Raw genomic sequence first — 57,671 nt, 5'->3', positions numbered from 1 at the left:
CCACCAGACTTTTGTACTGAAAGATATCAATTTGGAGATTGAAAAAGGAGAATTTGTGACCATCATGGGGCCTAGCGGATCGGGGAAATCCACGCTGATGAACATCATCGGCATGCTCGACGAACCCTCCGAAGGCGAGTACTACTTTGCAGGCGAACCGGTGCATACGTTCAGCGAACGGAAACGGTCGGATCTCCACAAGAACAACATCGGGTTCATCTTCCAGGCCTATCACCTCATCGACGAGCTGACGGTTTACGAAAACATCGAGACGCCGCTGCTTTATAAGAAAGTAAAATCGGACGACCGCAAGCGCATTGTGTCTGACCTGCTCGACCGCTTCAACATCGTCGCCAAACGCGACCTGTTTCCGCACCAGCTTTCGGGCGGACAGCAGCAGCTGGTGGGCGTGGCCCGGGCACTGGCTGTGCAACCGAAGCTTCTGCTGGCCGACGAACCTACGGGAAATTTGCACTCGGAACAGGGCCGAAAAATCATGGAGCTGTTCCAGAAGCTGAATCAGGAAGAAGGCATTACGATCCTGCAGGTAACGCACTCGGAAGAGAACGCACAGTACGGCGGGCGCATCGTGCAATTGTTGGACGGCATGGTCGTCAGCGATGAAAAAACTCAACCCATCAGCGCCAACTCGTCTTTGTCATGAAAAAACTCTTCTGTCTCCTGCTTGGAACGTGCGTCGCCTTTTCGGCCGCGGCACAGACCGACACCCTCACGTTCGAGCAGGCCGTGCGCATTGCCCGTCAGCAGAACCTGGACCTGCGGTTGCTCGAAAACCAGTTGGACCTGAACGAAGCACAACGCGCGCAGGCTTACGCCAACTTTCTGCCCAGTGCATCTCTCTACTCTAATGCGTTTCGCTCCAAAGGGTTGTACTTCGACCAGTCGACCGGGCGGCTGTTTACGACAACGCTCGAACAGATGAATGCTGGTTTTACGGCCAACCTGAACTTGTTCCAAGGGTTTGGGCGGATCAACCAACTGCGGGCGAGTCAGGCACAGGTCATCGCGCAACGCAAAGGCATCGAACAACAGCGCCAGCAACTCGTCTCGCTGGTTGCGCAGAATTACCTGCAAGTCCTCCTGGACCGTGAGTTGGTCGCCATCGCGCAGCAGAACCTGGACGACCAGCAGCAACTGGAAACGCTGCTCGAAAACTATGCGGAAATTGGCACACGCCCCATTACCGACTATTACAACCAGCGGGCTCAGGTCAAAAAACTGGCGTTACAGTTAATCCAGGCCAAGAACAAATATCGGGTCGATCAGGCCCAGTTCATCCAATTGCTACAGCTCCCGCCTACCCGCCCCTTTTACCTCAGCAGCCCGCAATCGGTCGAAAACAGCATTCAGCTCGAAAACAACAGCCTGGATCTGAACGAAATGTACGATCTGGCCCTACAAAACCGACCCGATGTGCAGCAGCAGGAAAAGCTGATCGAAGCCTGGCAGAGCAATTTGCAAGTGCAGCGGGCCAGCTACATGCCTACGCTTTCGGCGTTCTACGAATACGCGACCCGCTACTCCACCTCCGTACGGCAGCAAAACCCGGCGGGCGAGGAAAGTGTGGTTCCGTTCGACGAGCAATTCTGGGTTCGTAACCCTAACACCTATTATGGTCTGAGTCTGAGCATCCCGATTTTCAGTCGTTACCAGACCCGCACCACAGTAATTCGCGCCAAAACTCAACTGCGCGAAGCCCAGCTCAACGAAGAGAAGCTGAAACGGACCATCTTTACCGACATACAGACGGCGCTGCTGGAATACCAGGCCGCTGTCGAACAACTCGATGCCGCTAAAATCAGTGTTGAGGCGGCGCAACTCGCGTACGAGGCGCAGAACGAGCGGTTCAAGTTGGGCGCGGGCGATTTTGTAGAACTGTATACGGCCAACACCAACCTCGTGCAAGCCAAGTCCGAACTGGCGCAGGCCCGTTTTGCCAACGTATTTCGCAAGATTATGCTCGATTACCAGACGGGCCAGTTGCGCGAAGATTTTATTGAATAACCAAACCACCTGAACCTAAAAAAGCCCGCAACTTCTGGTCGCGGGCTTTTTTTGTGGGTTTAAAAGTCGTGTTGACTAGTCCAGGTTAGGCTGCGGCGTCGTACGCAGGTACGGCTTCACCTTCTGGTGACCTTTCGGAAACTTGGCCGGAATGTCTTCGTCCTTGATCGAAGGCGAAATCACCACGTCCTGCCCGTGCTGCCAGTTGGCGGGAGTCGCCACACTATAATTCGCCGTGAGCTGCAAGCTGTCGATCACCCGCAGAATCTCGTCGAAATTGCGCCCGGTTGAGGCCGGATACGTCAGAATCAGCTTTATTTTTTTATCGGCTCCGATGATGAACACCGAACGTACGGTCAGCGTGTCCGACGCATTGGGGTGGATCATGTCGTAGAGCTTCGCCACGTGCTGATCTTCGTCCGCAATCATCGGGTAGTTCACGTTGGTTTTCTGGGTTTCGTTGATGTCCTTTACCCATTCGTTGTGCGATCCGAGCGGATCTACACTCAGGGCGATCACCTTTACATTACGCTTTTCGAACTCAGGTTTATAGCGCGCCACAGTGCCTAGTTCCGTGGTGCAAACGGGCGTAAAATCGGCCGGGTGCGAAAAAAGTACGCCCCAGCTATCGCCCAGCCATTCGTGAAAATGAATGGTGCCTTCTGTCGTTTCAGCGGTAAAATCAGGAGCTACATCGCCTAATCGAAGTGCCATGATAGTAAGTATTTTGGGATGAATAATCTAAAAATCAAGGGCACGTAAGGTAGCAAAATTTCAAATGCGTTACAGTACCCAACTGGTGAATACGGTGCGCAGGCTCAGGAGGATAATCACCGTCCCGACGATCAGCATCAGCGTGCGCGGCTTCAGGCGCTGGCAGAGCCACGCGGCCAACGGCGCCGAGAAGAGCCCGCCCAACACCAGCCCCATCACGATGAGCCACGGCTGGCTGCCCAGCATCAGCAGAAAGAAGATCGAGCTGGTCAGCGCCACAAAAAACTCGGCCGTATTGACCGACCCAATTACGTAACGGGCGTGGTGTCCCCGCCCCAGCAACGTGGTGGTCACGACCGGCCCCCAGCCTCCGCCACCAATGGCATCGACCAGTCCGCCGAATGCGGCCAGTGCGCCCAGGTTCTTCGTGGATTGCTCGGCAGGCGATTGTTTGCGCAACGCCTTGCGGATGATGATGCCCCCCATGATCAGGAGGTAGAGCGAAATGAACGGTTTCATAAAATCACCGTCGAAGCTGCTCAGCAGATAGGCACCGGCCGCCGCACCGATCATCCCCGGCAAAATGAGCCGTCCCAGCAGTTTCCGGCTCACGTTTCGGAACGTGAGGTGAGCCAGCCCCGAAAAACCCGTGGTGAATACCTCGGCCAGGTGCACGCTGGCGCTGGCGGCGGCCGGAGGCAACCCCAGGCTCAGCAGAAACGAGGTGGAACTCACCCCGTAGGCCATGCCCAGCGCGCCATCGATCAGTTGCGCAACAAACCCGACGGCCATGTACTGCAGAAGTTCGACGCGGTGCTCGTACAGCACGCTCTTGAACGCGAGTAGCTGCCCCCACCCGATCCAGTCGACCAGCAACATCATGCTGTAAAGAAACACGAGCGACAGCAGGAGCATCAACAGTCGCCCGGGATGGTACGTTTTAGCACCGATGGTCAGGGCGGGAATGTGCAACACGCCCGCTACCTGGTTCATGATTCGTTTCATGGAATTGCTCCGCAAGGATTAGAAAAAGTGGTTAGTTCAGTAAGCCGTCGAACGTCAGGGCCAAGTAGTAAATCGCGCCGACCGTAGGTCCGCCGATGTACTGGACGTAACGGTGGTTGAGCAGATTAGAGCCTCCCAGCTTCGCGGTCGCCTTCCAGGAAGGCACGCGGTAAGTCACCTGCGCGTCGACCGTTTGGTAGGCCGGTACGGTGCCGTTGGCCAGCGACGCTTTCCACAGGAAGGCATCCTGCCAGTGCCAGGCCAGGTTATAGCCCAGGTTTTTGAGCACCTGCCGGTTGCCGAAACTCATGTTGACTATGTATTGGGGCGTGTTGAAGGCGGCTTCGAGCGGATCGCGTTTGGCGACGCGGTCCAGCACTGCATAGCTCAGGTTGCCGCTCAGCGTATAATTCTTGTACAGGTTGTAGGCCAGTCCCACCGAAGCGCCGTAGTTATACGTGATGCTGGTCGAATTGGTCCACATGCGGTACCGCTCCTGCGTACGGGTGTCGACCATCTGGAAAAGGGTGGAATCGACGCCCCCTTCCTGTACCTGCCCGATGGTTCCCCGGTTGGGCACCGCGACCTCCAGCTGATCGATGAAGTTGCTGTAGATGTTGAAATACAAATCCACATCGACGTACAGCTTGTTGTTGAAAAGCGAAGCGCGATAGCCCGCATCGAACGCGTGGATGTGCTCGGGTTGCAGATAAGTGTAGGTGTTGCGGAGCAGGAGATCTTTGTTCTTCAGTGCCGCTTCTTCGCGGGTCAGTCCCAGGGTATTGACATCGCTCACCACCGCTTTTTGGAACGCATCGACCGACGAGCGCACGTACGAGTTTTCGAAAATCTGATCCCGCTGCGACATCAGGGGCAAGCCTCCCAGGCGCCGGATGCCGCCGTTGTTCACGTACGAAAACCCTTCGAAAATGGTCGGAAAGCGATAGCCGTTCTGGTACGAAACCCGGAAGTTGTGCACTTCATTGGCCGTATACACCACCGAAACCCGTGGGTTGAGTTTGCTTTTGAAATAGTCGGCCTTGTCGAGGCGCAACGATCCCGTCACCTTCAGGCGTTTGTCCAGCATCGTCCGGCTTATCTGCACAAAACCGCCGGTCTTGCTGTAGTACAGATTTTCGCCTGGCTCGTCCGGATTGATGAAACTGTTGCCGTCCGGATAAATTACATAGGTTCGGTGGTCGGCTCCCACCAGCAGGTTGAACCGGTTGTTGACCAGCTCGCTCAGGTCGTACTGCCCTTCGGCCTGATAGAAGCGGTTTTTCATGAGCAACCAGGCGCCCTGGTCCCAGTTGTTGATGCCGATCAGCCGTTTGCGTTCCGCCTCAAACTCCGGCGTGCCGGGCTGGAATCGACCCGCATCGGCAGCCTGACGCGCCAGCCGGTGGGCTTCTGCCTGCGCTACGCCGGCGTCGAGCTGTGTCGTCAGCGCCGTTTTATAGTCGGCAAACCACACGTCGTCTGACTTGAAGGAGCGATCCAGGTTTTCGCCCAGCGGACGCATGTTGTAGCTATTGCCGGAATTTTCGTGCACTTCGTAAGCGCGCAGCAGGAAACGCGGGCCCTTCAGTTCCACCCGGTGCTGTTGCAGCAGAAAGTCGTCGAGGCCAATGCGGTTCCCGCGCGTGTAATTGGCGTCGGCACGACCCACTTTGTAGGTATAGATGGCCTCCAGGCGCTCGGTCAGACGGTAGTGCAGGGCCACATCGGCTTTGATGTTTTCGATGTTGTAGTTAGTGATCTCCCGATCGTAATAGCCTGTGCGCCGCACCTGATAAAGCTTTCCGTCGACCTCAAGGTTACGCCGGTTCGAGTTTTCGTTGCCATAGCTGTTGATCGGGTCCAGCCCCGGATTATCGGCACCGGTCAGGCCTACCGAAGCGTTGGCATCCGGGTTCAGGTCGCGCGTATCGTTGGCGACCCAGTCGGTGCCTCGTGTGTACCCCAGGTTGATTTTAACAGCAAAGCGGTCGTTAAAGGCCTTGGCGTAGCGCAGGGCCGTTTCGGTAAACGGCTTTGCCGGCAGATCGGGATCGTTGATGTGGTTGACTGCCACTTTCTGGTAGACGCTCAGGCCCTGGTAAAGGAATGGGCTTTTGGTCTGGATGTTGATCATTCCGTTCAGGGCATTCATGCCGTAGAGGGCCGACGAAGCCCCGGGCATAATTTCAATACTTTCAATATCGAGTTCCGTCGGGCCGAGTGTGTTTGCAATCGGTGCTCCGATGCCGGGCGACTGCACGTCGGTTCCGTCGACCAGTTGGGTAAAACGCGCGTTGGTCGTATTGTTGAAGCCACGCGCGTTCGGCACCTTGAAGCCCATGCTCGACGTTGTCATCTGAATGCCCTTCACGCTTTCCAGCGCATCGAAAAAGGTCGGGGCGGGTGTCTCCTTGATGGCCCGAATGTCGAGCTTATCGATGGCGACCGGCGACCGCGCAATGCGTTCTTCTACCCGCGAAGCCGTAACCACCACTTCGTCGGCCAGGACGGTCTGTGCATTGAGCGAAACGTTCAGGCCGGTGTTAGCGCTGTTGAGCGTGACCTCCCGAGGCTCGAATCCCACCATCGAAAAGACCAGCACCAGCGGCAGGCGCAACTGCGTACGCAGGCTGAAATTTCCGTCGGCATCGGTGATGGTACCGGTTACGGTGCCCTGGACCATGACGTTGACGCCAATCAGGGGTTCCTGCGTTTGGGTATCGTGGACCTGTCCGGTGATCAATACGGGGCTGTTTTGCGCGCGGACCCACGGGGCAATCGCCGTGACCAGCACCAGGAGGAAAAGAAGAAAGCGTACCTGTTTCATATCATAAATCAATAAAGTCTACAGAAATAATAGATTTATAAGGCAAAAAAATTGCTTCTTTCCAGAAGCACACCTGAGTCTAGCGCGTCACGCGCCCCGATCTCGTTCACAAAGATTCGAACAATAAATCTAAAAACCTACAGACTTAGTAGACTTTGATGTAAAAAAATTTCAGGGCGTGATCTTCAGCGTCTCTTCCCGGCGTATGATGTCCGCTAATGTGTTGTCTTTCAGGATCTTCACCGTTTGGTCACGCACTTGCGCAATCACGTCGCGGATGCCGCAGGTTTCTTCGTCGCGACACTCTTCACAACGCTCGTAATACTTATACGTTACGCAGGGCAACAGCGCCAGCGCCCCGTCGAACAGACGGATCACGTCCGCCAGATTGACCTCCGCCGGATCGCGCAGCAGGTAATAGCCTCCACCCCTCCCTTTTTTGCTACCCAGCACACCCGCATTTTTCAGGTCCAGCAGAATGGCTTCCAGAAATTTCTTGGGAATGTTTTCCCGCTCCGAGATTTCACTGATCAGAATGGGCCCACGCTCTTTCTCCTTGGCGAGACGAACCAGGGCATTGATCGCATATTTGGTTTTTTTAGAAAGCATGGATGTAGTAACAGAACCGCACGGCAGCCGACCGAACCCTGGCTACCTTGTTCGAAAGTACGAAAAAAACAGGGAACCGCACGGCGGTCAGTCCATGGGCAACAGAACGCGGAACGTGGTCCCGACGCCTTCCTCACTTTCCACCTCGACCTTGCCGCCGGCGTTGTCGACGATGCGCTTAACTAGGTAAAGCCCTACGCCCGACCCCTCGACGTGCGTATGCAGCCGCTTGAACATGCTGAACACCTTCGGAATGTTTTCTTCTTTCATGCCCAACCCGTTGTCTTCTACCTCCAGCACCTGATAACTTGCTTCCTGGTAACAAGTGATCGAAATCGTTAGGGGACGCTCTGGTGCCCGGTACTTTATGGCGTTGGAAATCAGGTTGTAACAAACACTCTTCAAGTTTTTATAGGAGAAGCGCAGGGGCTGGCAGGCTTCAAAATGCGTTTCGATGTGCGGTTCTGCTTCTTCTACCTGCGTCTGCAAGTCGAGCAGTACGTCCCGCACCACCGTCGCAAACTCGATCAGCACGGGCTCTTCGGATTCGCGCTGGAGCTTGGTGATGTTGGCCAGCTCTTCGATAGTAGTTTGGAATCGCTTGACCGAATTGTCGATCGAGCTCATGATCTTGGTGACCGTCTGGTTCTCCAGGCTCTCGATCGGCAGGTTGCGCACCAGAAGTTTCATCAGCCCTTCGATGTTGAGGATGGGCGCTTTCAGGTCGTGCGAGGCGGTATAAATGAAATTGTCCAGATCGGCATTGATCAGCCGCAGCTGCTTGTTGGCCAGCGAAAGCTCTTCCATACCCGCCCGAATCTCTTCGTTGGCGGCCAGCAATTCTTCATTGCTGCTGGCCAGCTCTTCGGTCAGTTGCTGCAACTGCTCTTCGACCCGCTTGCGCGAAGTGATGTCCATCACGACCCCGGCCATGCGGATCGGTTGCGCGTCCTGGTAGAACGTGCGGCCGCGTACGGCAATCCACCGCAAATGGTTATCGATGGTCTGGATGCGCGTTTCAAAGTTAAGTTCACCGCTCGCGTACGATTTCTGAAAAGCACGGGCGACTTCCTCTTTGTACTGCGGCAGCACGTGGCGCATAAAGCTCTCGTAATCCCAGTGATCGAGCAGGCGTTCGTAACCGAAAATGGCATCGTGCTGGATCGTCCGAACGGTAGTCTGCCGGACCAGATCCAGATCCCAGGTGCCCATACTGCCGGCCTCCAGGGCCAGCCGCAGGCTCTCTGCATTGTGCTCGATCTGTTTGCGGGCCAGCAATTGTTCCGTCACATCGAACGCAAAGACCAAAATGCCACTGACGTTCTCGTCCTTGTCGCGCATGGCCTGGTAGACGAAGTTGAAATAGGTAGTTACCAGCTGGCGCGTGTCGTCCCGCTTCAGTTCCACAGGGACTTCTTTGCCGACAAACGTCTCGCCGGTTTCATAGACCTGGTTGATGATGCCCTCGATGGGCTGGCCGGTCAATTCCGGCAAGGCCTCCAGCAACGGCACCCCAAGTAACTGCCGCCCCGGAAATAACTGTTGGTAAAGGGGATTCACCAACGTAAAGGTGTGGGTCGGCCCATTCAGAATGCAGATCAGCGCCGGAGCGTGCATGAACAAATCGTGGAGGATTTTCCCTTGCCGTTCGGCTTCCAAGCGGGCGGCCTGTTCGGCGGCCAGTTGCCGTTCGCGTTCGGCGGCCTGTCGCTGCTCCGTAATGTCCATGACGATGCCCGTCAGGTGCATCGGATTTCCCTTGAGGTTGAAGGATATTTTACCCTTGACCTGCACCCAGTGCAGACTTCCGTCTTCCCACCGAATGCGCGTTTCGAAATCAAGCGTGCCTTCTTGCAAGCCTCGTTGGTAGACCGCTTCGAGCTCGGGCCGATCTTCCGGCAGCACATGGCGCCAGAAGCGCGTCTGATCCCAGACGAAGTCGCCGTCGGCATAGCCAAAAATCTGGTCGTAGCTTTTGGAAGTGGTTAAGGATTGGTGCACAAAATCGACCAGGAAAGTACCCATGCGGGCGGCTTCCAGCGCGACTTTCAGGGTTTCCTCGTTGTACTCGGCCTTTTTACGCGCTTCCACCAATTCGGTCACTTCGATGGCGGTTTGCAAAACGCCGTACACTTCGTTCTGCTCGTTGCGCAGCGGATCATACAGGATGTTGAAGTATGCCAGTTCCAGCTTGCCGTTCCGTTGCAGGGTGGCCGGCAACTCGTCGCCCGTAAAAGGCACTCCCCGATGGTACACGTCGGCCAGAATCTCCTCAAATCCCTGTCCGCTGACTTCGGGCAATGCTTTGAAGAGTGGCGTATTGATCACCTGTTGGAAGCTGCGCCCCCAAATCTCGCACATGCGGGGGTTGGCAAACTGAATGACGTGCTGCTCACCGAGGTAAATTCCGATGGCAACCGGAGCCTGCATGTATAAGTCGTGTAGCCACGGGGTCTGGCCAAACTCAGAAGATGGCAAAGGATTCAAAATCGCGTAAAATAATGTATCTGGTCGGTTGTTCGGGAAGCGGAAGCATCCGGAAAAAGTATGGCTCCTTACGCCCACTTTCCGAGGAACAACGTCACTATAAAGTACAAATTGCTTCTAGTTTCTCAGTCTTTCGCCGCTCGCGACCTTCGGCCTGTTGGGTAGGAGAGCGCACTCCTGGGCCTAGAGTAGCATGAAGAAACCACACCCGCGTAGCCCAAAAAATACTGCCGAGGCCTGTCGCGCCATGTACGCTTCGATCGGACTGATCCCACTTCGCGTAGCGAACCTACGGATTTAGTTGCAGAATCAGAACCTTCTCCCGTGCATATTTGCCGGAACGCAGCGATAGGCACAACGAATCGGTGCGGCGTCGGACGCCTGTACTCTTCGGAAACACGTTTTGTCTTTTTTTGTTTGGCACGTCCCGTAATTTGCCCGCTGGTCTGTCTACTAGCTGATGCGCACCATCTTCAACAAGCTCCTGTTCGGGGCGCTCTTCTTCTTCGTCTCCTGGAAAGGTCTCGACGGCCTTAAAATTAACTACTACGCCCGCACGCCGTACGAGGCGGATATTGCGGCGCTGGAAACCGAGGGCGCGCACGATCCTCGTTACGTGACCATCCACAACGCCATTGCCGCCGGGCCGTACCTGACTTCGGCCGACGAGCGCTCGCTGACCACAGACATTACTTATCCGGTCATCAGCCAGGCACAGCAGGATCGCCTGCTCGCCGGGCAGCCCGTAACGGCTCATCTGCTGGTGCAACTTCCCAAACGCCCCCGCAATTGCGAAAACTACAACACTTGCCTCCTGCCCGACAGCACCCTACTGAGCGGTGTGACCAAAGCGGGCCTGGAGAAGCTAAGTGCTGACAACCTGCACCTGTTGGAATCGGACCTGCTGACCATTGCGCCGGAAGCGCTTCTGCTCGAACCTTATACCACCCCGGTGGCCCTCTATTGGAACCTGCTGATGTTTTTGGGCAGCGGGCTGTTTGCCTTTACGTTGCTCAAGTCGTTTTTCCGGCGAGCGACCAGTGTCTCCGAGTATTTCGAGAAAATTTCGGAGAAACACGCCCGTTAAAAAGGGACGAACCCCGCGCAAGAATTGCTCTCGCCGGGGCTCAGTCCTACTTACACCACCAAATCTTATCCTGTTGTTACGCGAACTTCGGTTGCAGGTTAGTAATGAGGATTTTGTATCAATTTAGGATTGGCCAGCAGTTCGGAGGCCGGCAGCGGGAATAATTCGCGGAACGCTTCGGTGGGCTTGCCTTCTTTCACGCCCCCTTTCCAGGGCCAGCGCCCGTGGGTGGTAAACTGCCCGAAACGAATCAGGTCAGTCCGGCGTTGGCCTTCCCAGTACAACTCCCGCGACCGCTCGTCCAGGAGAAACGCCAGCGTCAGATCCGCTTCGGTCAGCGTCCCTTCGGTTGTGCCGTACGCCCGTTCGCGAAGCTGGTTAACGTACGCAAGCGCCCGAACCCGGTCGCCCCCACCGCCCCGTACTACCGCCTCGGCATACATCAGGTAGACATCGGCCAATCGAAAAAACGGAAAATCGGTGTCGGGGAACGTAGCATGCGAGCCCGCCGCGCCTGCGGCCGTCCGGTTCGTGAACTTGGGCAGGGCATATCCCTGCGTAAAATCCGACAAAGCGTCGATCTCCAGCGTCTGCCCGTCGGTATAGAACGTGGCCCGTCCGTCGGCCGTTGCACTTCCCCCCGGGAAACGCTCCACCAGGGCGCGGGTCGTCCGCAGGCCCCACCACCCACCGTCGATGCCGTAGTCGGCCGCGTCCATGCGCCCCCCCACCGCCGCATGCGTCAGGAACGTCATGCCGCCGAACGTCTGGGTATGCAGTCCGTCAAACGTAATGGGAAAGATGATTTCCGGCGACGTGTGGTTGTCGGCCCGGAACAGGTGCAGGTACACCGGCGTCAGTGCATAGACACCCGCGCCCAGAATTTGCTCGCAGACGACCCGACAATCGCCATACCGCGGCTGGCCGGTGTAGACTTCCGCATTCAGGTACAACTTGGCCAGCAGCGTCCACGCCGCAGCCCGGTCAGCCCGACCGTACGGCCCTTGCCGGGGGGCGTACAGATCGGCTTCTATCGCCAGCAGTTCCCGCTCCACAAACGCAAAGACGTCCTGCCGCGATGCCTGATCGGGCGCTTCGCCGTGGGGATGCGTTTCGGTATAGAACGGCACGGGCCCAAACAGATCAAGGGCGTGCCAGTAGCTGAGCGCCCGCAAAAAGCGAGCTTCGGCCCGGAAGCGTCGGATCTGGGTACGCAGCGGCTCGCCAACGGCACGGCTGTCCAATTTCTCGTCCGTCGTTTCCTGCAAAAATTCGTTGCTGATGGAGATCTGATAGAAGACTCGGTTGTAGAGCGCCGTGATAAACTGGTTGGCGGCCGTCCAGTCGTGATCGTGGTAATCGGACAAGCCGGCATCACTCCACCCGATCACGGCCTCGTCGGTCGTGAGCTCCTGCGCTTTCCAGTACTGCCGTAGGTAATTGGAGAATCCTTCGTCGATACCTTTGATGTCCGGATCGCCCGAGGGGCCCTGTTGTCCACTCACTGAAAGGCCCGCGTACACCCGCGCCAGAAACGCCTGGTAAGCATCGGGCGAAGCGAAAGCGTTGTCGCTGGTCAGGCTGCTTTGCGGCTCCAGATCCAGGTCGGTACAGGCCGCCAGCGTCAGCATGCAAATTCCCGCGATGATGTGGCTCAGCTGCTTCATACTACCCGTTCAAAAGCTGAGGTGAATGCCCAATAGAAACGTACGTGCCCGCGGATACAGGGCATCGTCGATACCGTACCGCATTTCTTCGGTTTTGCCACTGATGTTGCCGATCTCCGGGTCCGGCCCGCTGTACGGCGTCAGAACAAAGAGATTTTGCGCGGTAGCGTACACGCGCAGTTGCACAAGTTCGGACCGCGACAGCGGGTTACAACCGACCGTCAGGTTATCCAAACGCACAAACGACGCCCGTTCGACAAAGCGATCGGAAAAGTACTGTGGCACCAGAAACTGCGTAGCGGCATACGAAGTCGGCAGGTTGGTCGGCGTGATTTCGGTCGTGATGCGGCTCAGGGCGGCATACGAGGCGCCATTGTTGTAAACGTAATTGCCGGTTTGCGCCCGCAGGGTTACACTCCAGTCGAAAGGGCCCACCGTTCCGCCGGACGTAAGGCCATACAGCATCTGCGGTGCCGGGGCGTGAAAAGGCGCGCGGTCCTGTTCGTTCACCAGGCCATCGCCGTTCAGGTCCTGGTACAGATCCGCCGGGTTGAGGACACCGTCGCCGTTATGATCCACGCCGTCGGGCAGCGGATTTCCGTTCGCATCCAGCTTGTGTCGGAACACAAAAAAGGCGTTAACGGGCTCTCCTTCGCGTAAAATCTGTACGGTATTGCCCGTTCCGCCGAAAATCAAGCCGGTGGGATACCCCTGAAAATCGGGATCGACGCTGCCGGCCAGGCGCAGCACTTGGTTATGATTATAGGCTGCTACCAGTCCTACCTCCCAGGTCGCGCGCTGGCGGGCGACCACTTTGCTGTTCAGGCTGAATTCAAGGCCACGGTTTTCGACCGTACCAATGTTGGTGAGAATCAGATTGGAAAGGTTAGCCCCGGCGGGCACCGCCACTTCGAACAATAGATCGTCCGTTTTTTTGTGGTAGAGTTCCACCGCACCGGAAAGGCGGTTCTGCCAGAAACCGTATTCCAGCCCCAGATTGACCGAACGCGTCGCTTCCCACTTCAGGTTAGGATCGTACCCGTTGGGCCGCAGCGTCGAGACAAACTCATCGCCGAACTGCACCTGCGTACGTCCGTCGCCCGGCATGTACGTCGGCAAAAACCGATAGTCAGGAATGTCCTGGTTGCCCGTAACGCCCCACCCTAACCGCAGCTTCAACGTCGACAGCCACGTTGCCTGCGCCAGAAAAGGCTCGTTGTTCACACGCCAGCCCACCGCCGCCGACGGAAAAGTGCCCCACCGGTGGCTCCGCCCGAAGCGCGAAGAGCCGTCGCGACGCACCGTGACCGTCATCAGGTAACGGTCTTTCCAGGTGTAGTTCATGCGTCCGAAAAAGGCAATCAGCCGATTCGCCAGCACCGTGGTGACGTGCTCGGTCTGTCGCACATAGCGCGGATTGTCAAAGCCCAGTTCGTTTTGCAGGGTCGACGAAAAATCGAAGCCCAGGTACTCGGGATAGACGTTACGAAAATCCTGGTACGAATAGCCACCGGTCATCTCGACCGTACTTTGGAACGCTTCGAACGCGCGGCGATACGTCAGATAGGTATCGAGCACCTTGTTGGTGCGCGTCACGTCGGCGACTCTGATTTCGCCGTGCGTGGTGTACTGCGACCGCAAAGTGGTGGGCAGGAGCCGCTTTCGGTCGCCGTTCTGGAGGTCGTAGCCTACGTTCAGTTTCGCACTCAGGCCGGTAAGCCAGGGCAGTTGGTAATCGAGCTGCAGGTTGCCGATGCTCCGGTATTGCTGCCCCTGGTCGCGCGTCAGGGCGAGTTCGGCCACCGGATTTTTCGGTGCCAGGTCGTTAGCTTCTTCGTAGAAACCGCTCCAGGGACTGTCCGCGTCGTAAACGGGTTGAGTGGGATTGAATCGCGCCGCATGGCCAATGGCGGTCAGCGGCGCGAACCAGTCGTAAGCGTAGGCACCTTTCAGGTGCAGATCCAGGCGCAGTTGGTCGTTGAGAAGATCTTCGCGCAGGCCGAGCGAAACGCTGGTGCGCTGGGTCCGCGAGGTTTTCAGAATACCGTTCTGGTCCATAAACCCGACCGAAGCCCGGTAGCCCGAGTGTTTGCCTCCACCCGTCAGGCTCAGCGCATGGTTCTGCCCCCAGGCCGTTTGGTAGATCGCCCGACTCCAGTCCGTTGCGGCGGTACCGATAAAAGGCGCGCGTTCCGGAGCCTGTTCCCGGATCAGGTGGCTGAACTGTTCGGCATTCAGGACCGACGCCCCCCTGGCAAGGGTGGCCGCCGAAACCCAACCGTCGTAGTGAACGCGTACGTCTTCGCCGGCGTGGCCTTTCTTGGTCGTGATGAGGATGACGCCGTTGGCCCCACGCGAGCCGTAAATGGCGGTAGCGGAGGCATCTTTCAACACCGTGAACGACTCGATATCGGCCGGATTCAGTGCGTTGAGTGGGTTACGCCCGGCCGTGAAACCACGCGGGTTGAAGGGCGCATTGTCGATCGGCACGCCGTCGATCACGTACAGGGGCTCATTGCTGGCATTGATCGAGGTGCCACCCCGGATGCGGACGGAGGTCTGCCCGCCTGGCTCCCCTGAATTTTGCGTGATCTGAACACCCGCCACTTTACCACTGATGAGCTGATCGGGCGTCACAATCGCGCCCTGGTTAAACGACTGCACCTCAACGGTCTCAACCACCCCCGTGACGTCTTCTTTGCGCTGCGCGCCGTAGCCCACCACCACCACTTCATTCAGGGCCAGCACATTCTCCCGCAGTGCGATGTCGACGCTGGCGCGGTTTGCCACCCGCACTTCCTGCGGCCTGAACCCCACCGCACTGAAGACCAGCACGGCTCCTTCCGACACCGGCAGCGAACATCGCCCTTCCCGATTGGTCACCGTTCCGTTGGTTGTACCTTTTTCCCAGACGTTTACGCCCGGCAGCGGCATGCCGCGCACGTCGGTCACCCGCCCCGAGATCGCATACGTCTCGGATAGGGCCGTTGGTTCTTTATCCGCCGCCGTGTCCTCATTCGGCACTGGTGCGCCAAACAGAGGCCGGTGCGGCGCCAGTAGCGTATCGCCCGCCGGGAGTTCTTTGATCAGAAACGTGTTGTGCTTTATTTTCCGGAACTGAAGCCCGGTGGCGTGCAGCAACGTGGTCAGGTTCTGTTCTACGCTTTGCTTCGCATCGAATGCGTCCCGGGGCACTTCCTGGCGGTCGAGCGCCGTCTCTTCGAAGAGAATGTCAATGCCAAAATGCGTCTGTAGGCGCAGTAATGCTTCTCGTAAAGGCAGGGTGGCACCGGGAGGTGCCGCGTCGTCGTGTGCCGGAGCGAAAGAGGAATCAGCGGGGCCGGGTTGAGCCAAAAGACCACACGCACAAAGGGATAGCATACCCAACAGGGCGAGCCTCCGCAAGTTGTGGTGGGTGCAGCGTCTCATAGGTTGTTGCAGGATACGTCAAAAGCAATATACTCGAAAAGGGGGATATCCGGGCAAAGGCCTCGCTTCCTCTGGCGGGATTACTGCCGGGCAGAAAGGCGACGGTCGTCACCCTGCTGGCTTACTTCGATGTCCATCAGTTCGGCCAGTACCAACAGCAGATCATCGGCATTTTCGGCCTGATAGGTTCCGGTCACGGTCCGGCGGGCCAACGTGGGATCGGCAATCTCGACCTTCACCCCGAAAATCTCGTTTACCTGATCGGCCACTTCGCGCAGCGTGGTTTCGTCGAACACAAATCGATGATCTTTCCAGGCCAGATAGGGCGTCACAGAGTCGACTTGCTGGCGATGGATGGTGCCCTCCTCCCCAATCCGGGCCACGTCGCCTGGCTCCAGCGTAAGGGCTTGGGCCGACGTCTGGAGTTGTATGCTCCCTTCCAGCAGCACGACCCGGGTGCCTCGCGGACGACTGGCGATCGCAAACGTTGTTCCCAGCACTTCGACTTCCGTCCCTTCCGAAGTTTCGACCAGAAACCGTTGGTGATCGTCCGTAGGCTGCACAACGAATTCGGCCTCGCCTTCCAGGCGCACCGTCCGCCCCCACCCACCGAACCAACGGGGAACGTACAGAGACGAGTGTGCATTCAGCGTCACGCGACTGCCGTCTTCCAATAATACCTCGCGCACCTCGCCGTAGGCCGTCGTGTAATGCCGGTACCCGAGCGACCGACCGAACAAGCCCACACCCATGCCGATGACAACTGCCGCGGCCGCCGGCCACCACCAGCGGAACCGTACGCGACGCACGGCCGGAGCTTTTACGTGAGTCGGTTGCGCCGGAGTTGCCTGCCGGTCCAACAGGGCCTGAAACTGCGCCAGCGCCGGAGCCGGGTCGGCCATGTATTGCGGGTGCTCGGCTTCCCACGCTTCCAGCCATTGGTAATAAAGCTCCTGATTTTCGGCGTGCTGCAACCACTCCAAAATCATCTGCTTTTGCAGAGGCGTTGCTTGCCCGGCAAAGTAGGTATGAAGTATGGTTTGAGAGAGTTGCTGCTCCATGATCGAAAATCGAAGTAAACGGGTCGTTACAAAGGCGAGGTGGTTTTAAAAAAACAGGTGCATGAACGTGGCCCCCAGCGCACTTACCAGCAACAGCCACTCCCCTTTCAGGGCCTTGCGGAGCGCGTGCAACGCTTTGGTCATGTGCGCTTCCACGGTTTTGATCGAAAGGCTCAATTCTTCCGCAATTTCTTTGTTCGGCTTCCCTTCAAACCGACTCATCAGAAAGACTTTCCGACTCTGCGGACTGAGCGCCTCCACGGTTTGGCGAATGCGGCCGTACAGTTCGTCGTATTGCATCATCTGCTCAGGCGAAGGCTGTTGCAACAGATCTTCTAGCTGACTTGCATCGGTCGAGGCGCGGTCGCGGGCAAATTCCCAGCGCAGGTAAGTCACCGCCCGGTTGCGGACCGCCGCAAAAAGGTACGCCCGGTAACTCCCTTTGATCTGCTGGTAGAGCTGCTTTTGCCAAAGCGTGGCGAAGACCTCTCCGACCAGATCTTCTGCCACCTGCCGGGAGTAGACAAACCGCACGGCATGGCTGCACAGGCCGGTATAATAGCACCGGAACAGGAGTTCGCACCCCTGCCTCGGGTCCGTGGCAAACGCTTCGCGCAGCGCCCACTCTTTGTCCAGCGGATCGCTCATGCCCTCGTGCTCCCAATCGGTCGGTACGGATGCAGAAGCATGGTGAGCGGAAGACGCACGCATAGACGGGTGGTTCGGATCAGGTTGTTCATTGTAATGACGAGTCGGTATCGCTTTACCCTTATTGCGCGCGCAAAGATTTATCGTGCTGCCTCTGGTTGCGCCATTGCGGATGGAGCCGAACGATACGGAGGGGAACGGAAACAGGTCCGCCCGCCAGAGCGCTTTTTTACAAAATCGATTGTTCGTTTCCGGAAACCGAGTGTTCGTTTTCGAACATCGCCTTCTCGCAAAATACGCCTCTAATAGCCAAAAATAAGGTTTTTATAGAGTTGGCACGTTTCTGGAAAATTAGACAGCAACCCAGTATTTTTTCTAAACTAAATTTTCTTTCAATCATGAAAACGCTCAAAACCCTTCTTGCCCTGACGCTAGTTCTGGCTACGGCCGCCAAATCAGAAACGTTCGCTGCCACCGACGACAACGGCAAGCACAAGAAAAAAGACAAAACGGAAACGACGACCGCCGCGGTGCATACCCTGCAGGTGTATAACCTGTCGGGTAAGCTGATGCAGGAAACGCAAAGTACGACGGACCTGATGCCGGAAACGTTGTTCTTGTTTTCGTACGCCGGTGTAGACTATTACATTCTGGACGAGAAACCTGCTTACGACAATTCGTTGAAACCTGTCAACCTGTAAGCGGTTATGTGCCGGCACTAAAAAGGCGACGTAGTTCAGCACGTCGCCTTTCGCTTTTTAGTCGAACAAGGCCGGAAACCGTTGCGGATCGGCTTCGTGCATCAGGGCGTAGGCCAGTTCGAAAACATCTTCCAGATTGGGCTTGGAAAAATAATCGCCGTCGGAACCGTAAGCCGGGCGGTGTGCCCGTGCCGAAAGCGTGCGCGGTTCGGAATCCAGGTAGCGGTAGGCACCCTGCCCTTCTATCACCTGCTGCATCATGTAGGCCGATGCCCCGCCGGGCACGTCCTCGTCGGCAAAGATTACCCGGTTGGTTTTCTTTACCGATTCCACGATCGAGTGGTGAATGTCGAATGGCGAAAGGGTTTGGACGTCAATCACTTCACAGTCGATGCCGTATTCGGCCAGTTGCTCAGCAGCGTCCAGCACGATCCGGCACATCGATCCGTAGGTGACGACCGTCAGGTCCTGGCCTGCGCGCAGCACTTCGGGTACGCCCAGCGGAATGGTAAACTCGCCGACGTTGTCGGGCAGTCGTTCTTTCAGGCGATACGCATTCAACGATTCGATCACCAGCGCCGGATCGTCGGCCTGCAACAGCACGTTGTAAAAACCGGCCGCCTGCGTCATGTTGCGGGGTACCAGCAGGTAAATGCCCCGCAGGCTGTGCAGCAAGGCGCCAATGGGCGAGCCCGAATGCCAGATGCCTTCCAGGCGGTGCCCCCGCGTACGAATGATGACGGGCGCTTTTTGCCGTCCTTTGGTGCGGTAGTGCAACGACGCCAGGTCGTCGCTCAACGTTTGCAGGGCGTAGTAGGTATAATCGAGGTATTGGATCTCCGCGATGGGACGCAGCCCGCGCAACGCCGTTCCGACGCCTTGCCCGATGATGGTCGGTTCGCGAATCCCGGTATCGGTGACGCGCAATTCCCCCCACTTGGCCTGAAGACCGGCCATGCCCTGGTTAACGTCGCCGATCTGCCCGACATCTTCCCCGAAAGCGAAGATGCGAGGATCGCGCCCCAAGGCCGCATCGAAACAGGCCTGAATCACTTCACGCCCGTCGACCAGAGGGCTTTCGTCGCTGTATGCGGGCGCCACGGTAGCGACGCGCAGGGCCGAGTCGGCCGATTCGCTGTGCAGGTGTGAGCTGTAGCGCTCGTCGTAATCTTTGCGGATGGCGTTGTACCAGGAAAGTAATTGCTGCCGTCCGGTGTTCAGCGGTTCGTTACGCAAGATGCGCAAGGCTTTCCGAACGGTGCGCACGGCGTCGCTCCGCACGGGGTTGAGGGTCTTTTGCAGTTCCTGCCGCAGGCTCCGCAGTGTCGCAGCGTTCGGGCTGTGGCGGGCTGCCACTTCCAGCAAACGCAATGCGGTTTGCTGTTGCCCCATGGTATCGGCGAGATACGTCTTCCAGGCAGCGTTGCGCGCTTGCCGGGCAACTTCTTTCGATTCTTTTTCGATCTGCACGAGTTCGTCTTCTTCGGCCAGACCCGAGTCCAGCATCCACTCGCGCATCTTCAGGATGCAATCAAATTTCTTTTCCCACGTCAGTCGCTCTTTCGACTTGTAGCGCTCGTGCGAGCCCGACGTGGAGTGGCCCTGGGGTTGGGTCATTTCGATGACGTGCAACAACACTGGCACGTGCTCGCGACGGCAGAGGCTGGCGGCCTGCCGGTATGCTTCACACAGCGCTTCGTAATCCCAACCCCGCACGGTGAAGATTTCGAAGCCGGGCTTTTCGTCGGTGCGCTGGAAACCGGCCAGCGCTTCCGAAATGCTACCTTTGGTCGTGTGGTATTCGTTCGGAACGGAAATGCCGTAACCATCGTCCCAGACCGACATCAGAAGCGGAATCTGCAACACGCCCGCGGCGTTGATCGCCTCCAGAAAAATTCCTTCGGAGGTAGATGCGTTGCCTATGGTCCCGAAGGCGATTTCGTTGCCGTTCTCAGAGAATTGCGCAAACTGCTTCAGGTCCGGATTCTGCCGGTAGAGCTTCGAGGCATACGCCAACCCAATGAGGCGAGGAATCTGCCCGGCCGTCGGCGAAAGATCCGAGATGACGTTCTTCAGCTTGACCAGTTCGCGCCAGGAGCCATCGCGCTCCAACAAGTGCGTGGCAAAGTGGCTGTTCATCTGCCGCCCGGCCGAGGCGGGATCGGCCTCTTCGTCAACGTGGGCGTAGAGCTGGGCGAAGTATTGCTGCCAAGTCAGTTCACCAATGGCCGACATGAACGTCTGATCACGATAGTAGCCCGACCGAAAGTCGCCGTTCCGAAACACGCGCGCCATCGCCAGCTGGGCTACTTCCTTGCCGTCCCCGAAAATGCCGAACTTCGCCTTGCCCATAAACACCTCTTTGCGCCCCAACAGGCTGACTTCACGGCTCTCGCAGGCAATCCGGTAATCGCGGAGTACCTGTTCACGGGTTAAGTTTTCGGTTAAGGTTACAGTATCCACAGGCCTTGCAATATCGTTTGATCTTGTAGGGGTCAAAATATGGGTTGCCGCACGAAAGTGCAACCGCCGCGGCGGTGTTTCCGCGCTCACGAGCACGAAAATTCGGTGTGGGCTGCTGTAAGATACTAAAAAACACCCTCATCCGGAAAGTGTTTGGTCCGAACAAGGGTGAAACAGAAACCTTCTCTATCGCTCTGAAAAGGGAAATCGGATAGCAAACTTTGCGGTTGCCGAAACGCTGTTGTCTGCGGCAGGCCTCCAGCCGAATGAAGTTTTGTGTCCTGTCCGGAAAAAATTTACGTCCGCTCTACGGCCAATGTTTGTCGGGTCCGGAGCCGTTGCCGGTAATGACGAATGGCGTAGGCAATCAGCGGGGTACCGATCACCGTCGGCAGTAACCACACCACCCAGGCGGGCTGCCACGAAACGTTGGTCACCAGAAACGCCGTGAACGTGGCGATGTACGCCCCGCCCATGTGTCCTAGGTGCTGAAACAACCAGCGGTGACGATCGCGGGCGGGGTCGAACGGCCGCCGAAACTCGCGCAGGCTCTGCCAGCCACTCCGTGCACAGAACGCCCCAAATACCAGCAGCACTGGTTCAAAGCCAGAGCCTTCGCTGAAAAAGCCCAGCCCCGCTTTGCCCACCATGTAGACGCCCGTTCCCAGGGCCAGCCCCGTCAGCATCCAGTCGAGGACGCGGGCGGGTTCGCCGCGCTTTCGTTGCAGCGCCCGGTAGCCAGTGTAGCTCAGAAAAAAGCTGAAGACCCCGACTGTGAACAGAAAATCGTTGCCCCGGTAGCCAGCCATCAGCGCGGCCGTGATGGCAATCACGACCATGCCCCAGAAATACCAGCGCCCGCTCAGGCGATGCGCGGTTTTTCCTTTAGGAGTTACGATGGCGATAAAACCGGCCACCAGTGCGGTGAAGCCGGCGGCGATGTGCAGGATGAGCAACGAGCGAATCAGGGTTTCCATGGCGTTCCATTGTTTCCCTGAAAGTAAGCGCTCCTGCCCCACCCCGCCCGCACGCTCGTCGCCAGCCGTCAGTCCGGCAGGCTGAACCGTCGATCCGACAGACCGAAGCGTTTTTGCTTACTGGCGCACCAGTCGCCCGTTCCAGATCTGTCCTGAAGTCGTTTGAACACGATACAGGTAAGCTCCGGTCGGCAACGTACGCAGATCGACGGCGAACGACGGAGTGTGGTTCAGCGGACGCAGGTAAACCAGTTGGCCGGTGGCGTTGTACAAGTAGAAGCGGGTGGCCCCGGTCAGGTCGGGCAATTCAAAGCGCACTACGTCGGCCGTAGGGTTGGGATAAACTTTCAGGAAGGGACGCGCGGTACGGTCGTCGAGGGCCGTAGCCCGGTCTACATGAATCCGTACCACCAAATCGGACGCCGTGCCAACGGCAGTTGATAGGTCTTTGTATTCGTTTTTACGAAACACCACGTCGTAGGGCTGGCTGCGTGCGGCGCCGGCCGGAGGCGTCCAGCGGAAGGTGACCCAGGCCGTATCGGCGCTTTCATGCTCTACTTCTACCGCTGCACCCAGCAAACGTAAAGGTTCTCCGTCCACGAATAACGTGGCACTTTCGCCAACGGTGGCGGCAGCGACGATCGAGATTTCCAGGGGCCTTTCCGGCGAAACCCAGAATTCCGCGTTCCAATCGGTAACCGGTCCTTTGACGCGCGGCGGTTCGTTCGAAACGGCGGGGCGATCCTCGATCAGTAACTGGAAGTCGCGGACCACGTAGCCCTTCCTACGCTTCGTGGCTGTATCCCACTCCGATACTTCTACGGCATAGGTACTCTCTCCAAATAGGGTATTGGTTACATGCAACACGCCGGTAACCGGTTCAATCCAGATCGTATCCCCCTCAGCGGTCGAATTGGTAAAAAAGTAATTGGGCAGGGGTTTCGCCAGAGAACCATCGACCGAGTTTTCTTCGAAGTACCGAGGCAATACCAACCTGTACGAGAGACTGTCGCCATCCGGATCGTAGGCGGTAAGGGCGTAAGTTGATTCGAATCCTCCTGCGATTTGCGTCAACAGGGGCATGGCAAAACGCGGGGAGGTATTCGGGGTTGGCCCGGTCAGGTCCACCTGCGTTTCCACATAGAAACTGTACATATCGGAAGCGCCGCTCCCAAAATTACTTACCCCCCGGTTCCGGTTCTGCACCACGGTGGCGGCGAGGTACTTCCCTGGTTTGTCGTACGTATGGCTGTATTGGTAAAACCATCGGTCCGTGTCCGGTAAAAAAGCCTGTGGATACGTGGTTACGGTTACTTGGTCGTCTCCCAGGAGAATGCCCGCTGAGGTATCTCCAGAGTAAAACGTCAGATCTTTTAAGTCGATTCCGTTCTGATCGCGATAGACAATAATTTCGAAATGGACCGTGAAGGGATCGAGTGAGTCTTGGCGATAGATGATTTCGCCACCGCGGACGTGTGTGGCCGACGCCAAGTGCGGCAGAAAAAGCAGGTTTACCCCAAGAAGCGCGTACAGCAGACGGGTGTTCATAGCGATTGAGAGGGATGAGAAGTGAGTTGAAAAAGAAACGGGAAAGAGCGGATCAGATTTTATATTTTCTCGATGAACTAGAAAACCGCCACCACTCTCCTGAGCAATGACGGTTTTTTATCGAAGAACGCGGCCTGTATGCCTAGATTTTCAGACCATTTTTTCAGCGATCGGGAAGGGTCGCTTAGCGAATGATCAGCTCGAAAGGCAGACGCGTCTGGATGCCCTGCCAGTGTTTCAACTGCTGCACCGATTGGATCAGGGGGTAGTATTCTCCCAACTGATAGCGCAAGATCCGCGCGTGAAATTCTTCTTCCGAAGTATTCATAAGTTCTTCCAGGAAGTTTTTCTGCTCGGGCAGGAAGCGCACCCGGTACTTGTCCTGCTCCAGTCCGGCCGCATTGGCTGCAATTGCGATGGCCGAATCCAGGCCGCCCAGCACGTCGACCAGCCCACGGGCTTCGGCCTCGGCTCCCGACCAAACCCGACCGCCGGCCATTGCCTGCAAGGAATCGAGGGGCAGATTACGCCCTGTAGCGGCTTTCTGGGTAAATTCGTTGTAGGTAGCGTTCACCTGGCGCTGCAACACACTCCGCTCAAATTCGGTCAGCGGGCGCGTCACGTTAATCAGATCGGCATGTTCGCTGGTTTCGACCAAATCGGTCGTGATACCCAGTTTGTCGTTCAGCAGTTTCTGTGCATTGGGAATGATGCCGATCACGCCGATCGAGCCCGTGATGGTAGTCGGCTGCGCCACGATCGTGTCACACGCCATCGCCATGTAGTACCCTCCCGAAGCCGCCACCGACGACATGGAAGCGATGATGGGCTTCACGTCGGACGTCAGTTTTACTTCACGCCACATTACATCCGACGCCAGGGCACTGCCCCCCGGCGAGTTGATGCGCAGCACGACTGCCTTCACTTTGTCGTCAAGACGGGCGTCGCGCAGGGCGCGGGCGATGCGTTCGGAGCCGATCACCGACTCGCTGCCTTCTCCGCCCTGGATTTCGCCGGAGGCAAAGATGACGGCAATGCGGTCACGCGAGGTGTTGACTTCTTCTTTGTCCTGGTCCAGACGCGCTTTTTTGTACTTCGTGAGCGTAACGAACGGAATATCGTCATCCTCTTCCACGCTCAGGCGTTGCCGCAAATCGGTCAGCACTTCGTCGAAGTACCCTAGGTGCGTCACCAGCTTGTGTTTGAGGGCATCTTCCGGCAGCTGAATGAGCAATTCGTCCGAAATGCGCCGCAGTTCCGCAACGGGAATCTGACGCGATTCCGAGACTTCGCGCAGGTAGTTGTCGTAAATGCTGTTAAGGAACGAGGCAATCTGCGCTTCGTTGGGCGCGCTGTATTCCGTGTTGGTGAACGGCTCGGCAGCACTTTTGAAGTCACCGACTTTGATCACCTGCGGCTCCACCCCGATTTTGTCGAGCATGCCTTTGAAGAAGGGCGTTTCTGCCATCAGGCCGTTAAACTCCAGCCCACCGGCGGGGTTCATCCAGATGTCGTCGGCCACCGCCGCCAGCAGGTACGCCCCTTCCGAGTAAGTCTCGCTATAAGTAGTGATGAACTTGCCGGACTCCTTAAACTCCAGCAGCATCTGCCGCACTTCCTCAATCTGCGCGTAGCCACCCTGCACCGCCGATACGTCCAGGTAAACGCCTTTGATGCGGTCGTCTTTGGCCGCTTTTTTCAGCGCTTCGCGCAATTCGTAGAGGCCAATGCCCTCCTGCTGCTGCACCAGCGGCAGGTCCAGGCCCTCGAACGGATCGTCAGGATCGCGCTCCAGCAACGGGCGGTCGAGCGAAATTTTAAGGACCGAATTACTTTTGACCGCGACTTCGTCGTCCGAAGTGGCAGCGGCGATGCCAATCAAGAGGAGAAAGCCCACGATGCAGAAAAGTACCAACCCCACCAGGGTAGCCAGTACGTATTTTAAAAAGGATAACATGGCGTTTAAATAAATCTTCAGGATCTGGTAAATGTGTGTAAAAATAGCATGACTTTCGCACTTCAGTGTTCGAAAACGAACCAACGGCCTCTGGACAGGAAGAGCGGTTTGACAACAGTATATATTCTTTTGGGCAGTAACCTGGGCGACCGGGCGGCGCAACTTGCTCAGGCCCGGCAGTTGCTGGCACAACAGGTGGGTACCGTCGTGCGGGCGTCGTCCCTTTACGAAACCGCGGCCTGGGGCGTGGCGGACCAACCCGATTTTTACAATCAGGTGCTGGAGATCGCCACGACGCTGGCACCGGAAGCCGTACTCGACCGCATTCTGGCCTTGGAGCACCAATTGGGACGGGTGCGATTCCAGCGCTGGCACGAACGCACCATCGACATCGACATTCTTTATTATGGTGAGGAAGTAATGGACACGCCGCGCCTGCAGATTCCTCATCCGGAACTCCAAAACCGCCGCTTCACGCTGGCTCCCCTGGCCGAAATCGCACCCGACTGGCGCCACCCGGTTCTGGAGGTTACTCAGGCTCAGCTATTAGCGGCTTGCACCGATCCCCTTCCCGTACGCCTGGTGGGAGAAGTTGGACAACAACACAACCAATCATAAAACAATACGTACAAAAAATAGGAAATTAACTAGTTAGCAATGTCGGCTTTTTACTATGTTTGCTGCCGTCTTCTTACGTTTTTTGCAACTTCCTAGGGTTTCGACCACACGCGCTTTGCGTATGGCGAACCGTCTATCATGTACCGCTCGTCGTTGACAATTCTACTCTGTATGGAACCACATCCGAAGATCCACACCAAATCTCTCCTCCTGCTCTGGATGGCATGGATCCTGGCCATTCTTGCCTTTGCCCTCATCTCAGAACCGCCTATTCGGCCATCGCAACCGCTTTCCTCGCTTTCGGCATCGGTCCCGCCGCATGCCCTTCCGCAGTTTAAAGCCCGCTGAGGTACGGCACTCTTTCCGCTTTCACTTGCTTCGCTGGCGTAACAATTTTGTAGTGGACCGTAGCGCTCCTGCGCCATCGGTGACCTCCTACGGCGTGTCCTTCTTGTAGCCTTTTCCTTCCTTTGCGTCGAACCTTACGTCGTAAACGCAACCTTCTGTCGGTCAAAAAAACGCTTTGGATACAGTAAGTAATAAGCACCCTAAAAGAAAGGCGTGCCATTCGCTAACCTACACATACTCATACGCTTACAAATCACATTCTGTGAGAGGTCCGCACAAAAACTGCGCTTTTTTAGCTGAGTCCCTTTCCATTTTCCAAATCTTACTCTAGACGCGTCCACGCCACAAATGCGCAGCACTCCAACCTGACGCCTGATACCTTCAAACTATCAGCCGGTGCATCAGGCAAGCATCCGCAGGAGGTTTAAAAGGGCATTGTCACCCCGTTGGTCGGCCCTTCCCGAGTTCACACATCAGGATTCCCTCTTTCGATACACGCCGCGCGCCACTGGACGGAAGTCATCATAACATTAAAAATAAGCTGTGAAATGAGATGGTCTGTGGGTTTCCTCATTTTCCTTACACTCGTAACTATCCTGTCTGCCAGTGCACTCGCACAACCGACGAAGAAAGGTTCTTCCAAGAAGAATGACCAGTGGGACTACCTGGTCGTAAAGATCGATTCTACGGCCGAAGACCTGCCGTCTGACCTGAAAGCGTTGATTGCCCGCCTGGGGGGCATGAACCGGGGCAAGGCCTTTCCGGCGCTGCACAAGCAGGTGGTACGCAACCCCAAAGCACTGACGACACAATCGTTGAAGCGCACGCCCACACCATTGGACGGCATTTATAACATCGAACTCCCTGCGGGTGCGCTGGCCGAACCAGTGCTGGAAGTGTTGCGGCAACATCCGGCCGTGACCTATGCCGAACCGCACTACGAATACGAACCGCTTTATGTGCCCTCCGATCCGCATGCGCAGCCCGGTACCGGCAACCAGCGCAACATGCTGGCGCTCATCAAAGCCTGGGAAGGCTGGGACGTGCAACAGGGTTCGGACGACATCCTGATCGGGCTGGTCGATACGGGATTTAACCTGGATCACCCCGACCTGAGAGACAATGTGGCCTATAACTTGGCCGATCCGATCAACGGCATCGACGACGACGGCGACGGCTACGTGGATAATTACGCTGGCTGGGACCTTTCGGACGGCGATAACGACGTGATGGAAACCTGGGGCCACGGCAGCCAGGTGGCCGGGATGGCTTCGGCCACATTCAACAACGGCAAAGGCATCGCCGGCATCGGCGGAAAATCGCGCTTTCTGCCCATTAAAATTTACGGTGACAACAACGGCCGCTTCCGTGGCTACGAAGGCATTGTCTACGCGGCCGAACATGGCTGCAAAGTGATTAACCTTTCGTGGGGACGGCGCGGGCAACCTTCCGCTTACGAACAGGACATCATCAACTACGCCGCCCTGACCCACGACGCCGTGCTGGTGGCGGCGGCTGGAAACGACGGGGTACAATCGCTTTTCTACCCGGCATCGTACGACCACGTCATTTCGGTGACGGGCGTCGGCACCGGCAACCGCGCCGACCGGAAAGTCGCCTCGGCCGAATACAACACAGCGGTCGATCTGGCCGCGCCCGGCGAAGGACTCTACAGCACCAACATGAACGGTGGCTACTCCAGCGGCCAGACGGGCACGTCGTTCGCCTCCCCCATTGTAGCGGGAGCCGCAGCGCTGGTTCGGGCACACTTTCCCGAACTCTCGGCCGACCAGGTTGCCGCGCGCCTCAAGCAGTCGGCCGACCCGATCGACCACCTGAATGCGGCATACGCCGGCAAACTCGGCAACGGACGCCTCAACCTCTACCGCGCGCTGACCGAAACCAACCTGTATTCCGTTTCGCTGAAAAGCTGGCAGGTTGCTACCCACGGTATGAACACCGCCTGGCCAGGCGAAGCGGTGCCCATCTGGTGCACGTTCAGCAACTACCTGAGCCCTCTGGAGCGCATCGATCTGCTGCTGACCACCTCGTCGCCCTACGTGACCGTCATCAAAGACGATTCGTACCTGGAAGAAGTCCGCTCGGGCGACTCGGCACGCAATACCACACAACCGTTTCGGATCAAACTGGCCGCCAACACGCCCGCGTGGCACAACGCCACCTTCACGGTGATTTATAAATACGCAGGGCGGCAGGAAGAAGCCCGCTTTACGGTCGCCTTCAATCCCGACTACATCGACCTTTCGGCCGATCAGGTGCTGGCCACCATCACCAGCACCGGTCGCATCGGTTTCAACGACGTGCGGTGGATGCGTCAGGGCAATGGCTTCAAATACCAGAACACCAACTTGTTGCGCGAGGCCGGATTGATCGTCGCCCTTGCGCCGGATCGCGTCTCCGACTGCGTCCGTAACGACAGTTGGTCGTACAACGACGACTTCAAAACGGCCATGGGCGTTTATCCGGCAAACACAACGGATCGGCAACTGATCAATTCGGTACTGACCGACGAAGCCGCACCCGGCACCGCGGGCGTGCGCGTCACACAACGTGCTTACGCCTGGCAAGCGGCTCCCCTCAGAAATACGGTGGTGATGGAATACCGCGTAGAAAACATTACGAATCAGGACTTTGAAGATCTCTACGTAGGACTGTACGCCGACTGGAACGTGGGCGTCGACGCGCAGCGAAACGGCGTGGCCTGGGACGCGTCCCATCAGCTTTCGTACACCTACGACCAGCAAGGCGGCAGTCCCCTGGGAGGCATTGCGCTCCTCTCGCCCCAGCAACCGACCAGCTACGCCTTGTCGTTCGAGCGCGAAGAAGGACCCATCATCTTGTACGACGGCCTTTCGAAAGAAGAAAAGCACCAGGCCTTTACCAACGGAACCGACTTTGCTACGCTGGAAGGCTCCGACGTGTCCAACATCATTGGGGCGCGGGTCGCCCACCTGAACCGCGGCGAAAGCGCCACGATTGCGTTTGCCTTGCTGGCCGAACATAACCTCGACGAACTGCAAGCCACGACCGAACTCATTGCGCAGCAATTCCGTCGGGAACACACCGGACCGGTGCCGACGGGCTCGTCTACCGTTTACGAAGGCGATTCTGCCCAGGTGCAACCGCGGAAGGGCAGCCGCTTCCGCTTCTATTATCATCCGGACGACAGCCTGCCGTTCTACGAAGGCGCGCAGGTGGTCACCACGTCGTTGCAGCGCGACACGGTCTTTTACGTTTCCAACACCGATTCGCTGTTCGAAAGCAAGAAAGCCACTTACCGAGTCAATGTGTTGGAACCCGGTGTACCGCTGCCCATCGAGCTGACATCGTTCACCGCTTCCGCCGAAAACGAGGCCGTCGTGTTGCGTTGGGTCACCGCCTCCGAAACCAACAATGCATTCTTCACCGTCGAGCGCTCGGCCGACGGGGTTCACTTCGAAGCGCTGGGACGCCTCGACGGAGCCGGAACTTCGCAATTCACCCATTCCTATCATTTCACAGACCCGTCTCCCCTGGGTGGCCTTTCGTACTACCGACTGCGCCAGACCGATTACGACGGCGCTTCCACGACCTCGTCGTTGCGCAGCGTACAATTCGGACGTAGCGGCACCTTTTCGGTCCGGGCTTTCCCGAATCCGACACGCGGCAGCTTCAATCTGGCGTTGCGAGAGCGCAAAGATCCGGTGTGGTCAGTTACGCTGGTCGACATGACGGGGCGGCAGGTATACCACGCCAGTTTCACCGAACCGGTAGCCCGTCAGGAGGCTCATCGCATGGAAAATCTTTCTCTACAACCCGGTGTGTATTTGCTTCAGGTCCGCAGTGGCCAGGACGTAAGTACCCAACGGCTGGTCGTAGAATAAACGCAAGTAGTAGTAGTGCTTTTTATAAGCAAAACGCCGTGGGCCTGAGCAACCCACAAGCTTGATTAGTAATCCCTTGTAAGTCAATTACTTGCAAGGGATTTTTGTTTGTAGGTACAACATAGGTACAACATTTTGATATTTACTTTTGTACCTTCCCCTTCATCATTCAAAGCTGAACACACCATGAGTCCATCTAGTAAAGGCTGTTGTAGCTTGGACTAGATAGACTTCACTTGTATTATTTAATTAGATTTCATGAATCTGTTGATTTGCAATTAGGCATCTATTACATTAACAGGCTGATCTACTTTTAACCTCTTTATACTCAGCTAATGAATGTTATATCAAGATACGATAGGGAAGAACTCTTTAAATTAATTCAGGCAAAGTTATGGCGTGAAGTTATAGAGCTATTCAAAAATAATAAGATCTACAAGCAGATTAGGGAAGATCCTATCGCAAATAGAATCTTAGAAGATGTTTTTATAAAGGAATTGATATTAGGTAAATCCTTTTCAAGTGAATCTAATCATGTTCACTACTTAGAGCAATTTTATTTGCTACATATGACACCTGGCTTTGACTTCAAATTAGATAAAGACGATTTTGAGAAGTTGGTAGTTAAATTAGCTACTGAATACTATGAAGCAGAAAGATTAAAAGAAGCTTATCAATACGCAAAGAACTTACCCAGTCATTTCTTTTGTAAACAGGTGATAGAAGAGTTTAAAAGAACTCAGCCTGTTAATGTGAAACACTCGCAATCAGATTACATTCATCTAACAGAGACACAAGGAGAATCAGAAATAGATCACACAATAAGTTTATTCAAATCTGAACAAGAATACTTATTCTTTAGAGCGTTGAGGGAAGCATTCCCAATGTATGTTGTTTTTCCAAATATTGCACTGAGTTCGATTATAAACTTTGAAGCAATTCAAGGGCTACTACAACAAAAAGAGAGAAGTTTCTTCTTCAGGTCATTGATTGATTGTGTTGTATTAGATCAAGAGGAGTTTTATAAGCCTAAATACTTTTTTGAGCTTGATAGTATTTTTCATGATTCAGACAAGCAGATTGAGAATGACAAGATGAAAGATAATATAATTAGATTGGCTGGACATAAGTTATACAGGATAAGATCTAGAGGGAAAATTATTTCAGAGAAGGACTTCTCAATCTTAATTAGAGATACGGTAAATTAATTTTGATATTGTATATAATAATTGTGTGAGTGTATAAACTAATACTATGAATCCAATAAGAAAAGTTTTATTGAAAAAAAAGGAAGCCAATCCATTTAGCGATAACTTTGATAAGAAGAAAGCATTTGAGTCTATTATAAAAGAATTGGCTAAAGATAGATTATTTAACGATGAAAGTTTAAAAATGCTGGAGACATTGAATGTCGCAGAAGCACTTCATGAAACTTTTAAGAAGGTTTTCAATTTTCTAAAAATACATATTTTTAGATCAAGCATATCAATAGATGACTTATTCAATTATAGCATCGCGTCGTTCAATAGAGAGCTACTTATCGTTTCCAAAAATATATCAGAAAGTACTTCAAATTTAGACATTATCAATCTTCAAGACTATTTTAAGCATAAGAGTGAATCAATTGATCCAAGTATAGGAAAAATAAACACTGGATTAGCTTTGGAAAGCAACCTTGATGGCGTAGGTATTTTGTTAAATTATGCTCGCTACTTCAAAGATGAGGAAATAAATGAAAGTGAATCTAGAGAAGATATAGAGACAATAGGTGATATTTTCAGGATGCAAGTTGTGTCAACTTTTTATTTTGTATTAAAAAATGAATATGATAGATGTGTTTGGAGGGATGGATATAGTAGTCTGAGTGGCAGAAAAATACAATTTAGTTCTCTAAATAGAGAAGAATTGCTATTGGATAATATTGGATTTTTTAGGATGCAGCAGTATGCATTAGCATTTGATTTAAAAACTAAGGCACTCATCCAAAATAACGAGTTACTAGGTAAACGAATATTGGAACAATCCTTGCTCAATAAAAGGAAATCTCACATTTCAAGTATCGAAGTAAATGAGGGTTACATTAACTATGAATTATCAGATGGAATTGATGCTGAAGATACATATTTTGATGTATCCAATGTTAACTTCTTAGGTGCTTTCTACAGCTTCTTAGAAAACTATCCTTTACCAAATTTCACGAATTTAACTTTGTATGATTTAAATGCTCTATTTGATGTTCTTCAATCTCTGTTGAGAAAAGCGATGAATATCAAAATAGTTGACGACTCGGTTTTTGCTATAAAAGATTTCCAGAAGCTTCCATACAAAATAAAAAGAAAAGCACTAATAAAATATCTTATAAGTAGAACCACATATACTGAAGTCCAAGTTTCGGAGTTTATTGATTTAGTGAAAAACGAATCCCAGTCTAGAATTAATTTTTGGGAGTATCCTCTTGTTGAAGTTAATGATGACTTACTTTGCCCAATTTTGCCCATAGTTTACTCAAATAATATTGTGCTTATTGATAGATGGTTAGAAGATGGGGGTGTGGATTTAGATACTCGAGGCAAATTATTTGAGAAGAAAATTATAAATAAATTGAAAGACGCGTTGGATGAAAAAGGATATGATTATTCTATCCCTGACAAGGCAATTTTTAAGTTAGAAGATGGAAGTTTTGAAGAAATAGATTTTGTAGTTAATCTGAAGCATATATGTGTTTTTGGGGAAGTAAAATGTATTAAGTTTCCCTTAGGCCCTCGTGATGAGCATAATGCATTAAAAAGATTGAGAGATGGAGCTGTACAGATTAATAGAAAATCTAGCTTTGTTATTAAAAATATTGATAAGTTTAAATCAGATATTGGAGATATTGAGCGCAAAGAGATACTTACAATAGTTGTTACTAATTTTCCTAATTTTAGTGGAAGGATATTTGATAATGTAGCTATTGTTGATTATGTTATGCTGTCTTCTTATTTTAATTCTGGCAAATTAAGTACTTTTATTGCCTCGAAATCAGAAAGAGATGATTTTTTGATTAAAGTAGTATCTGAGAAGGTACATTACAAAAGCGAAGAAGATTTCTCTAAAAACATGAAGTCGTACTTTTTCTCGCCTCCTGCTATTGATGAGTTAAGAGGGCTGTTTGAGTATACTAATAACAAGTTATCTTTTGACTTTATGGATTGCGATATTTACTCTGAAGCTATCCAATATAAAGATTAAATCAGAAGTAATTATTGTGAGTTATTGAAATGATATAAGTCTCATTTTATTGTCCATCTAATACAATCTATTGTGGTTTGGACTAGATAGACATCAAATTGTATAGTGCTGAACATGGGGAATCAAAGCAAATCAAATATAAATACCTTTGCCTTTATATTCACCAAAAATAAATATATCAGACTGAATCGGAACTGGATCTTATGAAACTATCAAGAACATATAACAGGAAAAAGCTAGAACTGACCTCTTTTTACAACCTAATTGATCATATCTCGCAGCTATCAGGTGAAAAATATTCATCTTCTTATTCTATCGAAGTAGAAAATGATGAATATACATTTGATACAATAGAGGAACTTAAGTCGAAAATTCATCTCAAATATAAATATATAGGTGCAAACATCTACTGGAAAGGTGTCGCATTTGCATACAATTATTTTAGTAATCACAAAACTAAAATTGAAATTAAGGGACACAAAGAATTAATTGACAGTGTTATAGAGTTGCTTGATGAAAGTATTTTTGTAGAGGAGAAAGAGGATGCTCCTAGTAATAGTTTGCAGAAAGGCAAAACCTTTAAAGGAGTATTTATTGATAGAAGAGACATTAAATCTCTATTGGAAGAGCATTTTAAAGATGGACAATACTCAACATTAAAGACCAAACGAAATAACGAAAGATGGGAATTTGGAAATTTGAATGATTTTCTATCTTACTATGATAAGGAGTGTGATGAATTTTCAATAAACGTATCTACTTCTAAAGTATCATTGTGGTTAGATTCCCATTCAAGATTTGAGCTAGTGGTGATAGTTCGTTCAACGTTCGCACATCTAGTTAGATCAATTTTTTCAGAAGTGGAATCATTGGTGTCTAAATCACATGTTGAAATATCAAAGGATATAGCAAAAGACAAAATAGTTGTGTTTATAGGCCATGGAGGAAATAAGCAATGGAGGGAATTGAAGGATCATCTTAGTGATTTGCATAATATTAAGGTTGAAGCCTTTGAATCTGGTGCTCGTGCTGGGCATCATATAAGAGATATATTAGAAGATATGTCTACCAAGTCTACTTTTGCGATTATGGTAATGACTGGAGAAGATGAAACAAAAGATGGTAAAATGAGAGCAAGGCAGAATGTAATCCATGAGATTGGATTATTTCAGGGAAAGCTAGGGTTTAATAGAGCGATTGTTGCAATGGAAAATGACACAGAAGAGTTTTCTAATATTAATGGTGTTCAACAGTTAAGATTTAGCAAGAATAACATAAAAGAAATATTTGGTGATGTCGTTGCAACTATTAAAAGAGAATTCGATTAATTTTATAGTTCACTGATACATTAAAATATGTTTGATTAAAGGCAGCTCCATTGTTAGAACTGCCTTTTCTGTTAGTTATTATAATTCAGCTTCAATAGCTCTCTCTGCATGGCTATCAAGCTACCTCCTGCTGGCAGATAAGAAGGCTGATACGAATACCTGAAGTCTAAAGTGATCTCCCGCTTAGTATCAGGTATTACGTACGTATAAGGCTCTACCTGCTCCTTTATGATCCTACCTGGGATCTCCTTCCCAAGCATCTCCTTACAACTCTTCTCATTGAATGTGCAGGCCATTGTGGTCTTGATTCTTGTGGCATAGTACCTACCTGACTGTTTGGACTTCACCATTTCAATATGCCCTTCCAACTTCAGGATAAAGAATTTCTTCCCATCCTTGTTTTTGCAAGGTTTGTAATCTACTACTGTTAACATAGCTATACACTTTAATCTGTTAGATCGAAGGCAGAACCTTTCTGCTAAGTATAGCTGTGGGGTGATGATGCTTTGTTTAAAAGGGGCGGTTGGGGAAGTTGAATAGTTAAGGGGGGGGGGCTTTAGGTGGTAAGTAATTGCGCTTACGAGATTTAAACAGTAAATATTATTACAAATTTCACTAAACTTTAAATGAAAAAAATATTATACAACCAAGGTGCATTGAATGAAAGTTTTTTTACATTGCTTCTGTTATAAGGTTTATATAGTATTTGTCTACTTAGCACACTATAATATAATGGATCTAAAGAAACATGGGTTTGTAATTGTGTCTTTAGTACTAGGAGCGTTTTATTCTATTTTATGTTTGTTTTTTTTTAATAGAGTTTTTGTAGGGGTTACTACTATTTACTTTACATTACTATCAAGTTCCTTTTTTCTTTGGCTAGAAACCAGACAAATTGAGATTGCTACGAAGGCTCAATTTATGCAATTTCTTTCAAATAGGTTTAATAAGGTAAGATGTAGAAACCTTGTTTGGATAAAAAAAGCCATCTCTATAAATCGGGCACTAGAGGAGCTTACTTCAGGCAGAATAGAACTTAGTCCTGATGAATTAGATGATTATACAATTGAAGTTTTAAATGCATTGGTAAGAGAAAATACTCCAGTTAGATATTGGGCAACTCACAATATAAACAATTCTAAAGATATCGAGGTCTGGGGTGAGAAATGTCCTTATCGTAAGTATATGAATGAATTTATTGAACCTCAAAGAAACATCTTGAACAGAGGAGGTGAAGTTGTTAGGATCTTCATTGTATCAAAAGACTATGCTTCTTATAATAAGAATAGTTTAATTAGTATGCTCGAATTTCATGACAAATACTACGAAAACACGTTACATAAAGTAAGTACATTAGTATATGTGCCAAGTCAGAAAAAAGTATCAGATAGTGACTTTACAGTTATAAATAACGATCTGGCTTTTGAGTGGATTCGATCTAATGATCGAGAGTTTAATTATAGTCGAGGATTTTGTTATTCAGGAAACAAACAAAACTTAGAAAAGTATATCTCAAACTTTTCTAGCATGAAATCTAAGTCAATATCAAAGGAGCGTATAATTACACTGTAAATAGCGTCATATGAGAGATGAGTTTTAGTACATGAAAGATCCTTTGAGATTAATATTATATATATTAATGATATATCTTCTTTTAATTAATTATTTGTTTAATATATATAACATTGATAGTCTATAAGTTGCTTCTTTTATTAAAGTTTTTTTATGTAAAAGTATAACTATCCATTCTCTCACTTACTAACAATTCGTTATTAATAGTGTCTATCGAGTCTAATTCATAGTAGTTTGGACTAGATAGACATACCTCTTAGAATTTACATTAGTAGAGGTTAGGTGATTTTATCAAATACATTACTTCACTGATGATTTGTAGACGTTGTTTCATAGCTTGTGCGACTTGTTATGAATCACCTCTATAATCACTATGAGAAAGATAAGCACCTCAGCATTAGCCAAAACACTTGATACTGTAAGTCGAGAATTATTCAACACACTTTTTGATCAGAACTTCATCTCACGTCAAGGAGATCAATGGGTATTAACCAGCAAAGGAGAAGAATGTGGTGGAGAGGTGGTTATCAGTGATAAATATGGGCAATACATTGTATGGCCTCCTGACTTCAATCCTTTACAGTTTAGTAATACTGCAAGGCAGGATCTGATCAATGCTACTTCTGTGGGTAAGGAATTCGATTTATCCTCTCAGCGAATGAACTTAGTATTTGCTGAGATTGGCTGGATTGCAAAAGGAGTGAAGGGTTGGGAAATCACAGATCTAGGCAAGAAAGTAAGAGGCGTACAAATAGAACATCAGTCAGGAGGAACCTTCGTGATGTGGCCTACTGATATACTATCACACAAAGTACTCCTTCGTTCTGTAGGTAATGCTGAACAACTGCCTACTGAGCAAGGTACTGAGCTGAATGACTTCAGGCAAAAGTTTCCCGCCAATCTACGCGCTAAGGATGGACATCTAGTACGCTCTAGAGCTGAAGTAATTATTGATAATGCCTTATATGACTATGGGATCGTTCATGCTTATGAAAGAAGGTTGCCCCTGGAGGAAGATGTATATTCTGATTTCTATGTCCCTAATCAAGTAAACAAGAATCCTTTTTACATCGAGTATTGGGGTTTAGAAAATGATGCAAAGTATCAGGAGCGTAAGAAAGTAAAACAAGCTGTCTATGCTGCTAACAACCTCAACCTTATTGAACTCGATGATAGGCACATTGAAAATCTGGAAGATCATCTTCCTAAGATGCTGTTAAAATTCGGGATTCGAGTTGATTAATAACATCATATAGATGGAGAGGTTGTCACATGTATTTTCAGGCTATCTCCCTATTAAAATCCATCAGTACATATAGTCAGGATTTACTAAAGAGATATGGGAATAATACCTGTAAACATTAAAAAAATAAAGATGAACGATTCACTAGGGCTATCTAGTGAGAAGGAAGAATTTACTAGGTATTTATTCCAACTACATGAGAAAGGGCAGCAATGGGATAAGACCATTATTTGTGGTAGGGATGATCTCTTGAAGTTAAGGAATGAGATAGATACGATACTAGAATCAACTAGTACGGCAGAAGTATTAAGGATTACAGAAGACCAGGCACGAGTAGTAGATGAACATTACAAAGATGATTCCCTTTGTTCAACTTGTGCCTATAAGTTAACTCCTAGCTGTAAACAATGTCTGTTTGTATTGCAAAGCCCACTTGAAAGACAACTTTATTTGGAACTCTTAAAGTCATACATAAGCTTCCAGCCACAGTACCCCTTGAATTGGTATGGTAAAAGCATTTCAGTAGCTGGAAAGACATATAGAGACAAACACAATAACTTCAAAGAGGTAATGACTATCGTTGACTTCTATATAGAGAAGCGTGATACGAAGCTATGCGTGTATACTGATGGCCATACCTATCACGAGAGAACAGAAGATCAAGCACTGAGAGATAGGAATATTGATAGAAAGCTACAAGAGCTTGGTTTTAAGGTGCTTAGGTATACGGGAAAAGAGGTAAGGGATGATACAACAAAAATTGTGAGCGATATCAAGAAATGGATTGAATGATGACCTATGAAAAGTCTATTCAGTCCAGGCTACTACAGCATGGACTAGATAGCCATATAGTTTTACTCATAAACCCCTTTGATAGGGGTTTTTCTGTTTATAGACCTTCACGTTTGTATCTACTCATGTAAATATTCAGCCACATAAAGAAGGTGGGTGGAGGGCTTCACACTTACAAAGGGGGGAGTATGTGGTAGTAAGCACCTGTCAGGTTCTGCAAATAGAAATGCAGTTTAAGCTATTGTATTATGTATAGTATGTATGCAAGATGTGGGAAGGTAGATTTTCTAGGGTATTGAGTAAGCACTAGATAGACTTCATAAGAAAAAGATTGAATAAAAAAATACTGAAAAGTAAGTATTGACAGCTGTATAATAATTTATCTTCTTAGGGCCTGTTTTAATTACAAAAAATATCTACACATCTTATGAAATATTTATTTTCTTACTTTTTAATATTCTTTCTTTTTTCAAACCTTATGGCTCAGGATGTTATAACTGATTCAAAAGGTAATTTCATCTTTGGTGTGCCGACCACTACAATTCAACCTGAATTGTCATCAAAAAATGTTGGATTTACTGCGCCTATACATCAGTTCTATAGGAAGATGTATTATGTTCTTGATGCAAATTCAGGAGATACAATAAATACTATGGCTAAGTCTCAGATACTATTTTTTAAAGCCAATGCGGTAAATAATTCTAAGTCAACCTTAATTTTTGACAAAAAAACAAATTACTCCCCAGTAGTTGAACTGGGATATTCATGGGGGTTTGACTCTCTAATTAATCCATCTGCAAAGGCCGGATTTTATTTCACATATTCAGTTTCAGCATTTGGTGAGTACCAGAATTTCAATTATTACGATACAATCAATGATTCTTTTTCCAATAGTAAAACAAATAGGTTTAGCCCTGGTATAAGAGGAAATTTATCTATTTTTCGTAGCACAAAATTTGTAATTTCCCTCTCAGCAAGCTATCAACATTCCATAGCTACTGACAACTTAACTTCTTATCAAAACAGAAGTAACACCTTTTATATAGATGATAATGTAGCCTCTAACGGTACTAATGATGGCTATTTTTCTCCAATTGACCCTACTAGAAATTATAGACTTTCGATTTCTTTGCCACAGTTCTGGATTTCATCTAGCTTAGGGTCCAAATTACCCTTCGCCTTAACTCCTTACTATTATGTAAATATTTCTGACGTATATATTCCTAAAAACAATTTTGGTATTGTTTTAAGTTTTCTTAGTAAAAAGTTTGACAGATTTGATAGAAATAGCAATGGTAGCTTTAATAGTGAGGCGCGATTTGCATTTGCACAAGCGTTTAATATTGGTTACAACATAGTCAGTGCAGGTAGTAAAGATCCTAATTACTTTTTTGTATCAGGAACATTCAGCTTGAATACAATAAAAGATAGAATCGTAAAAGGTCTTCCTAGACCAAAGAAAAAATAAAATTACCACAGAACTTCTTATATCATTGTGATCAACTCAATCTATCATTTGAGATAGATTTCAGTTGTAGGCTTGAGTCAGTGAAAGTATATAGCTTAGTTAAGAGCGTGTTTGGAAATATGTTCAGCGTTTCGTAGAATGGCAAAACAATCTTCTATTAAGCTTAGATAAGCATTACGCGCAAAAGGTTTCTTCTACGCTATGAAGTCTAATTCGTCCAACCCGTTTTTCTTTTATTTGAATTGAGATGGACATTGGTTAATATTCTGATAATCAGTAAGTTAAAATACTTAATAGACGGTAAGTGATTATGAATAGATTTGTGGCTATATGCAAAGACCACTAATTGGTTGCAGGGAGTACAAACTCGTAGGGGCATTAATTGCTTAGCTGACTTGACATGGAGGCGAGTTGCAACACGAGTAAAACCTATGCTCCTGATACTGATGAATAGCTTACGATTTGTTGCATCTTCTAACAAAAAACGTTAGAACATCTCAGAGCAACCAAGCTGACATACCACTATCAAAGACAATAGCATTGCTATACATATTGGTGTTTTATGTATGCTTATGTTAGTAGATATGAAAAGATTAAGCTATACAAGCTCGAACATAAGGCTTAGAGAAATCTCCTAAAGTAGTAACAGCAATATAGATTGCATTTTGATCTATTTCAGGGGAAATTGCCTTCAGTATCATGAGCTTATATAGCTTTATTTTCACATCTAGTAAAGGAAATTTCCTGCCATTTTGGAAATTGGTTATTGTATGCCAACTGGTAAGCCTTGACATCAGTACATGATGAAATAGGGTCTATCTATTCAAACGTGCTTCACAATGCCTGAAAATGGCCTAACCCAGGCTGGCAACTATTTCAGTACTATTCCATGAGCATTGCTTTGTATGGCTGTAGATAACTGGAACTTGCTGAGTATTCGTAAAACTATAATCGTGAGAACAAGCGATGAAAATATAGGTAAAAATAGAGTTGTATGCCTCTGAATTGCTTGCGAAGTGTACCACCCTTTACCTTTAATCGCTGCTTAGAATGGCTTTGCTATTAATACAAAAGCCCACGAAATCCTAAGTAAAAAATAAAGTCTATTTAGTCTAGGCTATTATAATTTGTACTAGATAGATACATCGTTTTGTGAAAATATTAATAATACCTACTTTTCTGATCGTAACCACCAAATATCTAATGGAGCAAACACAATCAATTAAGAACCTTATTGAAGATATAGATGCTAAGAAGATATTTTTACCAGAATTTCAAAGAGATTTTGTATGGGAAGTATCAAAAACATACGATTTATTCGACTCCTTGATCAAAGATATATTTATAGGAGCAATTATTTATGGAATACCTTCATTTGATATTGCAGTAAGGGAGATAGATAACCGAAGAAAGATAACGAAAGGCAGGAAGAGGCCTTCATTAGAAATTAAGACTGTAACGAAGTCTGAAATAGAAAAAATCAATAAGACAGGGGGAAATTTCAGATTGATACTAGATGGTCAACAAAGATCAACTTCAATATATAGAGCATTAAAGGGAACAGATGAAATTTGGTTCATAGCAAAAAGTGAAGATGAGATAGAAAGCCCATCTTTTGAAAGTGCGAAACTAGAAGAACTGCTTGAAGAGATTACAGGGGAACAAAGTTCAGAAAGACTTTCAATTCGCTTATCTGATGTTTGGGAGATTGAGCAAAATGATTATGATGAAGACGATGTAAAGGAGAAATTTTTCTTCACTTCTACTTATTACAAAAATTATAGTAGTACAGCGGGGTTTGACTTTAAAGGAGAATTCAAAAAATTTAGGAATTTAAAAAAAAAGATTGCCGACTTATTTAAGTCTGAGAAGCTTCTTTCTTTCTATTTACTGGATATGAATCTTGAGAAGTTTGTAGTGTTTTTTGAAAGAAGTAACACGCGAGGGGTTCAGCTAAATTTCATTGATATACTAGCTGCAAAGCTCTATACTGGCAATTTCAACCTAAAAGAAAAGATAAAAGAGTTTGAGCAAAAGCATCAAAACTACAATCTAATTCCGGAAATAATTGTTCGTGCCATTGCTTATAGAAAAAGTTCTCCTAAAGAGATAAACAGAAATTATATTCTCACCTCTCTTAATGCAGAGGATTTTAAGGAGTGGTGGGATAAAATATGCTTGAGTTACAAGAGGACATTAGATTATTTATATGATAACCACTATATCATATCTCAGGATTGGATTCCCTATGACAATATGATGATTCCCTTAATAAACTTTGTTAATGAAATAGGAGGAGATTATCATTTTATGAGTTCAAAGCAAAAGCGATTTATTGATTTTTGGTATTGGAATTCAATTTTTTCATTGAGATACTCAGGTTCATCTAACGAACGTATCATAGAAGATTCTAACGCGTTGACTATTATTGCCAATGATAAAAAAATAACTTACCTAAGCTTCTTTAATAAGTTAACAAAAATTCAAACCTTATCAGTAGAAGATATATATTCATTTGATAAAAAAGCAAATGCAGTTTATAAGGGTTTACTGAATATCATAAGCTATGAGAAAAAAGGGTTGCTGAACTGGAATAATGATGCAAAACTTTCACTTAATTCAACTCTCGAGGATCACCACATTTTTCCAAAGAGTTATCTTAACAAGTCTCTTACCAATGAAATAGATAGAGATTTAATAGATTGTGTAGCTAACAGAACACTTGTTCCAAAAATCCAGAATATCAGAATAAGTGATCAACCTCCATCAGAATATCTATCAACGATCCAACTAGTTAACCCCAATATAGGGCGATCATTAGAAAGTCACTTAATTACTAGTGAATTGCTGACTGGTGAGTATGATAAGGAATTCAATTTCTTTGTAGAACTAAGAGCTAGTGCAATATTTGACATTGTGAACAAGCATGTGATTGTTCCAAAGGATTCGATTAAAGAAGAATTTTATGAGGAGGTTAGATTTGAAGAAACAGCTAATATCAATGTATACTGCTCTTATAAGTCAAACAAGGCTAGCGCTGTTTTCAATCCATCAACTGCAAAGATCTTTTATAAAGGTGATCTTTACGAGAGCCCAAGTGCAGCTGCTAATGCTGTAAAAATAGATTTAGGTGCTCCTGAACATACCACTGAAAATGGGTGGACATTTTGGAAGTTCGTTGATGAAAGCGGGATGGAAAAGCGGATCAACGAATTCAGAAAGTAAATGACAGGATAAGCAAATGAGCCTAACACAACGTGTTAAGCCCATTTAATTGTCTGTCTAGTCCAACGGTACTATAAATTAGACTGCTTAGATTTTGTCTGTCAAATCCAACATATAGTGCTTTGGATTGGATAGATTATTCTTCTGTTGGCTCATCTAAAGAATCTCCCTCTTCTACGTTATTCTGATCACCAAAAAGATCTAACTTTTTATAGGTTTTATCTTCTTTGATAATCTTCATTTCCTCAGTCAACTGTTTCAGGTATGGATACAATGTAGATCTCCCGATGATGCCAGTTTTTACAAATTCATCCATGAGTTCTTTGGTTGTTTTACCTTCAGGTTTCTCACAAATAGACTTATAAACTGCCATCAAGTTACTAGGGTCTGACCTTCCATCATTTTCACCAAGCACTTCCCATTCAGCTTTTTCTCCTTGCGCCTCAATAATTAGCGTATCGTTGATGGCAAAGAGAGTAACTTTATCTACTTCTTCTTGCTTGTATCGAAAAACAATCTCCTTAACATATCTTGTACCGGATGATGTTCTGTTGATACCAAGGCAAAAATCAGCTTCCTGAATAAGTACCCTGCTACCTGCAACACTGTCAATCGTGAGAGGCTTACCCATTTGTTTTGGAGTATGGTGAATCACAACAAGAGTACATTTCGCTAAATAGCTTAACTCTCGTAGTTTCATCATCAAAGCATTGGCTGTCTTACTATCCTCGATCTGTCCATTTGTCAATCGTGTAAGTGAGTCGATGAAAACTATATCTGGCTTTTGTTCAAGCAACAGCTTCACCAACGTCTTCCAGTTTGCAGAGGAGTGAATGAATCGCGGAAAGGCTTCTGTTACTACATGATAGTTTTTCCGCCATTCTGCTGATCCAGCCAATTTATCAAAATAGGCAGCTTGCTTTTCGTTACGTTTGATTCTGGCACTTGGAAACTCCTCACAGGAGACGAATAACACCTTTTCCGGTGATTCTTCCTTTTTCGCTAATGGCTTTTTTAAGAACTGAGTTTGACCACTAGCAATTGCCATACCCAAGCATTCACAGAAAATAGTTTTACCACTTTTGCTGCTGCCTATCACGTACCCATACCCACCTTTATTGATGCCTGACCATTCAAACAAGATGTCTTCCAAATCTTTGTAAGATTCTAGCATCTCATCTAAAGGTAAAGCAAGAGGTGGATCACCTCGTGATTCTTTAGGCGTATTGTCCTGATTTCTTTCATCAGGCTCTTCATGTTCTAACATCACAAATTGTTTAAGATTCAATAAATTGCATTTATTCAACAATAGCTCTAGGCTCCATTTGAAGAAAAGCTATACACCAATTTGTTGGAGGCTAGTTCCTTTCACACCTCCAACGCCGGTAACGAAAGCTTACTAATAACGTAAGCTTGCAGCATCTGAAGGCTTTATGCCTCGGTTCTGAAGTCTGTGATGTATTTGTAAGCGTTACCTTGTAACTGGTCACAAATATTTTTGTCACGTAATTACATCTCTTTACCGTTATATGAATTATGTAACAAAGATAGAGTGCTGCCTACCAACCAATTGCACTTTGCAAAGTCAATGCATAGAACTCGTATAGTGTAAAAAGTAAAAAGCGTGCCCACATTACAGTGAGCACGCTTTCATTAACAAAAAGAAAATAAAATTTTATCGTTATACAATCGCTATTTGCATAGTATGGGTCAACTATGCTTGCTTTTCTTTTTTTCCATCCCTGAAAATATTTCGCTTAGAAGGGCAAGGAACGAATTCTTTAGTGCGTCTGAAGCACTTCCTGCAAGTGTTCTTAATTCAGAATTTATCCTATCATATATAAACGCATTTTCGATTGCTTTCCAGTTAGTATAACCGTGCATTACATTAAACTTATTGTGCAGGGTAGAAAATAGAACTGCTAGCTCAGATGGACTCCCCTTCCAATGCATAGTATTTTCTAAAGGTCTATTTGTAAATAGGCGAACAAAATCCTCTCTTGTATTATTAGCAAGTAACCCTCGATTTGTTAATTGCTTATGCAGATCTATAATCTTATCGCTATAATTAAAGTATTTATCGCCTATATAGTCTGAATCGAGACTAAGCTTGGCTCCTTTCTTCCGTCTTACCTTCTTAACAGGGAAAACGCTAACAGTATAATTTACTTGTATTTTATCTTCAATACACTGTAATAATTCCTGAATATATGTTTTAATTGACGGATATTTTTTGTAGAGGTCTTGGTTGCCATCGTCAGTCAGATAACCCAGAAGAATTCCTTTCTCATGGTTAAGATAAGGTATTCGATTTTCTATGTTAAGCTGCTTTAAATCCTTGTCAATTAAGGAGATTGCTTCTAAGATTAAATCGTGAGATGCTTTGCTAATGTCTTTTTCAAGTAGAAATTCTCTTCTATATAAACCATGCTCAGCGTCATGGTGATCGAAAGAATACGCTATAACTTTTCCGTTCTCATCAGCAACTTCTCTAAATTCATCATTGTTATGTTTGACCGCATCATACCTAGAATAGAACAATTCAATGCTTCTATCTATTGCTTTGGTTAGTTCACCCAAAGTAAACATATATTTAAATATTTCAGTTAAAAGCCTCCATCGCTTTGTCTAACTCCTCATTCACAACTTTCGCATAGATCTGAGTGGTTTTCACTGAAGTATGGCCCAATAGCTTCGAGACGTACTCTATTCGCATGCCTTTACGTAATGCTCTGGTAGCAAATGTGTGTCTACTGGTATGAAAGTGTAATACGTGAGGTATACCTGCCTCCTCCCCTATGCGCTTTAAATCTTTGTTAGCATAAGAAGAAATCGATGAGATGGCTTTAAATAAAGCTTTAGGATCTGAATAATCACGATCATTCCGTAAAAAGGGAAATATGTAGTCAGTTGGCTTCTTATCTGGTTGATCATACTCCTCGATAATTTCAATGGCACGTTTAGGCAACATTATTGATACCACAGTGTTCGTTTTGTACATGGTAAGTGTAATCTTTCCCTCTTTATAGTTCAACCATTGTAGCTGAATTACATCAGATATTCGTAATCCTCCTGCCCAACAGCAGAAGATGTATATGCTTCGATGCTGATATCTTTTACTGGCTGGCTTCAAGGGTAAGGCTTCGATAGCATCTAGTTCTTCTTCTGATAGGTAGTTCTTGGTAGTCTTTTCCAACCTCATCTTAAAACGCAAGAAAGGATTTTTCTCGTAAGGCAAATGGCCCTCCGCTATTGCTTCATTAATCAGTTTCCTGATTACGTTGAAATTGTTGTGAATAGTGTTAACAGAGTTGCCAAGACTTTCCCGCAGATAGGTTTCGTAGCTTTTCAGAAAAGTATAATCTATATCTGTGAATACAATATCCCTACTGCCTAAGTATATTTCTAGCTTCGATATCACTGATTTACCTTTACCTAATGTCCCCATTTTTTTGGATTTTTCTAATGAGGCAAGGTATCTATGAGCATACTTTAGGAAACTTTCTGAAGACTTCCCCATGATGGTTTCTTTGATCTTCTGAGGTGCTACATACTTAGAAGTAGTTTCCAGATCCAGGGCTACATCTTCTGCTTCTGACCTTTTCTTGGCAATGGCTTTATTGTACTGTTGTACTTTTAATCGCATCTCCCTGCCCTTTAACCCTTTGATCTTAACTACCTGTTGGGTTTCCTCATCCCATTCCTCTTCCAGCACCCTAATACTAAGGGCTACGAACTTTGCTTTACGATCCTTGATAATTCTCAGGTATAGGGGAGCCTTGCCAAACTTATCTTCTTTGTTGGCTTTACGCACTACTTTGACACTTGCCATAGGGGTAAAAAAGGGTTGTTGCTATCCTATAAGGTACAACAATATCAGACCAGGTACAACATTTGGTACAACAAACATTGCTTTTTTATGCAATATCATGCTTTCACATGTACCCTACACAAGCCAAAAACGCCCATTTAAAGCAAAAAAAGGATATTCAGTGCAACAAAAGCAAAACGCCGTGGGCCTGAGCAACCCACGGCGTTTTTTTTGGTAGAGCGCCGGACGTGAACAGACGCTTATTGCGCCTGCTGTACCGAAAATCTGTAGACCGTGGTTTCGTCGTAGCGCTCGCCCGGATTCAAGACCGTGCTCGGAAAGTCGGGATGATTGGGCGAATCGGGGAAGTGCTGGGTTTCCAGACAGAACCCGGCATGTTTGATGTAGCTGGCGTTACCCCGACCTGTGATGGTGCCGTCCAGAAAATTCCCGGAGTAAAACTGCACGCCCGGCTGGGTGGTGGTCACTTCCATGACACGCCCGCTCGTGGGCTCCACCACACGAACCGCTTTCTGCAACCCCTCGCCGCTGGTGCGGTTCAAGACGTAGTTATGATCGTAGCCGCCCTCCACCTGCGCGATGCGCTCGCCGATGGCGTGAGGCGCGGTGAAATCCATCGGGGTGCCCTCCACCGGCCGTTGCTCACCAGTTGGGATCAGCGTAGCGTCGACCACGGTGTAGCGGTCGGCATTGATCATCAATTCGTGCCCCAGAATGTCGTTGGATTTTCCGGCAGACAGATTGAAGTACGAGTGGTTCGTGAGGTTGACGGGCGTGGCCTTGTCGGTCTCCGCATCGTAGTGCATTTCCAGTTCGTTGTCGGGCGTCAGCGTGTAGGTCACCGTCACCTGCAAGGTACCAGGATACCCTTCTTCCCCATCGGGACTGGTGTACGACAGGCGCACCCCTACGTCATCGCCCTCTTCGAAAGGCTCAGCGTCCCACACTACTTTGTCGAAGCCTTTATTGCCGCCGTGCAGGTGGTTCGGGCCGTTGTTTTTCGCCAGTGTGTAGGTCTGTCCGTTCAGCGTAAACTTCCCGTTGGCGATGCGGTTGCCGTAGCGCCCGACCACCGCGCCGAAGTAAGGCGGCGGAATCAGGTACCCTTCCAGGTTATCGAAGCCCAGCACCACGTCACCCATTTCGCCGTTTCGGTCCGGCACCACAATGGAAGTCACGATGGCGCCGTAGTTGATGATGCCGACCTTCACCCCGCTCGGGTTGGTCAGGGTGTAAAGCGTGACGGAATCGCCTTCCGGCAGTTGTCCGAAAGGCTCCTGCGAGATGCGGGCTTCCGCCGTAGTAGTCGTCTCGGTGGAGTCGACCGTTTCGGTTTGGTCTTCGTTCGAGGGAGACGTGCACCCCACGGCAGTGGCCAGTAAGGCTGTCGCGGCAAGAAGGGAGAGGTGGTTTGACATGATGGGTTGAGATCAATAATCGGTTTCAGGGCGAAAAGTTAGAAAATCTGTGCAAACGGTTCCTATTTTTTGCACAAAAGGCTTCCGGCTACGCCATCCATTCCCACGCACTGCGGTAGGCCTGGTGCTGCTCCACGTAATCGAGAAAGCGCTGGTAGAACGGATGCGTCGAAAGCGTGGCACTGTCGCCGATCACCACCAGTTTACGCTTGGCGCGGGTCAGGGCTACGTTCATGCGGCGCGTATCGGCCAGAAAGCCCACTTCGCCGCGCTCGTTGCTGCGCACCAGACTCACGCAAATGATGTCGCGCTCCTGCCCCTGAAAACCGTCGACCGTGTTGACGGAAAGGGCCGCAATCCGCGCGATCGGATCGGCCGCCAGCCGTTCGCGAAGCAAAGTCACCTGCGCTTTGTAGGGCGAAATGATGCCAATGCGCAACGCGGCGCGCGTTTCGTCCGGCAAACTGTCGAGCAACTGCCGGAGGTGGCGCAGCAACAATGCGGCCTCTTCCGGATTGCGGAGGCTGCTGCCCTCGGGTTCGGGTTCTTCTTCGAAGCCGCTGCCCGCCGTATCGACAAACTCCAGCACGGGCCCTTCGTCGCCCAGTTGGGCCAGCCGGACCGATTCGGCCGCCTGCAACGCGCCTCCGTAAAACTCCCCGTTCGAAAAGCCCATGATGGTTTCGTGCATCCGGTACTGCACTTGCAGCATCACGTCCACACGCGGCACGACGCCTTCCGGCACCCGCACCTGTTCCATCGCTTTTTCGATCAAAGTCCGTCCGAGGCCCTGCCGCTCGGCTTCCGGCGATTTGACCGTCGGGGGGAGTTGGAAAGGATCGCCCGCCATCACCACCTTCTTCGCCTTCCGGATCGGCAGCCAACAGGCCGGTTCCAACGCCTGTGCCGCTTCGTCGATGAAGCAGACGGAGAAAAAGCGTTCTTCCAGCATGCGCTGCTGCGAGCCGACGGGCGTGGCGGTGATGACCTGCGCACTGCTCAGAATCTTGTCCAGTAGATAATCTTCGACCCGGGCGGCTTCGCGCGACAATTGCCGGGCTTCGGCCAGCAGGCGGCGGCGCTGCTCCCGCTCCGAATGGCCAAAGTTGCGTTTGTATTGCCGGGCCAGCCGGTGGTATTCGTCCGACTGCCGACGGAGTTTCTTCACTTGTGCATAGTCGGCGTGCGTGGTCAGCTGGGCATCGACCGTGTGTTGCAACTGGTCTTCGCTGACGCGCGCCGGATTGCCCACCCGCAGAACCCGCAGTCCCAGCGCGGCCAGCCGTTCGGTTAGGAGATCGACGGCCGTGTTGCTGGGCGCACAGACCAGCACTTGCGTTTCGGTGTCGAGGGTCTGCCGGATCAGTTCTACCAGCGTGGTGGTTTTGCCCGTGCCGGGAGGGCCATGGATGATGGCGACATCGCGGGCCGCCAACGCCTGCGCTACGGCCTGCCGCTGCGATTCGTTCAGGTGCGGTGCATCTACAACGGGCAGCTTGTCGAACTGCGCCTGCCGCACCCCGTAGAGCACATCGCGCAACTCGGCGAGGCGGCTATTTTTGGCGCGACGCACCTCCTGCACGGCCTCGCGCATCTCCTGGTACGTGGTGTCGTCGAACAGCAGCGTCAGTCCCAGCTTGCCTTCGTTTGCCCACTCGGGCAATTCGTCGCCCGGCAGAAAAAGCTTGACGCGGTTCTGTCCCGCATACTGAATCACACTGCTGACGGCGTCTTCCCGCTCGCGGTGGCGGCTGAAAAACTCGACGTTCCGGCCCGGCTGCAACTGATGCGACTGGTCCTGGTCCTGCGTGCGTTCCAGCTCCACGTAAAACCGCTCGCCCACGCCGTAGCCCGTTCCCGCAATGCGTACAGGATACCACGTCAGGCCTAACCGACGCCGCTCCGCCAGGGAGGTATGGATCATCTGTTCTTCGTACTGTCGCCGGTCTTCGTCGCGCTCGATCTGCAACAGTTGCAATAAATGCTGTAATGCTTCTTCCGCCATGGGCGCAAAGATGCCCATTCTGCCGGGAACGGAACGCGGTTACGGCAGAGGCTCTGCCAGAAATGCTTTTATGGCGTGGGTGACTTCTGAAGCCGCTTCTTCCGGCACGAAATGCCCTGTCCCCTCCAGGCGAAGGGCTTTGGCCTGCGGGAAATGCGCCAGAAAACGTTCCAGGTAGCGCGGCGACAGAAACCGATCTTCCATCCCCCACAGCAACAGCGTGGGTCGGTGACAGAACGCGTCGCGGGCTTCCCATAGCTGCTGAAACCACTCTTGCGCCTCCAAAAGCGAGCGGGCAAAACCCAGACTGCCGCCGCGTTCGCGCGGACGGCGGTAGGGTTTGTAATAGTGCCGGTGGATGGCCTTGGTGAGCTTGCGCCGGTCGGCAAAGGCCCGGGGAATCAGCACGCGCGGCGAAAAATTCAACCCTTTGTAGAGCAGCGGCAACAAGGGCGAGCGCAGCACTTTGCTGAACTTGATAAACGCCGGATCGTCGGCCGACGACCACGCCCACGTGTTGCAGATCACCAGCCGCGCGATGGCGGCCGGACGTTGCGTGGCGAGGTACAACCCGATGGGTCCGCCGAAATCGTGCACAACGAGCGTGATGTAATGCAGTTGTAAGGCGTCGACCAGTGCGACCAGATTTTGCGCGTGTTGCTGTACCGTGTAGGGGTAGGCCGCCGGTTTATCCGATAAACCGAACCCGATGTGGTCGGGTGCAAGGCAACGGTAATGCGCAGCCAACGCTTTGATCTGATGTCGAAACAAAAACGACCAGGTCGGTGTCCCATGGACGAACAACAACGGAGGCCCCTCCCCTTCGTCGACGTAGTGGAGTTGCGCGTCCTCCACCGTTAGGTAGTGTGCGGCAAAAGGGTATTCGGTGCGATCCAGCCAGGGCGCAGGCGGGCGAACGGCGGGGGCAGCAAGCGTAGGGTCCATGCGTTTCGAAAATCAGTGCGAAACGAAGGTAGCGGGCGACGACGCCAAAAATCTTGATCTGGATCAAGCCACGTTAGAGGCGCACGGAACCCAACAGGCGGTTGAACGTTTCGGGGGTCATGCCCAGGTACGAAGCGAGGTATTTCTGCGGAATCAGTTGCAACACGTGCGGACTTCGCGTCAGGAGGGCGCGGAAACGCTCTTCGGCCGTGAAGGACAGCAACTCGACCTGCCGGGCGGCCAGCCCTACCAGTACCGATTCCGTAGCCAGCCGAAACAAACGTTCGATGCGGGGATACGGATCGAACAGCGCATACAGCGCATCGTGCGACAGGCGCAGCATTCGACTGGGCGTCAGCGTTTCGAGGTAATAGCGGGCCGGCTGCTGCGTGAGGAACGACTCCGGAATGCCCGAGAAATTCGGCGGGTAGGTAAACGCTACCGTCACTTCCTGAGGGTGGCCGAGGGGCGTTTCTCGCAGGTGATAGCCCCGCTGCACACCTTCCAACACAAAATAGAGGTGCCGCTCCACGTCGCCCGGCCGGGTCAGCAACTGCCCCCGCTCAAATTCAACATACTGCCATCCGGCACGGAAAGCTTCCCACTCCGTTTCGTTCAGCGGCAGGAGCTGCTCCACGACCGCACGCAAACGCTGCCATTCAGATTGCATGGTTAAAGCTACGCAGTTTCGGGAAAGGTACGCGTTGCGCGCTGCTGTCTGACAAATTCATAAAATCAGAATCGTCATATTTTAAATCCACATATTTCAGTTCTGAGCAGAGAAAACGGCGCCTCTTCCCTCGGAAAAGTATAATTGTATTGTATCGCCTGTACCGTATATTTGCGGATTCGCAAAATGCGAGTGGATTTTTTGCCGGGGCGAGACGCGGACGCGGTTTAGAGACAATCGACCCCTGATCGATAAATTGCATGAAATTAACGTTCTGGGGCGCCGCCCGTCAAGTCACCGGCAGCATGTATCTGCTGGAACTAGCCAGTGATTACCGTATTCTGATCGATTGTGGAGCCGACATGGAACGCGAGGAAGTTCCCTCGACCATGCTGCCCTACCGCTCGGTCTTTCCGTTTGAGCCTTCGATGGTCAACCTGGTGCTGCTGACGCACGCCCACATCGACCATTCCGGCAACCTTCCCAACCTGGTGCGCGACGGCTACGAAGGGCAGATCCTCTGCACCGCGCCGACCATGGCGCTGTCCGAGCTGCTGTTGCACGACGCCGCCGCGCTGAACCGCCGCCGCCTGAACAAGATTCACGGCGGAAAGCGCCGCAAACACAACAAGCCGAAGATCGATACAACCGGGATGTACCTGGAGTCGCACGTGAAGGAAACGATGGAGCGCTTCGTCACGCTGGCGTTTCACCAACGATTCCGGGTGAGTCCTCAACTGGCGGTGACGTTTATTCCGGCGGGTCACCTGCTGGGCGCCGCCCACATTCTGCTGGAAATCACGGAAAATGGCGAGACCAAAACGCTGGCGTTCTCGGGCGACCTGGGCCGGAAGAATTATCCGCTGCTGGTCGACCCTGAGCCGCTCCCGGAAGTAGATTATCTGGTGTGCGAGTCGACCTACGGCAACCGACGCCATCAGGCGACGCAATCGCCCGAAACCATCATGGCCGACGTGATCAAACGCACCTGCGTCGACATGCCGGGGCGACTGATCATTCCGGCATTCAGCATTGGCCGTACGCAGGCCCTGCTCTACACCCTCAACCAGCTCAACGCCCAGCGCGGCTTTCCGTCGATCCCGGTCTTTGCCGATAGTCCGCTGGCGCTGCGCAGTACGCGCGTCTACGAGCGCTTCACCCGGCAACTCAACCAGGAAGCGCAGGAGTTTCACGAGGACTACGAAGAGCTGTTCGACTTCTCGAACCTGCATTACGTGGAAGACCTCAAACGCAGCCGTGCCATCTCCAACTACCTGGAACCCAGCATCATCATTTCTTCGTCGGGGATGGTTAGCGGTGGGCGTGTCGAGCAGCACATTCAGGTCAACCTGGGCAATCCTTACTGCACGATCCTGATGATCGGCTACGCTGCGGAAGGCACCATCGGGCACCAACTGGTGCGGGGCGACAAACAAATCAAGATGGGGAAACAGGAACTTACGGTACAGGCCCACATTGAGACGACGGACGTGTTCAGCGGCCACGGCGACCTGGACGACCTCCTCGACTTCGTCAAACACCAGAAGCCAGACCGCCTCAAAAAGGTATTTCTGAGCCACGGCGAATACCCCGATGCGATGGAAAACTTCCGGTCGGAGCTCCAGCAACTCGGTTACGACAACGTCGAAATCCCCGCCAAAGGGCAGAGTTTCCAGTTATAAAAAAAGCTCCCCCGACGTGTGCCGAGAGAGCTTTTAATGCGCTGGTGTGTTCGTGTTAGCGCACGACGTTCAGTTTGCCAGATGCTATGCCTTCCGGCGTTTCGATCGAGTAGAAATACAGTCCGCTGTTCAGGTTGCTCAGCGACAATTCCACCTGCTTGTTGCCTGCGCCCTGCAGCCCTTCTGCCAAACGCTGTACCTCACGACCCGTTACGTCGCGCAACGTCACGCTGACTTCTGAAGCCTTCGGCAGCTGATACTTCAGCGTCGCCCGGCCATTGCCCGGATTGGGATAGATGCTGGGCTGATACACCGCCGACAGATTTTTGGCTGAGGCAGCAATGGGGGATATAACAGGAAATATCAGCATATCTACGTCCAGTTGCCAGGTGCCGTCTCCAGCATTAAATGGATAGAAATTTCCATCAGCCTGCTTTTCCCAAGCTGCTTGAAAACCGGAATAGCAACCTTGCTTCGTAGAGACCACCATGATTGTATCGCCTCCGCTACCGTCAGGGATAGTGATTCCTACAAAAAATGAATCAGGTAATTGCACAGGCGTCGAAAATACAAAGGGAGTAAAGAAAGCCGTTGTATCTGCCTCTTCTATTGTAACTGGTTCACTTGTGCCTAACAAAGCACCTGGCTCACCTGCTTCTGTAGCGCCATAGACTACTCCAGAAATCTCGGTAGTAGCTACTGCTACAGACTTATACCCTACAACGACAAGTATTGAAGAGAGTTCGTAGGGCATATCTGTCCCATACTTCTGGAGTTTTTCAAGATCCCCATACACGTTAGTGCCCGTTACATAACCTCCATTATCAGTAACAGTTATAATTCTTAAGCTATCACTACACTCATCAAATAAGGAGGCTGGGTATAAAGTATCCGCATCAGCAGCAACCGAAGCAGGACGTATTCCTACCTCAGAAAGATGGGATTTGCTTTTTGAAACGTAAGGGATACCCTTTTCAGCTTGCCGCTGTTGAGCCCAGGCCGGTAATGTGCAGAACACGACCAGCAACGAGAGATAAACTTTTTTCATAGAAGGATAGGTGTTAAGATGACTTAAAAGATTTCACGAATGAACGGGTCTTCATCCGTTGCAGGGCAATCTACCGAAAAAATCGTGCCTAAGGGGCTGGTTGCGAGTGCCTTCGCGTTTTCTTACGGGTGTCCCGGTTTTCTGTTGCCACCCAAGCTTACACGATTCTGCAATAAAGCCCTCTTCTGCCCTTCCGGTTCTAGACGGCGGAGGGATTTCAATCGACGAAATTCCCCTGATGGATGCATGCCACCAACCGCCAGACAGCACGTCGCACTAACTGCATGCTACTCCGGCTGAATGTGGTTGCGGTCGATGAACTCGCGGAAGGCTTTCTTGTACGTATCGCTGATGGGAATCAGCGACTGCCCGATCTGCACTTCGTTTTTGTGGACGGCGTCGATGCCCTCCAGCGCCACGATGTAGGAGTGGTGGACGCGAATGAAATTGTCGGCGGGCAGCAGGTTTTCGAGGGTTTTGAGGCGTTGCAGGCTCACAATTTTCTGTTGCCGCGTATGAATCGCCACGTAGTCTTTCAGGCCTTCGATGTAGAGGATGTCGTCCCAGCGCACTTTGACCAGCTTGGTGCCGTCTTTGATGAAGACAAATGGCGAGGCGGCTTTTTCGGGAGGCGCGACGTTTTCCGGCCGGGGGGCCACCACGGGCGCAGGGGCCGGCGGTTCGGGCGCCGGGGCGGGTGCTTGCGGTGCGCGGCGTTTGCTGGCTTTTTCGACGGCGCGCAGAAACCGTTCCAGCGAAATGGGTTTCATCAGGTAATCGACCACGTCGAGCTCGTAGCCTTCCAGGGCGTACTCCGAGTAGGCAGTGGTCAGGATCACCAGCGGTTTGTGGTGCAGAATTTTGAGCAAGTTCAGCCCGGTAATTTCGGGCATCTGGATGTCGAGAAACAGCAGGTCGATGGGCTGGTTGCGAAGGATTTCCAGCGCGGCCAGCGGATTGGCACACGCCTCCACCAGTTGCAGCGAAGGCAACTTTTCGACGTACGAAACCAACAGGTTGCGGGCCAGTGGTTCGTCTTCTACAATCAGGCAGGTCATCAGGTCAGTTGTAGTTTCAGGCGCACGGCATAGCGGTCGGGCGTATCGTCCACGGCCAGTTCGTACTTTTGCGGGTAGGTCAGGTCGAGCCGGCGCTGCACGTTCTGCAAGCCAATGCCCGACTTTTCTTCCACCACTTTGCCGTTCACGGGTAGTTTGCTGTTTTCGATCTCGTAGACGCACTCTTGTCCGCACAGTTTGATCGAAATGTTCACCCAGCTTTCCGCATGGGTGTTGCTCACGCCGTGCTTGAACGCGTTTTCCAGAAAGGTAATGAAAATCAGCGGGGCGATGCGGGCCGTGCGCTCGGCACCTTCCACCGTAAAGCGGATCGGAATCGGGTTGTTCAGACGCAGTTTTTCCAAGCTGATGTAGTTCTCCATGTACTCGATCTCCTTGCAAAGCGAGACTTGCGGATGGTTGGAGTCGTAGAGCATGTAGCGCATCATCTGCGAGAGCTTCTCGATCACCTCCGTCGTGTTCGGCGACTGCGTAAACGCCAGGTAGTAGAGGTTGTTGAGGGTGTTGAACAGAAAATGCGGGTTGACCTGTGCTTTCAGGAAACGTAGCTCGGCCGTCAGCTTTTCGTTCTCCATTTCCTTCTTCTTGGCTTCCAGCTCGAACCACTCTTCCGCGAAGCGCAGCATCCCGATAAAGATGACGATGAACAGGGTGGTCAGGCTGACGTGAATGATGAACCGCAACGAGTAGAGGTACTCTTCCTGGTAAGTAAATCCGTCGATCAGGTAACGCTCCAGGTAGATCCGAAACGTGATGAGCAGACCGAACACACTGCCCAGCTCCAGCAAATAACGCCCTAACTTTTTGTGTTGCAGGTACCGGGGCAGCAGGTAAAAGTAGTTGGTATAGGCGATCAGCAGCAGGAACACCATCGACAACACCGCGATGATCCAGATGCGCCGCCAGTCGACCGGCTCTTCCTGGTAAAAGCCGCTGATGCGGTACAGGAAGAACGAGAGGTAGACACACCAGAACGAGATGTGCAGGATCGCTACTCGGTAACGTGGAGGAAAAGAGAGCATGCGCCGTTTGGAAGTACTCATAACAAAGCTATTTCTTTCCGTTAGCCACCGGATTGGTTTTCGTCTTGAAGGGAACAAAGATCGATGGTTCCGGCCGTTTTCTCTACGGTTTCGACCGGTCGAATATCCACCCGGAATATCGATCAAACCTCCCGAACCATCTAATATACAGTCCTATACTACATAGTTATAATTTCATTTGCGTACTCATCAACAGAAACACTATTCAGCGGGTTTTGCAAGTGCGAAGCCTCACCCCGATTGCCTCACGTGTATGAACCAAATTTTCCACTTCCGATTATCCATCGCCTCGTGCCTGCTGGTACTTTTTAGCTGTTCGGCAGCGTGGGCACAGAACAAAGGCACCGGCAAAATTTCCGGTGCGGTCATCGATGCGGCCGACCAGCAGCCCGTGTCGCTGGCTACCATTGCGCTGATGGACCTCTCGTCCGACAAACCTGTTGATGGCACCATTTGCGACGACAAGGGCGAGTTTACCCTGAAAAACATCCCGGCAGGTACGTACAAACTGTCGATCAGCTTCATCGGGTACAATACCTATACGAAATCGCCGGTCGTCATCGAAGAGCGCGGCACCAACCTGGACCTGGGCAAAATTCCGCTGACGTCCGAAACCAAGCAGTTGGAGGAAGTGGTGATTGAAGGCCAGAAGGTGATGATCGAAGAGAAAGTGGACCGTACGGTCTACAACGCCGAGAACGACGCCACGACCCGCGGTGGCGACGCGACTGACGTGCTGCGCCGCGTGCCGATGTTGTCGGTCGACATGGACGGCAACGTTTCGCTGCGCGGTAGCCAGAACATCCGGGTGCTGATCAACAACCGCCCGTCGACCATCACAGCCGGGAGCATTGCCGACGCACTGAAGCAGATTCCGGCCGACCAGATCAAATCGGTGGAAGTGATTACGTCGCCTTCGGCCCGCTACGACGCCGAAGGAACCGGCGGCATCATCAACATCATTACGACCAAAACCACCAAAACGGGCGCGCAGCTCAGCATCAACAGCAGCGTGGGCACACGTAGCTCCAACCT

General features: G+C 50.5%; 40 protein-coding genes (2 of these 40 cut by a window edge). 16 read left to right on the top strand and 24 right to left on the bottom strand.

Features of this window, described 5'->3' with window-relative positions:
* Positions 1-664 carry the 3' portion of an ABC transporter ATP-binding protein gene (locus tag BLR44_RS07060; protein WP_089680798.1) on the top strand. It extends 44 nt beyond the left edge of the window, so the window shows 664 of its 708 coding nt (coding positions 45-708); its start codon lies off the left edge, out of view; it ends in the stop codon at positions 662-664.
* On the top strand, positions 661-2,025 hold the full coding sequence (locus tag BLR44_RS07055; RefSeq protein WP_089680642.1) for a TolC family protein: 1,365 nt from the start codon (positions 661-663) through the stop codon (positions 2,023-2,025). The genes BLR44_RS07060 and BLR44_RS07055 overlap by 4 nt, the downstream gene beginning before the upstream one ends.
* A gap of 75 nt (positions 2,026-2,100) precedes the next feature.
* Here BLR44_RS07055 and BLR44_RS07050 read toward each other — a convergent pair whose 3' ends face one another.
* The 5 genes from BLR44_RS07050 to BLR44_RS07030 form a co-directional block, all read right to left on the bottom strand.
* A complete protein-coding gene (locus BLR44_RS07050) occupies positions 2,101-2,739 on the bottom strand; it encodes a peroxiredoxin (RefSeq protein WP_089680640.1) in 639 nt (212 codons plus the stop codon).
* 69 nt (positions 2,740-2,808) lie between these two features.
* Positions 2,809-3,744: a sulfite exporter TauE/SafE family protein gene (locus BLR44_RS07045; RefSeq protein WP_218127023.1), complete on the bottom strand. Its 936-nt coding sequence runs from the start codon at positions 3,742-3,744 to the stop codon at positions 2,809-2,811.
* Between the two features lie 31 nt (positions 3,745-3,775).
* Positions 3,776-6,571, bottom strand: a complete 2,796-nt coding sequence (locus tag BLR44_RS07040) for a TonB-dependent receptor (RefSeq protein ID WP_089680638.1) — start codon at positions 6,569-6,571, stop codon at positions 3,776-3,778.
* A gap of 171 nt (positions 6,572-6,742) precedes the next feature.
* Positions 6,743-7,180: an RrF2 family transcriptional regulator gene (locus BLR44_RS07035; protein WP_089680637.1), complete on the bottom strand. Its 438-nt coding sequence runs from the start codon at positions 7,178-7,180 to the stop codon at positions 6,743-6,745.
* 87 nt (positions 7,181-7,267) lie between these two features.
* Complete coding sequence (locus tag BLR44_RS07030; protein WP_089680635.1) at positions 7,268-9,610, bottom strand: PAS domain-containing sensor histidine kinase; 2,343 nt, start codon at positions 9,608-9,610, stop codon at positions 7,268-7,270.
* Between the two features lie 517 nt (positions 9,611-10,127).
* On the opposite strand from BLR44_RS07030, the gene BLR44_RS07025 reads away from it, so the two are divergent.
* Positions 10,128-10,754, top strand: a complete 627-nt coding sequence (locus BLR44_RS07025) for a hypothetical protein (RefSeq protein WP_089680632.1) — start codon at positions 10,128-10,130, stop codon at positions 10,752-10,754.
* 98 nt (positions 10,755-10,852) lie between these two features.
* Here BLR44_RS07025 and BLR44_RS07020 read toward each other — a convergent pair whose 3' ends face one another.
* From BLR44_RS07020 to BLR44_RS07005, 4 genes are all read right to left on the bottom strand, one after another.
* Positions 10,853-12,421, bottom strand: coding sequence for a RagB/SusD family nutrient uptake outer membrane protein (locus BLR44_RS07020; protein ID WP_089680630.1), 1,569 nt, complete (start codon positions 12,419-12,421; stop codon positions 10,853-10,855).
* Between the two features lie 9 nt (positions 12,422-12,430).
* The gene (locus BLR44_RS07015) at positions 12,431-15,802 is read right to left on the bottom strand and encodes a SusC/RagA family TonB-linked outer membrane protein (RefSeq protein ID WP_245705994.1); all 3,372 of its coding nucleotides are present in this window, start codon (positions 15,800-15,802) and stop codon (positions 12,431-12,433) included.
* Positions 15,803-15,930: 128 nt separating this feature from the next.
* A complete protein-coding gene (locus BLR44_RS07010) occupies positions 15,931-16,911 on the bottom strand; it encodes a FecR family protein (protein ID WP_089680625.1) in 981 nt (326 codons plus the stop codon).
* Positions 16,912-16,956: 45 nt separating this feature from the next.
* Entirely contained in the window at positions 16,957-17,622 is a 666-nt protein-coding gene (locus BLR44_RS07005) for an RNA polymerase sigma-70 factor (RefSeq protein WP_245705993.1), read from the bottom strand.
* A gap of 335 nt (positions 17,623-17,957) precedes the next feature.
* Here BLR44_RS07005 and BLR44_RS07000 point away from each other — a divergent pair, with 335 nt between their 5' ends.
* Positions 17,958-18,260 (top strand): hypothetical protein, encoded by a 303-nt coding sequence (locus BLR44_RS07000; protein WP_089680621.1) that lies wholly within the window; start codon positions 17,958-17,960, stop codon positions 18,258-18,260.
* A gap of 57 nt (positions 18,261-18,317) precedes the next feature.
* On the opposite strand, the gene BLR44_RS06995 is transcribed toward BLR44_RS07000, so the two are convergent.
* The 4 genes from BLR44_RS06995 to sppA all read right to left on the bottom strand — a co-directional run bounded on the left by BLR44_RS06995 (position 18,318) and on the right by sppA (position 25,205).
* Complete coding sequence (locus BLR44_RS06995; protein WP_245705992.1) at positions 18,318-20,723, bottom strand: alpha-ketoacid dehydrogenase subunit alpha/beta; 2,406 nt, start codon at positions 20,721-20,723, stop codon at positions 18,318-18,320.
* Between the two features lie 296 nt (positions 20,724-21,019).
* On the bottom strand, positions 21,020-21,700 hold the full coding sequence (locus tag BLR44_RS06990) for a DUF2306 domain-containing protein (protein ID WP_089680619.1): 681 nt from the start codon (positions 21,698-21,700) through the stop codon (positions 21,020-21,022).
* A gap of 117 nt (positions 21,701-21,817) precedes the next feature.
* Entirely contained in the window at positions 21,818-23,248 is a 1,431-nt protein-coding gene (locus BLR44_RS06985; protein ID WP_089680617.1) for a T9SS type A sorting domain-containing protein, read from the bottom strand.
* A 184-nt stretch (positions 23,249-23,432) separates the two neighbouring features.
* On the bottom strand, positions 23,433-25,205 hold the full coding sequence (sppA, locus tag BLR44_RS06980) for a signal peptide peptidase SppA (protein ID WP_089680615.1): 1,773 nt from the start codon (positions 25,203-25,205) through the stop codon (positions 23,433-23,435).
* 108 nt (positions 25,206-25,313) lie between these two features.
* Here sppA and folK point away from each other — a divergent pair, with 108 nt between their 5' ends.
* From folK to BLR44_RS06950, 5 genes are all read left to right on the top strand, one after another.
* Entirely contained in the window at positions 25,314-25,823 is a 510-nt protein-coding gene (folK, locus tag BLR44_RS06975) for a 2-amino-4-hydroxy-6-hydroxymethyldihydropteridine diphosphokinase (RefSeq protein ID WP_245705991.1), read from the top strand.
* 896 nt (positions 25,824-26,719) lie between these two features.
* Positions 26,720-30,055, top strand: coding sequence for a S8 family serine peptidase (locus BLR44_RS06965; protein ID WP_089680609.1), 3,336 nt, complete (start codon positions 26,720-26,722; stop codon positions 30,053-30,055).
* 335 nt (positions 30,056-30,390) lie between these two features.
* Entirely contained in the window at positions 30,391-31,263 is an 873-nt protein-coding gene (locus BLR44_RS06960) for a DUF2726 domain-containing protein (RefSeq protein WP_089680607.1), read from the top strand.
* 46 nt (positions 31,264-31,309) lie between these two features.
* Complete coding sequence (locus BLR44_RS06955) at positions 31,310-33,286, top strand: hypothetical protein (RefSeq protein ID WP_143017166.1); 1,977 nt, start codon at positions 31,310-31,312, stop codon at positions 33,284-33,286.
* Positions 33,287-33,489: 203 nt separating this feature from the next.
* The gene (locus tag BLR44_RS06950) at positions 33,490-34,614 is read left to right on the top strand and encodes a TIR domain-containing protein (RefSeq protein WP_089680603.1); all 1,125 of its coding nucleotides are present in this window, start codon (positions 33,490-33,492) and stop codon (positions 34,612-34,614) included.
* Between the two features lie 71 nt (positions 34,615-34,685).
* Here BLR44_RS06950 and BLR44_RS06945 read toward each other — a convergent pair whose 3' ends face one another.
* Positions 34,686-35,048: a hypothetical protein gene (locus BLR44_RS06945; protein WP_089680602.1), complete on the bottom strand. Its 363-nt coding sequence runs from the start codon at positions 35,046-35,048 to the stop codon at positions 34,686-34,688.
* Positions 35,049-35,346: 298 nt separating this feature from the next.
* On the opposite strand from BLR44_RS06945, the gene BLR44_RS28570 reads away from it, so the two are divergent.
* The 5 genes from BLR44_RS28570 (at position 35,347) to BLR44_RS06930 (ending at position 42,914) form a co-directional block, all read left to right on the top strand.
* Positions 35,347-36,186, top strand: coding sequence for a hypothetical protein (locus BLR44_RS28570; protein ID WP_143017165.1), 840 nt, complete (start codon positions 35,347-35,349; stop codon positions 36,184-36,186).
* Between the two features lie 373 nt (positions 36,187-36,559).
* Positions 36,560-37,429 carry a hypothetical protein gene (locus BLR44_RS06940; RefSeq protein ID WP_089680600.1) on the top strand — a complete coding sequence of 290 codons (870 nt, stop codon included), beginning with the start codon at positions 36,560-36,562 and terminating at the stop codon, positions 37,427-37,429.
* A 96-nt stretch (positions 37,430-37,525) separates the two neighbouring features.
* The gene (locus BLR44_RS06935) at positions 37,526-38,221 is read left to right on the top strand and encodes an endonuclease domain-containing protein (RefSeq protein WP_089680598.1); all 696 of its coding nucleotides are present in this window, start codon (positions 37,526-37,528) and stop codon (positions 38,219-38,221) included.
* A 427-nt stretch (positions 38,222-38,648) separates the two neighbouring features.
* Positions 38,649-39,689, top strand: a complete 1,041-nt coding sequence (locus BLR44_RS28565) for a hypothetical protein (RefSeq protein ID WP_143017164.1) — start codon at positions 38,649-38,651, stop codon at positions 39,687-39,689.
* Between the two features lie 1,203 nt (positions 39,690-40,892).
* Positions 40,893-42,914 carry a GmrSD restriction endonuclease domain-containing protein gene (locus tag BLR44_RS06930; protein ID WP_089680596.1) on the top strand — a complete coding sequence of 674 codons (2,022 nt, stop codon included), beginning with the start codon at positions 40,893-40,895 and terminating at the stop codon, positions 42,912-42,914.
* Positions 42,915-43,050: 136 nt separating this feature from the next.
* On the opposite strand, the gene BLR44_RS06925 is transcribed toward BLR44_RS06930, so the two are convergent.
* The 7 genes from BLR44_RS06925 to BLR44_RS06895 form a co-directional block, all read right to left on the bottom strand.
* Positions 43,051-44,181 (bottom strand): AAA family ATPase, encoded by a 1,131-nt coding sequence (locus tag BLR44_RS06925; protein ID WP_089680594.1) that lies wholly within the window; start codon positions 44,179-44,181, stop codon positions 43,051-43,053.
* 443 nt (positions 44,182-44,624) lie between these two features.
* Positions 44,625-45,503, bottom strand: coding sequence for a hypothetical protein (locus BLR44_RS06920; protein ID WP_089680592.1), 879 nt, complete (start codon positions 45,501-45,503; stop codon positions 44,625-44,627).
* Between the two features lie 13 nt (positions 45,504-45,516).
* On the bottom strand, positions 45,517-46,746 hold the full coding sequence (locus tag BLR44_RS06915; protein ID WP_089680590.1) for a site-specific integrase: 1,230 nt from the start codon (positions 46,744-46,746) through the stop codon (positions 45,517-45,519).
* 239 nt (positions 46,747-46,985) lie between these two features.
* Entirely contained in the window at positions 46,986-48,164 is a 1,179-nt protein-coding gene (locus tag BLR44_RS06910) for an aldose epimerase family protein (protein ID WP_089680588.1), read from the bottom strand.
* 88 nt (positions 48,165-48,252) lie between these two features.
* Positions 48,253-50,169: an AAA domain-containing protein gene (locus BLR44_RS06905; RefSeq protein WP_089680793.1), complete on the bottom strand. Its 1,917-nt coding sequence runs from the start codon at positions 50,167-50,169 to the stop codon at positions 48,253-48,255.
* A 39-nt stretch (positions 50,170-50,208) separates the two neighbouring features.
* Positions 50,209-51,114, bottom strand: coding sequence for an alpha/beta fold hydrolase (locus tag BLR44_RS06900; protein ID WP_089680586.1), 906 nt, complete (start codon positions 51,112-51,114; stop codon positions 50,209-50,211).
* A 73-nt stretch (positions 51,115-51,187) separates the two neighbouring features.
* Entirely contained in the window at positions 51,188-51,784 is a 597-nt protein-coding gene (locus tag BLR44_RS06895; protein WP_089680584.1) for a Crp/Fnr family transcriptional regulator, read from the bottom strand.
* A 260-nt stretch (positions 51,785-52,044) separates the two neighbouring features.
* On the opposite strand from BLR44_RS06895, the gene BLR44_RS06890 reads away from it, so the two are divergent.
* Complete coding sequence (locus BLR44_RS06890) at positions 52,045-53,466, top strand: MBL fold metallo-hydrolase RNA specificity domain-containing protein (protein ID WP_089680582.1); 1,422 nt, start codon at positions 52,045-52,047, stop codon at positions 53,464-53,466.
* 55 nt (positions 53,467-53,521) lie between these two features.
* Here BLR44_RS06890 and BLR44_RS06885 read toward each other — a convergent pair whose 3' ends face one another.
* The 3 genes from BLR44_RS06885 to BLR44_RS06875 all read right to left on the bottom strand — a co-directional run bounded on the left by BLR44_RS06885 (position 53,522) and on the right by BLR44_RS06875 (position 56,636).
* Positions 53,522-54,514, bottom strand: a complete 993-nt coding sequence (locus BLR44_RS06885) for a T9SS type A sorting domain-containing protein (RefSeq protein WP_089680580.1) — start codon at positions 54,512-54,514, stop codon at positions 53,522-53,524.
* Positions 54,515-54,801: 287 nt separating this feature from the next.
* Positions 54,802-55,572, bottom strand: a complete 771-nt coding sequence (locus tag BLR44_RS06880; RefSeq protein WP_089680578.1) for a LytR/AlgR family response regulator transcription factor — start codon at positions 55,570-55,572, stop codon at positions 54,802-54,804.
* A complete protein-coding gene (locus BLR44_RS06875) occupies positions 55,572-56,636 on the bottom strand; it encodes a sensor histidine kinase (RefSeq protein WP_245705990.1) in 1,065 nt (354 codons plus the stop codon). The genes BLR44_RS06880 and BLR44_RS06875 overlap by 1 nt, the downstream gene beginning before the upstream one ends.
* 253 nt (positions 56,637-56,889) lie before the next feature.
* Here BLR44_RS06875 and BLR44_RS06870 point away from each other — a divergent pair, with 253 nt between their 5' ends.
* On the top strand, positions 56,890-57,671 hold the 5' end (the start) of the coding sequence (locus BLR44_RS06870; protein ID WP_089680576.1) for an outer membrane beta-barrel family protein. It continues 1,987 nt past the right edge of the window; 782 of the gene's 2,769 nt are visible here — the first part of the coding sequence; it begins with the start codon at positions 56,890-56,892; its stop codon lies beyond the right edge, outside the window.

The organism is Catalinimonas alkaloidigena (genome assembly GCF_900100765.1).
GTDB classification, from domain to species: domain Bacteria; phylum Bacteroidota; class Bacteroidia; order Cytophagales; family Flexibacteraceae; genus Mooreia; species Mooreia alkaloidigena.
The sequence above is the reverse complement of the archived record's forward strand: the minus strand, read 5'-3'. Positions and strand labels throughout refer to the sequence as shown.

Bases quoted from the DNA above. Each gene is read 5' to 3' on its own strand.
- BLR44_RS06955 (WP_143017166.1), top strand. From the start codon at position 31,310: ATGAATCCAATAAGAAAAGTTTTATTGAAAAAAAAGGAAGCCAATCCA.
- BLR44_RS06915 (WP_089680590.1), bottom strand. From the start codon at position 46,746: ATGGCAAGTGTCAAAGTAGTGCGTAAAGCCAACAAAGAAGATAAGTTT.
- BLR44_RS06920 (WP_089680592.1), bottom strand. From the start codon at position 45,503: ATGTTTACTTTGGGTGAACTAACCAAAGCAATAGATAGAAGCATTGAA.
- BLR44_RS07045 (WP_218127023.1), bottom strand. From the start codon at position 3,744: ATGAAACGAATCATGAACCAGGTAGCGGGCGTGTTGCACATTCCCGCC.
- BLR44_RS06965 (WP_089680609.1), top strand. From the start codon at position 26,720: ATGAGATGGTCTGTGGGTTTCCTCATTTTCCTTACACTCGTAACTATC.
- BLR44_RS07015 (WP_245705994.1), bottom strand. From the start codon at position 15,802: ATGCTATCCCTTTGTGCGTGTGGTCTTTTGGCTCAACCCGGCCCCGCT.
- BLR44_RS07020 (WP_089680630.1), bottom strand. From the start codon at position 12,421: ATGAAGCAGCTGAGCCACATCATCGCGGGAATTTGCATGCTGACGCTG.
- BLR44_RS06880 (WP_089680578.1), bottom strand. From the start codon at position 55,572: ATGACCTGCCTGATTGTAGAAGACGAACCACTGGCCCGCAACCTGTTG.
- BLR44_RS06875 (WP_245705990.1), bottom strand. From the start codon at position 56,636: ATGAGTACTTCCAAACGGCGCATGCTCTCTTTTCCTCCACGTTACCGA.
- BLR44_RS28570 (WP_143017165.1), top strand. From the start codon at position 35,347: ATGGATCTAAAGAAACATGGGTTTGTAATTGTGTCTTTAGTACTAGGA.
- BLR44_RS06950 (WP_089680603.1), top strand. From the start codon at position 33,490: ATGAAACTATCAAGAACATATAACAGGAAAAAGCTAGAACTGACCTCT.
- BLR44_RS07050 (WP_089680640.1), bottom strand. From the start codon at position 2,739: ATGGCACTTCGATTAGGCGATGTAGCTCCTGATTTTACCGCTGAAACG.
- BLR44_RS06895 (WP_089680584.1), bottom strand. From the start codon at position 51,784: ATGCAATCTGAATGGCAGCGTTTGCGTGCGGTCGTGGAGCAGCTCCTG.
- BLR44_RS06885 (WP_089680580.1), bottom strand. From the start codon at position 54,514: ATGAAAAAAGTTTATCTCTCGTTGCTGGTCGTGTTCTGCACATTACCG.
- BLR44_RS06910 (WP_089680588.1), bottom strand. From the start codon at position 48,164: ATGTCAAACCACCTCTCCCTTCTTGCCGCGACAGCCTTACTGGCCACT.
- BLR44_RS06985 (WP_089680617.1), bottom strand. From the start codon at position 23,248: ATGAACACCCGTCTGCTGTACGCGCTTCTTGGGGTAAACCTGCTTTTT.
- BLR44_RS07055 (WP_089680642.1), top strand. From the start codon at position 661: ATGAAAAAACTCTTCTGTCTCCTGCTTGGAACGTGCGTCGCCTTTTCG.
- BLR44_RS07010 (WP_089680625.1), bottom strand. From the start codon at position 16,911: ATGGAGCAGCAACTCTCTCAAACCATACTTCATACCTACTTTGCCGGG.
- BLR44_RS07040 (WP_089680638.1), bottom strand. From the start codon at position 6,571: ATGAAACAGGTACGCTTTCTTCTTTTCCTCCTGGTGCTGGTCACGGCG.
- BLR44_RS28565 (WP_143017164.1), top strand. From the start codon at position 38,649: ATGAAATATTTATTTTCTTACTTTTTAATATTCTTTCTTTTTTCAAAC.
- BLR44_RS06905 (WP_089680793.1), bottom strand. From the start codon at position 50,169: ATGGCGGAAGAAGCATTACAGCATTTATTGCAACTGTTGCAGATCGAG.
- BLR44_RS06960 (WP_089680607.1), top strand. From the start codon at position 30,391: ATGAATGTTATATCAAGATACGATAGGGAAGAACTCTTTAAATTAATT.
- sppA (WP_089680615.1), bottom strand. From the start codon at position 25,205: ATGTTATCCTTTTTAAAATACGTACTGGCTACCCTGGTGGGGTTGGTA.
- BLR44_RS06930 (WP_089680596.1), top strand. From the start codon at position 40,893: ATGGAGCAAACACAATCAATTAAGAACCTTATTGAAGATATAGATGCT.
- BLR44_RS07000 (WP_089680621.1), top strand. From the start codon at position 17,958: ATGAAAACGCTCAAAACCCTTCTTGCCCTGACGCTAGTTCTGGCTACG.
- BLR44_RS06940 (WP_089680600.1), top strand. From the start codon at position 36,560: ATGAGAAAGATAAGCACCTCAGCATTAGCCAAAACACTTGATACTGTA.
- BLR44_RS07005 (WP_245705993.1), bottom strand. From the start codon at position 17,622: ATGCGTGCGTCTTCCGCTCACCATGCTTCTGCATCCGTACCGACCGAT.
- BLR44_RS07030 (WP_089680635.1), bottom strand. From the start codon at position 9,610: ATGCAGGCTCCGGTTGCCATCGGAATTTACCTCGGTGAGCAGCACGTC.
- BLR44_RS06990 (WP_089680619.1), bottom strand. From the start codon at position 21,700: ATGGAAACCCTGATTCGCTCGTTGCTCATCCTGCACATCGCCGCCGGC.
- BLR44_RS06925 (WP_089680594.1), bottom strand. From the start codon at position 44,181: ATGTTAGAACATGAAGAGCCTGATGAAAGAAATCAGGACAATACGCCT.
- BLR44_RS06900 (WP_089680586.1), bottom strand. From the start codon at position 51,114: ATGGACCCTACGCTTGCTGCCCCCGCCGTTCGCCCGCCTGCGCCCTGG.
- BLR44_RS06945 (WP_089680602.1), bottom strand. From the start codon at position 35,048: ATGTTAACAGTAGTAGATTACAAACCTTGCAAAAACAAGGATGGGAAG.
- BLR44_RS07025 (WP_089680632.1), top strand. From the start codon at position 10,128: ATGCGCACCATCTTCAACAAGCTCCTGTTCGGGGCGCTCTTCTTCTTC.
- BLR44_RS06890 (WP_089680582.1), top strand. From the start codon at position 52,045: ATGAAATTAACGTTCTGGGGCGCCGCCCGTCAAGTCACCGGCAGCATG.
- BLR44_RS07035 (WP_089680637.1), bottom strand. From the start codon at position 7,180: ATGCTTTCTAAAAAAACCAAATATGCGATCAATGCCCTGGTTCGTCTC.
- BLR44_RS06935 (WP_089680598.1), top strand. From the start codon at position 37,526: ATGGGAATAATACCTGTAAACATTAAAAAAATAAAGATGAACGATTCA.